The organism is Phormidium sp. CCY1219, from assembly GCF_055795085.1.
Map to the genome: position 1 here is coordinate 1 of NZ_JAYFEQ010000875.1, position 44,759 is coordinate 44,759.

Consider the following 44,759-nt stretch of genomic DNA (forward strand, 5'->3'; position numbering starts at 1 on the left):
TTCATTTCAATGATACTAGTAGGATCTACTCAAGCAGCACAAATACTCGGGATTTCCGGTTCTTATATGAGAAAACTCTTATTAACTCAGAGAGTTTGCGGGGCCTTCAAAATCGGCAGAAACTGGGCAATTCCGTTAATCAACGGAATGCCGCAAGTCAGGAAAGGGACTCGCGGCCCAAAACCGCGATGGAAACCTGTGCCCAAATCTGCGATTACCTACATTCACGTCAATCAACACAAGATTCGGCAAAATAACAAGCAAGAGGAAAAAGAACCCGTAATTAGCGTCAAACGCGGCAGCAGCAATGAGTATGGGTTTGAAGTAAAAATTTCCGGATCTAGCGAAGTGGTGTATCGACCCGATAAGCCGCTACCTTGCGGGGCGAAGGTTTGGATCGAGACGCTTTCCCCCGTGGAGTTGCTGAGCACTTAAGCCACATCCCAGTGAAATATAGTGGTTCTTCTTGTATTGGTGAGGAGCGAGTATTTTTCACCTCGGAGGTACATCTCGAGGTTGGGACAGTAAAGACTCCTGACCGCATGAAGAAAGAAATTTGCTATCTAGCGATTCTCATATTGATGAGCTAGAGAATTGTTCTGGATTAGGTGCCTGCGCGGTAGGGACTATTCCGTTGCGTGCCAAATCAAGAAAGAGACCTGCTATACACTCGATCGCGTCTTGGGATGCAATGGGGTTTTCTGACAGGAACGCCAATTAGGTAGCACAAATAATAGTATTTGCCGGAAAGCGCGCCTGGATTTCCGTGAATTTTAATCTTTAGTATAAATATTCTCTTCGTTTCCGACTCGATAAAAGGTGGGCTTCCACTGCGCCCATCGGTGGCGAGAGTTGTGCCAAATTCCCCTGACAAAGCAAAGGGCCAACTCTGCTGAAAATGTTATACAGTTAGGAGAATGTACCCAGATGGGCTGGGTCTTCAATTATTCCCGGGGCTTACGCCATCATTTTGTTAACTTATCCTGACATTAGCCATGACAATTCAACACCACCTGCACCCCATCATTCTTTCTCCCTCTGCAATGGGAAAAACTTAAGAAATTGTTAAAGTCAGGAAAACCAAACGTCGGCGGATAGTCCTGGAAGTGGGAATCTGGGAAAACCGAGTCAAATCCGAGACGAAATATTAAAAAATTTGACAAACAATAAAAATTCTCAAGGTTTAACTGTAGACTGAAGTTGTGACACTGGATTATCGGCTGACGCCAAGCCGTGCAGGTGCATGGGGATTAGCGTCGATAGATCCGCGTCGCGGACGCGATCGCCCTTCCCGGCGTGGCCAACGCTCAGTTTCAGGTCGAGTCCTGCTTGCCAACCTACCGTTCATCACCGCGATATCATGGCCCATTTATCCCACACCAACCCACTGACAAAGCCAAAAAAACCACCCCCGATCGCGCGACAAAATAGCAACTCGGATAACCTCAAGGTTTCCCCCAGGTTATGAATCCTTGAAAATCGATCCATCCGATCCATCTCGCCCAAAAACCTGGGAAAATTAGAGCCGGAAGGGCAGAAAAAAGCGATCGCGCGGCGGGCATGTAAGCTAATAAAAAGAATAGATGGTTGTAGCATCGGATCGAGGCACAGTACCCGAAACGAATCGGCAAATTGTAACAGTAGAATAACCTAACCCTTCGCCGAACCAGACAAAGTTTAAATAGAGGACACACTTATGGGAAAACCAACTGGCTTTATCGAATATCTCCGCGAAATCCCCTCCGATCTCGCCCCGGAAGAACGCATCGGGAACTGGGATGAATTTCACCAGCACATGAGCGAGGACAAACTCCGCACCCAAGGCGCGCGCTGTATGGACTGCGGTACCCCGTTTTGCCATACGGGTACGGTCATCAGTGGCATGGCGAGTGGATGTCCGATTAACAACTTGATACCGGAATGGAACGACTTGGTGTATCGGGGGCGGTGGCGCGAGGCACTCGATCGCCTGCACAAAACCAACAATTTTCCCGAGTTTACCGGGCGCGTGTGCCCCGCCCCCTGCGAAGGATCCTGCGTCCTGGGCATCAACAACCCTCCCGTGACCATCAAAAACATCGAATGCTCGATCGCCGATAAAGGGTGGGACGAAGGGTGGATCGAAGCGGAGGCCCCCACAAAACGCACGGGCAAAAAAGTGGCCATTATCGGTTCCGGACCGGCGGGACTCGCCGCCGCCGCGCAACTGAACAAAGCCGGTCACTGGGTCACGGTGTACGAAAGGGCCGATCGCCCCGGCGGGTTGCTCATGTATGGCATTCCCAACATGAAACTAGACAAAGAAAAAGTAGTCCTGCGGCGCATCAAACTCCTAGAAAAAGAAGGGGTAAAGGTGGTCTGCAATACCGAAGTGGGCAAAGACGTCACCGCCGAACAACTGATGCAGGACTATGACGCCGTAGTGCTATGCACCGGTGCAACCCAACCGCGCGATTTACCGGTGGAAGGGCGCGAATTAAAAGGCATTCACTTCGCGATGGACTTCCTCACCGGCAATACCAAAGCCATCCTCGATCGCCACAGAAACGGCACCTATATTTCTGCCCAGGGCAAAGATGTGGTGATTATCGGCGGTGGGGATACCGGAACCGACTGCGTGGGCACGTCAGTTCGCCACGGGTGCAACAGCATCGTGCAACTGGAAATCATGCCCAAACCGCCGATGGAACGCGCCCCGGATAATCCCTGGCCCGAATGGCCGAAAGTCTACAAAATGGACTACGGACAAGAAGAAGCCGCCGCCCAGTTCGGTGCCGATCCGCGCGTTTATCTCACCACCGCCACCAAATTTGAAGGCGATGACAAGGGGCAGGTAAAAGCGGTGCATACGGTGCAGGTGAAGTGGGAAAGAAACGAACAAGGTCGGTTCGTACCCCAGCCGGTGCCCGGTACGGAAAAAGTGGTTCCCGCACAACTGGTATTGCTGGCAATGGGCTTCCTCGGTCCGGAACAACCGCTCCTCGATGCCCTGAAACTGGAACGCGATCGGCGCTCTAATGTGAAAGCGGAACACGAAAAATATACCACCAGCCTGCCTGGAGTGTTTGCGGCGGGAGATTGCCGTCGCGGTCAAAGCCTGGTGGTGTGGGCGATTAACGAAGGACGCGGGGCAGCGCGCGAGTGCGATCGCTACCTGATGGGCAGCACCGATTTGCCCTAAGCGCCCGGAATATCTCTTGTTCTCCGTGGGATGCGGTGGGAGCATTTCCCTCCCGCCCTCTCCTCCCCCATCGGGTGACTCGTGAGGCTGGTGAGGAGATGGAGAATACTCTGGCGATCGAGTATCCCCCGGTGCGACAATTGCAGCCATTTCGCCCTATCACCCGAGGCGAAATGGCTGCAATCTTTTGCCCGGGGTTGCAGATTGCCAATACAGTAGACCCGCAGTTCCTACCCCGGACACAATCGAGGTGAAGCTCGATAGCGGTGATGATGGGTTCGTGAATAAACGGGCAGAGTTGGGGATTCCGGCGACATACAGCCCGGGACTTTTCCCACGGGCTATCGGCGGTGTTTGCGGGGAAAAAGCCGGCTGGCTTTATCGATAAAACGGGCAAGGTTGCCATTCCGATGAATTTTGAATTACCGGCGTGATTTTCCGAGGGGGTGGCCCTGGTGCGGGTCAAGGGGAAAGCGGGGTAGATCGGGACAACTGGCGAGGGGGCGATCGCGCCCCAAGTCGTAGAGAGCGCGCCGTTGTTCTAAAGGATTGGCGGGGGTAGAGGTAGGAGCACATGGGGTAACAGTTGCCCCAAGCGATCGCATCTATACATACTCCCCGAAAATAGCCGCCCACCGAATTAGCCCGCGTAGTATCGGCTTTGTTCGCCTAGCCCCACCCTGACCTACGGGCTTGCTATTTCTATATTTTATCTCAAAATAGCTATTTTCCCATATTGCGCTTCATCCGTTCGAGTTCATCATCGGCTTCCCAGCGGCGAAACTCCTGCTCCAACGGGTCCGCGCCGCTGCTGAAGCTGCGATAACTTTGACTTTGATTCCAGCCGGTATCCCAACTCGAGGACTGAGCGCGGGCTTGAGCGCGGGCGGCTTCGGCTTCCACTGCTTTGCTTCGCACTTCCTGTCGGCGCACTTGAATCTGACGGTAGAGTTCTTTGCCTTTCTCGATTCGTTCTTTCACTCCTTGCATTTGTCCCCACAGTTGATTTCCTTGGCGCAGTAACGCCGCTTCCCGCTCTTGTGCGGCGCGAGCTAAATCATCGCGATTGGCGGCTTGGGCTTTTTGTATCCGTTCGTGCCAGCGCTGGATATCTTGAGCGGTGGAGAGAATGTTATCTTGTAATTGCTTCTCCTTGCGTTGCAGCTCTGCAATGAGTTTGAGGGTATCTTCTTCTTGCTCGCGCAGTTGTTCTTCGAGGACTTGCAACTCCAGATGAGGATTATTCCGCATAAATTCCTCTAATCTGGTTTCCAAGAATCGGCTCATATCTTCAAATAAACCCATTGCAGGCACTCCCAATCATAGTTGCATTTCTATGTTATTCCATTCTTAAATGGGGCTTCAAGGGCAATCGGGAGCAGGTGGCGCGCCTTGCGGGGGAGAAAGGGGCCGATCGCCCCTTTCCGCCGGGAGTCCTTACAACGACTGACCGGTAAAAATCGAGCGCACTTCACCATTGCGGCGAACGATCGCCTCTGCGTCTTTCACTTCCACCAAACTCCAGCCACTCGATCCGATTCGTTCCCCGATATTCACCCGACGAGTCACCCCATCCACTTCAAACAACGCTGCAGAGCGATCGCCCAATTCCAGAATCCCCACCAGCTCATGGCTGACTTGAGACGTGGCGGGCGTCGGCGTCGGCGTCGTGCTTTCTGCCCGAGTCGGTTTCGGTTCCGGTTCCGAGGATTGTTCCGCCTGCGCCGGAGATTGCTCTCGCGCCGTAGCGGAAGCGGCGGGTTGCGGCGAGGGTGCCGGTGCCGAGGATGCCACTTGCGGCGATAAAGCCGTGGGTCTTCCCACCGGTTTAGGCGTTTCCGCCGCCGGAGATGGTGCGGGAGATTCTTCCGGTTTGGGTGCTTCCTCAGCCGCCGGAGAAGGGGCGGGAGAGGGTTTTGGCGAAGCCGCCACCGTGGGTGCGGGAGACGGTGCGGGAGACGGTGCGGGAGACGGTGCCGGTGCCGGTGCTGGTGCCGGTGCTGGTTTCGGCGTGGGCGGCGTAGGTGCGGTAGCGGTTTGCGGCGGCGGTGCCGGATTTCTGGGAATCTGCACCGTGAGGTTAGGTTGCACCAAGGTGGGATTGATGCCTCGTTCCAGGGCGATCGCGATCCGATTGAGGACCTCCGCCAAATTCCCTTGATGCGGGGTATTCACCGTCACATTCGGCGTGGGGACCGTCAGATTCGGATTCACCGTCACGTTAACTGGCGGCGGCGGTGCGGGAATCGGTAACGCCGAGTTCGGTGCCGGCACCGATGCGGTGGGTTCGCCGGCAGCATTGCGGTCCATAATTTCGAGCGATCGCTCCATGTAGTTGATAAACTCCGCATCGGCTTCAGCTTTCAGTTGTTCCGGCGTTTTCGGCGCTGCCACGGTTTCCGCTTCTGGTGCCCGCTGAAACTGTAGCGCGAATTGCTGTAAATAGCCGCGATTCCACAACCACAACCCCAAGGTAACGAGCAGCAACCCACAGGCGGAACCCAACAGCCAGCGATCGAACGATTTGCCGGATTTTTTCGGCTTCTGGGAGGTAGAGGTTGCCTTGGCTTCCACAATCTGCCCCTCTTCTCGGGCCGATTGCGGTACCATCATCGGGGGCAAGACAATTTGCGGCACTTGCACCGATCGCAGGGATACCTTATCCGGTGCGGCGGGTTTCCGTGCGCGGCTACCCCCGGACAAAATCCGGTCCACATCTTCGAACAAATCGTCCATCAAGCGATCGGCGCAATTATCCACGGACCACTCCGGGGTGCCGATGCTATTGACCGGAATTTCTGCTTGCTGGGACTCTATGGTTTTGGTGCTAACATCCTGAGACATGGCTTTATTAATCAAGTGATGCGATCGCTTTTTATTTTACGGCGCGAACCAGCGGTTTTTCCCCCGGGTTTACGGGTCTAGCTTAGTCTTACCACTGGATTTTCGATCGCGCAAGCTTTTGTTACGAGTTGCAACAATTCTGGGCCTGGGGCATCGGTGGTGGAGGGTTCGCGGGCGCGCCCTCCACCCCGGGAGTTAGGCGGAAACCTCTGTGGGCACCTGACGTCTCCGCACCTCCAGATAAATCAGCAAAGCGTTGATATCTGCCGGGTTCACCCCGCCGATGCGACAAGCTTGCCCCACGGTGAGGGGTTTGACTTCGGCGAGTTTTTCCCGCGCTTCCTTGGAGAGGGTGGAGATATTGGCATAATCCAAGTCAGGGGGCAATTTGCGGTTTTCCTCCCGGGAAACCTGCTCGATTTGGTATTGTTGGCGTTGGATATAGCCGGCGTATTTGATGTCGATTTCCGCCCCTTCGAGTTCCGCTAGGGTGAGCGCTGGGTTGTCTAGTTGGTAGCGCTTCAGGTTGGAGTAGTGGAAACCCGGGCGACGGAGCAATTCGGCGAGGGTAATCGACCCTTTGATTTTTTGCTGGATATCCGCCGCGATCGCCACCCCGAGTTCCTCGCGCTCTTTAATCCGGGTGGAGTGCAAGCGCTCTTTTTCGGCGGCGATGTTTTCCTGCTTGCGGGTAAATAGTTCCCAGCGGCGATCGTCGATTAACCCGATTTCGCGCCCCACCGGCGTCAGGCGGCGATCGGCATTATCCGATCGCAGCAATAAGCGATACTCGGACCGCGAGGTGAGCATTCGATAGGGTTCGCGCAAGTCTTTGGTACAGAGGTCATCGAGCAAGGTGCCGATATAACTTTGCTCGCGCGCGAACACCATCATCTCTTCCCCACGCACGAATTTGGCAGCGTTGATCCCGGCAACGATCCCTTGTGCGGCGGCTTCTTCATAGCCCGTGGTGCCGTTAATTTGCCCCGCACAGAATAACCCCTCGATTTTTTTGGTCATCATCGTGGGATAACATTGAGTGGCGGGTAGGTAATCGTATTCGACGGCATAGGCGGGACGCAACATGGCGCAGTTTTCCAACCCCGGTAGGGTTCGCAGCATTGCCAGTTGCAAGTTTTCCGGCAATCCGGTGGAAAAACCTTGGATATACAGTTCCGGAATGTCCCGCCCTTCCGGTTCGATGAAGATTTGATGAGCGTCTTTATCCGCAAATCGGACGATTTTATCCTCGATGCTGGGACAGTAACGCGGCCCTTTGGCATCTACCCAACCACCATAAACGGGAGACAAATGCAGGTTTTCCCGGATTAGGCGATGGGTTTCGGCGGTGGTCCGGGTTAGATAGCAGTTCATTTGCTCTGTTTCTACCCACACCTCGGGATCGAAACTGAACCAGCGCACTTCGGAATCCCCCGGTTGCAGTTCCATTTTGTCAAAGTTGACCGATCGCCGATCCACCCGCGCCGGGGTGCCGGTTTTCAGTCGCCCGGTTTCAAATCCTAGGCGGTTGAGGGTCTCGGTTAATCCCACGGCGGGAAATTCTCCCGCCCGCCCCGCCGGCATGGATTTGTTGCCTACCCAAATAATGCCGCCGAGAAAGGTGCCGGTGGTGAGAATTACGGTTTTGCACCCGAAGGCAACGCCGAAGTAGGTCTCGACGCCGATAATTTCATCGTTGTCCCCGAGCACTACATCCGTCACCATGCCTTCGCGCAAGGTCAAGTTCTCTTGGGTCTCGAGAATGTTTTTCATCACTCGGGCGTATTCGCGCTTATCGGTTTGCGCCCGCAATGCCCACACTGCCGGCCCTCGGGATGAGTTGAGAATCCGCTTTTGCACGTAAGTGCGATCGGCCATTTTGCCGATTTCGCCCCCGAGGGCATCCACTTCATGGGTGAGTTGGGATTTCGCTGGCCCTCCCACTGCTGGGTTGCAGGGTTGCCACGCGATTTTATCTAGGTTTAAGGTTAACAGTAGGGTGCGACACCCCAGGCGTGCGGTGGCGAGTGCCGCTTCGCAACCGGAATGCCCCGCCCCTACGACTACAACATCAAAAATATCTTGGAATTCTGGGGATTGCATGGTTATCGCTTCGGTTTGAGTTGGTTTGGACTCTTTATTAATCATAGCGGCGATCGCTTGATTCCCCACTGGGCAACTTTGGCGATCGCCCCCTGGATTTTCGGATCGATGCCGATTCGCCTCTAGAGGTGCCACACTAGAGATTGGACTTCCAGACAATTTCGGGAGGTTAGAACAATAAATCCTTTATCGCAAGCGTTGTTAAAACAACCGCAACAGCTTTCTTATGAGGAACGTTTGGAGTTAATCCAAACAGTAGCCGAACAGATGAAACAACCCCCCCTCAGCCGAAACCCTAGCATAAAATTAGTGAGTTTGCCGGCATGACCCCGAACTTGCTGGGTGGAAGAGATGCTCGATAATGGGTGAACCCACTCAGGGGTAAGTCGGTAGATCCCGAAACCGGGAGTTCCGATAGCGTATGAAGATAGAATCCGCTTTAGAGGGTATATCTCCTCTCGATCTCGATACCTCATCGGTGATTTATTACGTTCAAGGTGTGACCCCGTTTTTTCCCGTGGTTGAGTTCCCGTTTCAATCAGTCGAAACAGGCGCTTTGGTGGCAATATACTCGCCGATAACGGTGGCAGAATGTTTGGTTTGACCCTTGAGAGTCGGCGCTCCGATTTTACAACCAAGATTTGTCGAATTGTTGACGAATTACCGCTTATTCGCAGAGGGTGAAGCCGAAAGTAGGGCGATCGCCGTCCACCATCCCCTCAGATGGGCTTCTGTATAAAATTCGGAGAAGGTGGGCAATGCCTACCCGATCGCTCGCAAAAAAACCTGTTAGCAAGTTAGGCATTGCCCAGCCTACGTCTTGCATCGCTGCGAGTTCTCGTCGCTCGGTCGAATCCGTATTACAATCAATAACACAGCAGCACCATAAAACAGAGGGGAAACCACGATGAAAGGACTGTGGCTGGACCACAAAAAATTGCAGCTAAAAAGTGACCTGCCGATTCCCGAACCGCCAGCAGGAGAAGCCCTGGTGCGGGTTTTGCGGGCGGGGATTTGCAATACGGATTTGGAATTACTGCGCGGTTACTATCCTTATCAAGGCGTCCTGGGCCATGAATTTGTCGGCGTGGTGGATAGCGGACCGGACAATCTGGTGGGTCGTCGCGTGGTGGGGGAAATTAATGCAAGCTGTGGCGAATGTCGTTTCTGCAAAAGCGGCCAACCCACTCACTGCGAAAACCGCACGGTTTTGGGAATTGTCAACCGCAATGGCGCATTTGCCGAATATCTGAGCTTGCCCGTAAAAAATTTGTACCCAATTCCGGAAAGTATTCCTACAGATGTGGCAACCTTTACCGAACCGGTGGCGGCGGCGCTGGAAATCCAAGAACAAATTAAAATTACCCCAAACGAGCGCGTTTTGGTGGTTGGCGATGGCAAGTTGGGGCAATTGGTGGCGCAAACTCTGGCGCTGACGGGATGCGATTTGCTGGCGCTCGGGCGTCATCGGGAAAAGTTGGACAACCTGGAGGCGCGCGGAATTAAAACCGGGTTCGCCGATGCGCTAACCGATCGCGCGTTCGATATTGCGGTGGAATGTACCGGGAACCCCGCCGGATTCGCGATCGCCCGTCGCGCCTTGCGTCCCCGGGGTATCCTGGTGCTGAAAAGTACCTACGCGGGGGATTTAACCATCGATGCGTCTTCTCTGGTGGTGGATGAAATCACTCTGATCGGGTCTCGTTGCGGTCCGTTTGACAAGGCGATCGCCGCCCTGTCGGACAATCGCCTGGATGTGACGCCGTTAATTCACGCCCGCTATCCCCTAGATGACGCGATCGCCGCGTTCGATCGCGCCCAAACTCGCGGCGTCTTAAAAGTCTTGCTGGAAATTGGCCAAGAATAATCCCCGGCGATCGCTGCCCGTGAGATATTTTGTGTGAATAAGGTGCGAGAGATAAATTGGGTTCGGGACACGGCACCGCCGTGTCCCTACAGGGGTGGTTTTCCTCGCACACAAAGATCGAATATCGCTCTATGTATCTAGCATACTTCCCAGTCCCCGTCATGCGGACTATAGCGCTGTCGCCCCTTCGCGCTTTGCCTGTGCCTCGGCGCGATTTCAATCGCCCGCTTTGACCAATGCTTTGACAAATGCCACGTAGCGACAATGAGTAAATTGCGCGATCGCGTTTCAAAAATTGCAATTAGTCCGCGTAGGCGGGCTAATTGCATAGCGGCAGATTGAAATCTGCCGATACGGACTCCCGGATAACAGATTCACGATCGACAATGACCAAATTACGAATGCTGTCGAAAATCCATACAGCCGATCGCTTTTTCAGTCATAGCGATTTTAGGTTGAACCGGGCATTTCAGACGATGATCGTTGGTAAAGAAGGCGCAATTGCTGCAGGGGATTTGATGCATTCGCTTGGCATTGGCAATCGTAGAAGCGATCGCGCTGGTAATGCTCCAGACAATCATCAGTAGCAGAACCCATGCCAAAACAAAACAAATCGGGACTAAAAATGGCTGGATTGCGTGAATCAGAGGTCTTAGGAATTGCAACACGGCCAAATACTGTAAAAACGACATTTAAAATATAACGATATATCATACCATGCCAAAGCCCGGAGAAAATCAGAAAATCCTCAATTCCCACAGACAAAGGCCAGATTTTATGGCAAAATCACAAGAATAGACGATTTTGCGTTCGACTCGTAGAGAAACGCAGGGATGTTCCTCCGTCGCAGGGATCCGGTTTCCCACTTCACCCCAGTATCGAGGCGAGGTGAAAACCCCTACGATCGCTGGGCGGGGGCGCGCGGCGGTTGCGATCGGGGGTGGGGCGATCGCACCGTGACCCGATTATCGATTTTTAACCCAACTTTTGATTTTCTCATCAAAACCCACCCCATTAAAGCCGCGCGATCGGGGATAATTTTGCCAACAACCACCTAGAGGAATTCTCATGGACATCAGACACGGATTTGTCGGAACTGTGGGCAACACCCCCCTAATTCGACTAAACAGCTTTAGCGAACAAACCGGCTGCGAAATACTCGGGAAAGCCGAATTTCTCAATCCCGGAGGGTCGGTAAAAGACCGCGCCGCCCTGTATATTATTCAAGATGCGGAAGAAAAAGGTTTGCTCAAACCCGGTGGCACCGTTGTAGAAGGAACTGCCGGCAACACCGGCATTGGTTTAACCCACATTTGCAACGCAAAAGGCTACAAATGCCTGATTATTATTCCCGAAACCCAATCCCGAGAAAAAATAGACACCTTAAGAACCTTGGGAGCAGAAGTGCGCCCCGTACCTGCCGTTCCCTACCGCAATCCCAATAACTACGTCAAAGTTTCTGGCAGACTTGCCGAAGAAATGGACAATGCTATTTGGGCCAATCAATTCGATAATGTAGCCAACCGAAGGGCGCATTACGAAACCACCGGTCCGGAGATTTGGCGACAAACCGACGGCAAAATTGATGCCTGGGTATCCGCCACCGGCACCGGCGGCACTTATGCCGGAGTTTCGATGTTCCTCAAACAAAAAAATACCGAGGTAAAATGCGTCGTCGCCGATCCAATGGGCAGTGGTTTATATAGTTACGTGAAAACCGGAGAAATCAACGTCGAAGGAAGTTCGATTACCGAAGGAATTGGCAACAGTCGGATTACCAAAAATATGGAAGGTGCTCCCATCGACGATGCCATCCGCGTGGATGATAAAGAAGCGGTGCGGGTGGTTTATCAACTGTTGGAAAAAGATGGCTTATTTATGGGCGGTTCGGTTGGCATTAATGTGGGCGCTGCCGTGGCTTTAGCCAAAGAACTCGGTTCCGGGCATACGATTGTCACCGTACTCTGCGATAGCGGGCAGCGGTATCAGTCGAAGCTGTTTAATTCCGAGTTTTTGCAGTCGAAAGGACTGTTACTTCAAGGGGATTAAACTGTCTGGAGAAAAGGGTATTTTGCGTCTACTATCATTTTTCTAAAACCGCGATTTAGACCGCTGCCTGTCAGTACATGGCATGCCCTGTCCCTACATTTCATCTGCATCATAACTCGTTTCCAAGCTCCTGCCTGGGAACGAGTTCAATTAAATTTTTATCGATTTTTTTATTTGAATTCACCATATAATTTGCGAGGTAAAAAATGTAAAAAAAATGAGTCCGCGTAGGCGGACTTAGCTTGTAGAGGCGCGATTAAAATCGCCCGTTTGAATGAATCATCCACCGGATGCAGGATGATGTTATAATAGAAATTAAAAAGCTGTTGGGTTGGGGTTTAATAAATTGAATTCATCGGCGAAACGAGTGCGGGTATGTACCAATCGAACTTGTCGCAAACAAGGGGCAAAGAAAGTGTTGGCGGCATTGCGATCGCATCCTCTAGAAAATGTCACGGTGGAGGAAAGCAGTTGCCTGGGACAATGCGGCAATGGTCCGATGGTATTCGTATTGCCCGAGGAAATATGGTATTCGCGGGTGCATCCCGATGAAGTGTCCGCGGTAGTGGAACGACATTTGAAAGGCGGAAACCCGGTAAAAGGAATGCTTTATGATAAATTTCATCGCGAATTAAAGGGGAAGAATTAACCGGTTGGGAGGTAGAGTCTCAAAAATTACGTTCCTAGGTTTTACCTAGGAACGAGTTTAAACGGATTTTTTGCCTGTTATTTGGCGGCGAGATATCCGCGAGTTAAATAAGGCACATCCACCACTTCGGCGTCGGCGTCACCCACCTTAACCTGCAAACCCACACCGCCGGCTTTGGTGCGGATATAAGCCAAACCAAAAGCGCCGTCTGGGGTATCGGCGTAACTGGTGAGGGTGCCGATTTTATTTTCCCCAATGGTGACGGGGGTTCCGGGAGAGGCGGGGGCGCTGAGTTTGAGGCCCCAAAGTTGCTGTTTCACCCCTTGATAGGTATTCAAACGGGCGATAGTTTCTTGACCGATATAGCAGCCTTTTTCAAAAGAAATATTATGCCACAAACCGGCTTCCAAGGGGTTATAATCTTCGGTCAATTCATGGTCGGAAGCGGGACGTCCTTGAGAGACGCGGAGTTGTTTCCAGCACTGTTCTCCCAGGGGAATTGACCCGGAATCGGTCAAAGTTTGCCACAGTTTAGGCCCTTGGTTGGCCGCAAAAATCAGGGTAAAACCTTCAGTTGCCAAACCGCTGCCCACTGCTACGCGAACGTCTGCATCGCCGAGAGTAAGGGTTTGGTGACTGGCAAAAGGTTCATCGCTAGAGAAGCCATGTTGTGCCAAAATACTGCGACTTTGCGGACCGATTATGCTAAAAATGCCCGTGGTGTCGCTGATATCTTTTAAGTCCACTTTATCCGCAGGGAAAATATAGCGATCGAGCCATTCCATCATTTTTTGGCGGCGGTTGGGAGAGACCAACAACAGCACCGAATCATCGGTGACGTAAGCGGTCACGATATCGATGGTGCGGGCGGTGGAGGTGACAAAAACCGTCTCGCATCCTTGACCCGGTTGCAAATTTTGGAAATCGTTGGTGCTTTGGTTGTGCAAAAAGCGAAGTTTGTCCGCGCCAGAGAGTTGCAGGAGTCCCCAGTGGGAGCGATCGCATAACGCCACTCCCTCGCGCACTGCCTGCAACGCTTCTGCATCATTCCCATAGCTCATCGGCACCTCGATTCCCGAGGCAGAGGTGTTAAATGTCGCGCCATTTTTTGCCTGTATGTCGCGTAATTCCCGATCCATTATTGCTCCTGATTGCGCTCGAATTACCTTTTACTAACTTATCAGAATTGCTGACCCTTCTATCGCCGAGGGTCAAACTATGAAACCGACGGCAAATGGGAAAAAATATCCCTAACCACCTGTTTCGCCTTATCGTCCAGACGATTCCAGTCCACCTCACCCTCTTCATCCAGTAAACTGCTGTCTATTTCCACTTCTCGGGATTCCGAGGAGGAATGGGTGGGGGTGTAGTCGAGAAAGCAGATTTGAAAGCACATCTCCCAGACATCAAACCGCAGTTGTGACTCTCCCTGGGTCAAACAGAGGACGTAACCGGGGAAAGGAGTTTGCACTTCTTCATAGGTGCCTTTCCAAGGGGAGACTTCCAGATGCTTGCGGAGGTTATCCAAAACGCGAATTAAAGCCGGTTGCATCAGGATTTCTGCCTGATGCCACGCCACTGTATCTTTAAACGTTGGTTTCATTAGCCGCCGCTCCATCGAGGTTCTTCATTTACGATACTCAATGGGGTTGAGGAATTTTTATGAAATTCAAAAAAATTTACATTTCACCAAAACCCTTGCTGTGGGGTCAATTCTGGGGGTGGTGGCGGGGTGGGGAAAAATCTGTATGCAGGGGGATGGCGAAACCGGGCGATCGCTGCTGTGCTGGGAATAACCTGCATTGGAGTAAAGAAACACCGATGAATCAGCAAAGCAAAACTGCCTCAATTTGGCATGCCACCAGCGAAGGTACAAAATACCCGCAACTGAGCGGGGATATTTCCGTGGATGTGGCGATCGTGGGGGGTGGAATCACCGGATTAACCGCCGCTGTCTTGTTGCAGCGCAATGGGCTGAATGTGGCTCTGTTGGAAGCGTCGCGAATTGGCAGTGGCGTCACCGGCAATACCACCGCACATATTAGCGAAGTGCCGGATATGGGGTATCGCCAACTGATTGCCAGCTTAGGCGAAGAGCAAGCGCAACGAGTGGTGCAATCGCGCCGCATCGCTATCGAAACTATTGCTTCGTTTGTGAAAACGGATAAAATAGACTGCGAATTCGAGCGCTTGTCCGGATATTTGTATGCCGAGTCCGAGTCCGAAGTTTCCCAACTGGAACGCGAAACGCAAGCGGCCCGCAAGCTGGGGGTCAGCGCTTCGGCGATCGCCGATGTGCCCTTGCCTTTTCCCGTGAAAGGAGGGATACTCTTTTCCAATCAAGCACAATTTCACGCCCTGAAATATCTGCAAGGTCTCGCCAACGCCTTCACCGGCGAGGGAGGAAAGATTTACGAAGAAAGTCGGGTGTTAGATATTGACATGGATCGCGATCCGATCGCGATGTCCACCCCTGGGGGCAAGGTTACGGCAAAAGAGGTCATCTTGGCGACAATTATGCCGATTCACGATTTGTTGAAGATGCAGGAGATTTTGCCCCTAACTACCAAAGCAGCCCCCTATCGGTCTTATGTGATGGGCGTGCGATTGGATGGCATCAGCGCCCCGAAGGGACTGTTTTGGGATACGGCACAACCGTATCATTACACTCGCCGCTACAATACTCCTGCAGGGGAGATGCTGATTGTCGGCGGGGAAGACCACAAAACCGGGCAAGAAATTGACGAAACCGAGTGCTATCGCAACTTGGAGCAATATCTGCGCGATCGCTATCCCATTGCCGCGATCGACTATCGCTGGTCTGCTCAACTCTACGAACCGGTGGATGGTTTGCCCTTTATCGGGAGTAGCGCCTTGCACCCGCACCTGCATTTTGCCACCGGCTATTCTGGCAATGGGATGTCCTTTGGTACCATTGCGGGGTTAATCTTCTCAGACAGCATTTTGGGGGAAAAGAATCCCTGGGCAAAGCTTTACGATCCGAACCGATTCAACCTCGTCGCCTCCGCACAAGGGTTCCTCAGTGAAAATATTGAGGTGGCCAAGCATTTTATCGGCGATCGCTTTAAAAGCGACGTCCATTCCCTTTCGCAAGTGCCCCTAAAAGAAGGGAGAATCGCGGAAGTCGGCGGCGAACAAGTGGCAGTGTATCGCGACGAAAGCGGAAACCTGCACACCCTCTCTCCGGTTTGTACCCACGCCCATTGCATCGTCAATTGGAACGCGGCAGAGAAAAGCTGGGATTGTCCCTGTCACGGCGGACGATTCAGCGCCACTGGCGAGGTTCTCAACGGTCCACCGATTAAAGAGTTGCAGCAGCGCGCTCTCTTAGGAGGATCGACAACTCCCTCCCGAGACTGATACAATTCGCGATCGCAAATCCGGGAAAGTCCATCTGCAGAAGGATAACCCCAAGATGCGATCGGTGCTATTGTAAATACAACAGTTGAAAAACAGCAAGGCAACGAACGCGAATCGGCAGAGAGTTCTGTCGCTGTGGCTCTTAGCCGCACGTCGAAGGAGAGCGACGTCAGATGTGCGGACGATCCGCGAAGCCTTGTTGCAAGTTAGGACAGCAACGGTGTGGAGTTTTTGTCGCTTCCTCCACTTTGTTACTACCAGTGGGAGGTTTAATCACCTCATCAGAGCGATCTAAGGTCGTAAACGTTGCCGAGTCTAACTTTTCACCCAACGATAATCCAGTTTTGCCTGTTTGAGTAAACTGCTGGTCTTTAGTCCGGTATGTGTTTACCCACGGCAAATTCGGAAAATTCGGGTCGGCAGAGAGTTCTGTCGCTGTGGCTCTTAGCCGCACGTCGAAGGAGAGCGACGTCAGATGTGCGGACGATCCGAATCCCTTATGCGCCTTGAACCCTAAACGGTGTGGAGTTTTTGTCGCTTCCTGCACTTTGTTACTACCAGTGGGAGGTTTAATCGCCTCATCAGAGCGATCCGAGGTCGTAAACGTTTTAGGTAGAGCGTTTTGGTTAGTATCTCATTTCAATACAATTTTTAATTTTACTTTAATCAAAGTCCTGGTCTCGATACCGGGACTTTTTTTTTACTGACTCATCACTCCGGATTGATAACCCTAACGATGAGAAGATGGTGTCCGGTTGATTGCCCCTAAAAATAGCTCGCGTAGGAGAATGTTCCGTCCGGATAGGTCCAGTTTTTCCAGGGGGCGGGACTTTTTAAGGAGTCGCGTTGGCGGTTGAAGAGGGGCGAAGGCGCAACTGCAGTTGCCCTCATCTACAACCTCAGTATCGAGGAAAAAAAAGGGAAGCGATCGCTTCCCTTTACTCCTTACCTAAACTATCTAATTCCAACTTTGGACAACCGGATTACATCTACGAAACCATTGCTTGTTGATGGCGATTTTTGGCGTCTTTAAACTGTTTGGCCAGTGCCTCCAATTGGTCTTCATTCATCACCTGGCGGAATTGGGCAAACATGTTACTTTCTTCTTCATTCACATGCTCCTTGACCATGCGTTTCAATTGTTGGATTTTCTCCATATACGCGGGAGAAGTAGCACTGGTGGATTTAATGTCTTCGAGCAGTTGCTTCATTTCCGCTTGCTCGTCGTAAAGCTGTTGTGTTTTAGGTAATTTCTCGCGAATGGCGGGATAAACCACATCTTCTTCCGCGTTGGCATGAGCGGTTAAATCTTTGAAAAGTTGGCCGAAAAATTCTTGCCGCTTGTTCGGATCGTCGGTTTTCTTAATTTCTTTAAAGAGGGTTTCTACCTTGCGGTGATCTTCATAGATGATTTCCAGGATATTCATATCGCCCTTGGTGCGACTGGCGGCGGCACCAAACACACCACTTAATGCGGCGAGAGCATCTTGCACGCGACCCCAGACACCTTGTTCTGGATCTTGTCCGGTGAGTTCGCGAGTGCCGATGACTTCGAGAATTCCCTTCAGTTGTTCTTGATGGGTGCGATTTTCAAAGTTAACGGTATTGAGAGGCGTCAGGGCTTCTTCAATATCTGCACCGACGACTTGCCCGGATTTGTGGACGATGAGTCCGGTCATTACTTGAGCGTGTTTGAGCAATTCATGCTCGGCGATTTTTTCATACAGACTCAGCTCGGAACCTGACATGAGTTCGCGAGTTTTGTCAATCATTTGTTGGGTTTTTTCGTGCGGATTGGATTGATTGCCGTATTGCACGATGGTGGTTTCGATGATGCCGAGGTTTTTGCGGTCATCTTCGAGCATTTCTTCAAATCGATCGCGAATTTCCGGATCGGAAATTGCCTGCATCAGTGCCTCTTCATTGGAAATCACCAGATTTTGTAGTGCTTTCATATCTGCTAGCTTCGTGGCGATCGCCATGCGCTTGGCATCTTGTAGTTGCACTGCCATATTAGTGTTCTCCTCTTTTTCGAGTTGGTGTTTTTGATTCCTTTCTCACTCTAGAAGAGCGATCGGCAAACTACATCCTTCTTTAGACAGATCGTGGCGATCGCCACCCCGAATCGGAGGGCAATTCACCGCCTCTCATCAGTATAAATACTCGGGGCTCCAGTAAAATCCGCTACCAAAATCCCTCTCCCACTCCGTGCAAAGCAGGCGAAAGGCTCCCGGATTGAGTTCATTCCCCCTTCCCCCCACACCGCCCTCCAGGGATAGATTGGGAGATAGTTCTGCCGAACGTGAGTAGATCGCAGAACCATTACCCCCTCTCCCATGCCAGAATGCCCTTTTCTGTCCCTGCGCCCCCAAATTGAGAAAATTGAGTTAAAATAGCATTGCCCCAATCTGGGCAACCCTAGATTCTCATAACATAAAAAAAATTAGGAGCCAAAACCATGCAATTCATGCGACAAGGGGACGTCCTTTTGCAATCGGTGAAAACCTCTCGGGGGAAAAAGCTGCGCCACCTGACCCTAGCGGAAGGCGAGGTGACGGGGCACTCCCACCGCATCAGCAACGGAGAAGCGGAACTGTATGAAGAAAACGGCACCCTCTATCTGCGCGTCTTGTCCGATCGCGCCACGTTAATTCACGAAGAACACAAAGCCATTGATATTCCCCAAGGACACTGGATGGTGCGGATCCAGCGGGAATATCAGCCCGAAGGATGGCGCTATGTCGCAGACTAAAATCGCCTCTCTCACTCTAGAACAAGAGGTATTGCTTCCGGTTTATCGGGACGAATGGCGCGAACGCACCTTTTCTTGTCAGCCGATAAACCGGGAGAAAGCCGCACGCGCCGTGAAAACCACTTACGCGGCACTGGGCCTGCCAGAACCGGACATCGTGTTTCTCACTACCCCGGATGCATTGCGACAAATGCTGCTACAGCAATCTCCCAAAGCCCTGGCCCAGCAGTGGGGCGCACCCCTGCTGGCTTCCTTGGGCACCGCGATCGGCGATCGGGTGCGAGAACAGGTGGAAGACAGCCTCTGGATCGAACTAGAGAACGAATTGTCCCCCGAGGACTTTCCCCTAATGATGTTTGTCCTGCAAGATACCCTAGTGGGGCAAGATGGGGAACTGCTGACCCAATTGTGGGGCGAGTGGCAAGAGGGGATATTGCGACAAATGTGGGAACAGCAGGAGCGGGAAATGCGCCAAGAACTGCTGAAAATCCCCGGGATGGAACCCCTGACACAAGTGGGAGACTTTCTCTGGCAGCATATCGGGGAACCCCTGTCGCAGCAACTGGAAGAAACCTTCTGGAAGCCGATGGCGAACCAACCTTGGGTGCGCGAGTTGGAACGGCAAATGACCCAACCCTTGCTGCAACTCGTGGGTGGGATGGGATTTGTGTGGAATTTAGCGCACAATCTACAAGCCGGTTCGATGGCGACTCTGGATTTTTGTATTTCCGTACTCGGTTGCGATTGCGATCGCGCCGAGTGGGAGGCTTACATGGGGTTAGCAACCGAATGTGGCTTAACATTGCCTTTGGAAAACGCTTGTTTGGTGTGCGATCGCCCCATCAAGATCTCATTCGACAGCGATCGCCGCCTACACGCCGAAGGGGAAGCAGCGATCGCCTGGGCGGATGGGTATTCCATCTATGCCTTTCAAGGCGTCAGATTGCCCCCCCGCTACGGCAGATTGCATCCCAATTTATGGCGATCCGAATGGCTTTTAACCGAATCGAATGCCGAACTGCGGCGCGTCTTAATCCAAGGAATTGGTTACAGCCGCATCTGTCAAGAACTCGATGCGGTAGAGTTAGACTTTTGGCGAGAATATACCCTCATACGAATCGAAAATGAAGTGGATATCGAGCCAATTCATCTCTTAAAAATGACCTGTCCGAGCACCGGCTACATCCACGCCACCCGCGTTCCGCCCCATATTTTTTCAGCCCGCGAAGCCATTCGCTGGGTGAATTGGGATATCGACCCCGAACAATTTGTGGTGGAAAGTTAAACGGCTCAAAGGTCATTGGTCATTGGTCATTGGTCATTGGTCATTGGTCATTTGCCCAAAGGTCATTGGTCCAAAGGTCATTTGTCATTGGTCATTTGTCCAAAGGTCATTTGTCATTTGTCCTTGGTCATTGGTTTGGGGACGTAGGGTGCGTCACCCCCGCCAACCGATCGCGCACATCCACCAAATTTCTGCGGGGGTGACGCACCGCTTCCCGTTACGGTCATGGGTTTGGGGACTCTCCGTGGGGGGTGGAATGAGGGGAATTATGCCGGGTTTGATTTAACTCAATTTGACCACTGCTTTATCCTCCAACAAGGTGCGATCGGTAAGCAAATCTTCTACCGTAATCCGCAAAAAACGCTGTTCGTCTACCTGAAAAAATACCTTCACCCGATCGCTGCCCGGATTTCCCGGCGGATCGAGTTCGGCAATACTGCGTGCCCCTTCTTTGTCGTTCAGGGGTTGGACCGTTACCCGATCGCTTCCTACCCTGCGCGTCACCAGGCGATCGCCATCAAAATACACCTCCGTGCCGCCAGTTTGCGACCCTAACTCGCCAATAATTAACTCGATACTGGGCTGATTTTCCACAGAAGCGCCTAACACTAATTCCACCGGATTCGACATCGGATAGGGTTGTCCTTCATTAATCAACGGATGCCAACTCTGCCGTTTATTCCGCCGGTCCCAATAGCGAATTCCGTAACTGTGATACAGAAAATCTTTCACTTCCATGCCTCGCTCCAGTTGCAGTGCGCCTTGGGCAATTGCTTCAAACGGGCGATCGCTGCGAATTTTATCTGCATCAAAATATTGCTGCACCCAATTTTGCACCGCCGGAATTTGCGTGGTTCCTCCCACCAACAAAACCCCATCGATATCGGTCACTTCTAACCCCTGTCGTTTCGCCTGCTGTAGCACCTGATTCATCGCCTCATCCAGGCGCTCAAAAAAAGCATTGTCCCGCAAAATATTCTCCAGGCGATCGCGGTCTAAAGCCAACTCATAACTCTCCAAAGTTTCATCGTTAAAATACACCTCTTTGGCTTCTTGTTGCAACGAAAGCTTAATTTTCAAGCGTTCTGCCAACCGGGTAATTAACGGCGTCTTGGGCACTCCTTGGGTTTTCCCGAAATAATCCACCAGCCAATTATCGATATCGCTGCCGCCCAAATTTTTGCCAGATTTCGCCAAAACTCTGGCAGTTTTCACCTTCTGACCGGACTTTTCTGCTAACATGTTGTCGCCCCATTTCAGCAGAAATCCCAAGGTTTTTTTCTTCGCCGTACTCGGATCGAGTCGCACTAACGATAAATCCAGGGTTCCCCCGCCAAAGTCTACCACCAGGAGGTTTTCTCGTTCCGCCAGTCCGTAGCCCAACGCAGCGGCGGTGGGTTCGTCCACCATTCGCACTTGTTCTACGTTGAGAGATTGGCACACTTGCCCCAACCAGTGGCGATAGGCTTCAAAACTATCCACCGGCACGGTGAGTATCAACGACTCCACGGGCAAGGGAACTTGCCGAACCCGATGGATCAGTTGGCAGAGAAACCATTTCCCCACCCGTTCGAAGCTGACGGTTTGCCCGTCGAGTTCCGGGAGAAAACCTTGGACATCCGATCCGATACCGCGCTTGAAACTGCGGAAAAATCGCGGGTCGGATTTCAAATCCACACCGCGATCGCGCACTTCCTGTCCGATGAGGACTGTCTCAGCGCTGGCATCTTCCACATAAAGCAAACTGGGAATTAAAGGGGGATTTTGACCCACCTGCCAGGAAATGCGCGGCAGTTTTACCGTTTCCGGTTCTCCGGTGGCGGGATTGGTGCGTGCAATTACGGTATTGCTGGTTCCAAAATCAATTGCGATCGCCATTGGGCTTTCTTTACTTAACCACAACTTGAGTGAACGGTTCTATGCTATCGAAAAAAGTGCCCGTAAAACCAGGGCGACGAAAATCGCGCTTGAGCCACCCTCTTCCTACCGCCGCGCGACTCCACCAATGCCGGATCCGCGCCACTGCCGCCCCCCAGTCGCCCGCCGGGGGGCGGTGGGGGCTTCGGCGTCCCTGGGCTACCACCCTTTGCAAATCGGCTCTTGTCGGTTATACTTAAAGTAATCCCCGAGGCGATCGCAGGCTTGTGCGAGCAATGCGTCCAGCTTGGAGGCGGAGGCGAGATCCGCGTCCCCGGCGGCGGCAATGTCCTGGATATTCCACAGTTTCACGGTTCGATCCCAACTGCCCGATGCCAGCAGGGTGCCGATGGGGCTAAAACTACCGCTAGAGATGCGATCGCGGTGCCCTTCGAGGGTTTTGAGCAATGTGCCATCGCGCCGCCAAATTTTTACCGTATTGTCATCGCTAGCGGAAGCGATCGCCTCGCCATCGGCACTAAAACTCACCCACAGCACTTTATCCCGATGCCCTTCGAGGGTTTTGAGCAATGTGCCATTGCGCCGCCAAAGTTTTACTGTATTGTCATCGCTGGCGGAAGCGATCGCCTCGCCATCGGGACTGAAACTGACGCTATTCACTTCATCGGTATGCCCGGTTAACGTCTTTTTTAACTGGAACGAGTCCGCATCCCACAGGGCGATGGTTCGGTCCGCACTTGCCGAAGCCACGGTCCGGCCATCGGGGCTGAAATCCACGGCGAAAACGCGATTCTCATGGCCTGTGAGGGTGGCGAGGAGTTCCCCGTTGCGATGCCAGACTTTGACGGTGTTATCCCAACTGGCGGAGGCCAATCGGGTGCCGTCGGGACTGAAGGACACCGCACTCACGCGATCGCCATGTCCGGTGAAGGTGGCGATCGCTTTCCCATTCGGCTGCCACAGTTTAATCGTTTTATCCTTACTAGCGGTGGCGATCGCCTTGCCATCCGGGCTAAATTCCACCCCCAGCACCCAATCCTCATGGCCTCGCAATTGGTTATATAGGCTAAACTCCCGGTTTCCGGATTCCTCTTCCTCCTGCATCCGCCAAATCCTCACTTTTTGATCTCGGCTGGCGGAGGCGAGAAGCTGGCCGTTGGGGGAAAAACTGACCCCATTCACGCCATCCAGATGCGACTCTAGCACTTGGCGCAATCGCACTTCCGGCGTCCACAGTTTCACCAGATTATCCCCGCCTGCCGAAACCAGCAATGTGCCATCGGGAGACCAGGCCAGATCCCACACCGGGGCGCGATGAGCGTCTAGGGTTTTGAGCAATGTGCCGTTTTCTACCTTCCAAAGTTTGATGGTGTGGTCTTGACTGGCGGTGGCTAAGATTTGGCCGTCGGGGAACCAAGCGAGACGGGCGATCGCGTGGTCGTGGGCGATAAACTGTCGCTCTAACGTGCCATTCACTCGCCAGATATATACAATGCCATCCCCGGTGGCGGTGGCAATTTGTTGCCCGTCTGGGGAGAACAGCACGGTGGAAACCCCGTTGGTATGGCCGCTGAGGGTAGCGATCGGCACTGCTTTTTCCCCGGGAGGGTCGATGCGCCACAGGTTCACCTGGTTGTCATAACTGGCGGTGGCCAGTAGGGTGCCGTCGGGGGAAAAGCTCACTTCGCTCACTTCATGGGTATGGGCGGTGAGGGTTTGCAGCAGTTGGGGTTCCCCTTCCGGATCCTTGGGAATGCGCCAGAGTTTGGCGGTTTGGTCGCGACTGGCGGTGGCGAGTCGGGTACCGTCGGGGGAGAAGGCGACACTAAACAAGCTCTCATTATGTGCTGGGAGAGTATGCAGGAGTTTGCCTTGCAGATTCCACAGTTTGAGGGTATTGTCCGCACCCACAGAGGCGATCGCGCTTCCATCGGGGGAGAAGGTCACGCCATATACGCGATCGCCATGTTCTAAACGCTGCAGTAATTTGCCCTGGCGGTTCCACAGAATTACCGTGGCGTCGGCGCTGGCGGTGGCAATTTTCTCGCCGTCGGGAGACCACGCCACGTCCCACACCCATCCCTGATGGCCATAAAATCGATTCCGTTCTTCAATTTTAGAGAGAATATTTTCTAAATTAAAAATGGTTTCTGCGCGCAACGTTTGCGGGGCGGAAAGGGTTTGCAGTTCTCTCCCGGCGCGAATGGCATTCACTAATGCTTCTAGAGGTTCGTTGGCGGAGTCGCGAATCATTGAGGCGGAATTTAAGGCGTTGATTTTTGCCAATTGCGCTTGTTTTTTTTGCGCGTTGGCGCTGACGACAATGGTGGTGGCGACCAGGGAAAGCATGACAACACCGACCAGTCCGATGCTAATGGTTCGCTGGGCTTGGCGATAGGCGTCCTCGAGAATTCGGTTGGCTTTTTGTTCGGCGTTTAAAGTGATTTGAGTTTCGATTTTTTCCAGTTCGATCGCTTTTTTTTCTGCTTGTTGACTGGCGGATAAAAATTGATAGTCGCGATCGCTTAAACTTTTATCTGCAGCCCAGGCTAGGGCGTCGCGCAATGCTAACCCGCGCAACAAGCGGGATTCGTCAGCACAATTGCTGGCTATCCAAGCGGCGATCGCTTCCGAATACGGTCGCAAATCTGCCAGGTGTTTTTCCACCCAGTCTCGATTGAAAACTTGCCGATAAATCGGATTAAATATCCACAGATTTCCCGCTTTTTTGATGACTAATCCCGACAAACGCAAGGCGGTTTCTTCCGGACTGCCATCGGCGATCGCCCCGCCATTAGTAGCATCTTTTCGGGGAAAGGTATCGGTGGTTTGGGTCAAAATTTGCTGATACAGTCCCAACAGCCGTCCGGCGCGTTTGGGATTGCTGAGGATGCGATTGCGAATGGTTTTTAAATGTTCCGGTTCGTCTTGCGCTTCCCAATTGGTTATGATATACTCTTGCACCAGTTGTTCCACATTTGGCCTCGGATCCCTGGCTTTTTCTACCAGGATTTTACAGAGTTTTTGGGTTAAAAAGGGTTGCCCGCTGGTCCAATATAAAACATCCCCTAAAATGTCGGTCGGATTCGCGAATTTTTCCGCCAATCCCGGGATTAAGGCGGGGATAGCTTCTGTGAGGGTAAACCCATTGAGTTCGATCGCCTGTCCGATGTTAAAAGGGGTGCGCTGTTTGTCGGCGATTAAATCCGACGGGGTGGCGACGCCGAGGAGACAAAAGGTGAGGCGATTGTAGTGCGGATTGTCGGCGCGCTGATTGTAGCAGGCGCGGATAAAGGCAAAAAAATCATCGGTGGGAAAATTGAAGCTGAGAATGCTATCGATTTCATCGATAAAGATAACGATATTTTGCGGAATTTGCGCCAGTAAAACGGTTTCGATAAATTCCCGGAAGCGCCCCAAGGGGGATAACCATTCGCGATCGCGCCACCACTGGCGTAAATTGACCTCGAGTTGTAAATCTAAAGTTAAACTGCGAAGCAAGTTGGCATACCACTGATTTGCCGTTACCTGCTGCACGTTATCCATCGAAATATCGATGGCGCTACAGGCGATTTCCGCTTGTTGCAATTGGCGCATCACCTGTACGCGCAAGCTAGATTTCCCCGTTTGTCGCGAGTTGAGAACGTAACAAAATTGTCCCGCTTTCAATCCTTCATAAAGTTGGCGATCGGCTTGCCGTTTCACATAGGTGAGGGCATCTTCGGGCAGGGTTCCGGAAAAGATATATCGCTCGACCATTTGTCGCAGGGAGGATAGAGGACAGCATCTATTTTATTATGGAACATTTTTCTTTTCTCGGGGCAATAATTATCAAAAATTTACAATGACAAAAACCCCGCACCCCGGGTGGGGCGACCCCAAATAACTCCGCCGATGTGGGAGAATTTTCATGCAAGAGCGCTGCAAACCGGAGGAGGAATTTTTTCCATCGGCTATCGGAGTTAAGTTAAAGCCAGACGAACCGAAAAATACTGTCGATATAGCTCGAATCGGGGGGTGACATTATTATCTTGAAGTTGCACCAATCCCATGCTATAGAGTTTAAAAGCTCGTTCGGAAGAAATTTTCACCGGTTTATTCGCCATCACCACATCGCGGAAGGCGGCGGCGAGTTCGGGATGGTGTTGTAAGTTCCACAAATGTTGTCGCAGGTGGTCGCCAAATGGGCCGGCTTCCGTGGCGGCGATCGCGGCAAATTCCAGAAAAGAAATCCGATTTCGGTAGAGATAATCGAAGGCTTTTCTAACTAAATAAGGATGTCCGCCGATAATGTCGAGCAGGGGTTGAAGTTCGGTGTCGCTTTCCCACTCGAGTCCATAGCGCTTGGCCAAATCCTGCACCTGCGCGGGGGTGAATTCGGGTAAAGACACCACTGCGCCGAGGTTGGCAAGGGGGGAGTGATTGATATCCAGACCGCTATAAACTTCGGTGGAATGAACCACGATTAAGCGCAGTTGTTTCCAAATTGCGCCTCGGCGATCGCTGCGTCTGGCAATATCGTACCAAGCGCGCAATAAGCGACAAAAATCGCTGGCAATTTCGGGATGCTCGAACACCACATCTACTTTATCTAAAGCTAACACTAACGGCGTGGTGGATTCGGGTAAGATATATTCTTCAAAGTAAACGGTGGTATTGTTGTTGCAGCCAAAAATATCATCCCAATATTCGCTTAATTTATTGGGTAAACCGCACAGTTGTCCCACACTGGCACAAAACCACTGCAAAAATTTCCGCAAATCGGTAAAAACGGTGCTATCGGCTAAATCGAAACTCAGCGTAACGGTGCGATAGTTGGCGTTGCGGGCGCGATCGAGAATGCGATCGAGCACAGAGGTTTTGCCCATTTGTTGGGGGGCTTTTATCCGCAGAAGTGCTCCCGGTTGCGCGATCGCCTGCTGACAGCGTTCTTCGATGGGGTGACGCTGCACGTAAAATGGCGAATTTAGGGGAACGGTTCCTTCGGAAAATTCCAAACAAGGTGTGGCGATCGCCTCGGTTGGCGTGGCGATAAAGCTGCGATCGACGCTTTCCTGGGACATTTGCCACCGTCTTTGCAAGGCAGTTTTGAAATTTTTTTTACTGACTTTTTCCCCGAGAGCATCCGAGAGTCGGTCCCAAAACTTTTTGCCCACCATTCGATGTAGGTAATTCGCCGCATACTCGGTATTTTCGGCAATTTGTTCGTAGGTTTTATCTTGCCACGCCCCCCGAAAAATTTTCATTTCAATATCGCTGATATGCTTTCCGCTTTGGGCAAAAATGGCCTCGTCGGCGACTTTAAATGCTTCTTCAAAGTTAATTTCTTTTTCTAGCATAAAGCGTAATTTTTTTCAAAAAATAAAGATAGGCTGGGTTTAGTATTAGTCCGTATTATATCAAAGTCGGCGCGCAAGTCTCTTGCTCGGGTGTGGCCCGTGGTGTATGCTGAGTGGCTGGGGTTTGCCCACTGCGGATCCATTGCGGACGGTGAGGGGATCCGCATGGAACCACGGTCGAGACCCGCCCTGGCGCGTCGGGGAGGGGTGCAATTTTCGCTGTCACGAAATAAATGCACTACAAAAAGCCGGAGCAACTCCGGGAATAGGTGTCGTAAATCCCTGTAGGGTAATAGCTTCAGCGATTTACCCCTAAACAATCAGCAACAGATAAATTGCAAAATTAGAGTAATTATTCTGGTTATAACAAATCTTTATTTATCGAGGGAGAAAATTTGTCAAAAAATTTTTTTTTCTCTCCGGATATCTGCACAGGCGAAAAGTATTGGAAAGTCATACGCGATCGCCAGCCGAAACCCGAATGTTACGGTTTCTTGACTTCAGCGACCGGATCCAGGTCATCAAAAGTCATCGGCGATCGCCTGTTATCTAAACAAAAGTTCACCTAGGAGGGTGCTATGTACTATGCTTATTTGACGGAATCGGATAACCAATTCCAAGAATTGTTTCCGCAAGGAGTGCCTACATGGGGCTTAACGCCGGATGATTTTATCGAAATCTACGACTCATGCGGTTGCGAGTTAATCGATATCGAACCGGCTTTTCGCGTTAACATTGCCGGATTAACCCCGGAACAGGAGTTAAAACTTTTCCAAGAATATGCCTCCACGATGAATGACCCCCGATTCGTTCGCGGAATGTTTAAATTAATGGAAAATGGATGGATGAGCATTCCCGAATCTCTGGTACAATTCGTGGTTTGGCGCGATCGCCAGGAAGTTTTTTGCTTTAAAGTAAAAGATAAAAATTTCGGTACCGATCGATTGGTTAAGTAAGTGATAAAATTTGCCCGGAACAGGAAACTTTTTCCCGATCCCCTTCTCCTAGCCCGCGAGATGGGGAATTTTTCTGTCTTTTATATCTCTTAATTGAATCGATATAAAATCTTATTTTGGATTTGTTTTGCACTTGAATTGCCATTGGTTTATTAATTGAAAAATTCAGACTCGCTTCAGTGATTTCTTTCTCTAGAATAGCCGCGCGATCGGGAGAATTCCGATAAAAAGGATCCAGTTTTTCAACTGGACGAATCTGCGCCCCAAACCCCGGCGCTAACCGCTGTCTGCGCCGCGATCGCCGCCGCCCATCAAAAATCAACGTCGCCCCCGTCACTTGTCGATTTCAGGGAATCCGCTATAATCAAACCAATATTTATCCATTCCCCTGTGACGAAAGCAACTTTACACCAATCATGGCCGCGATCGAACTCAACTCCGAAAAAACAACCGATTTTAATCACTCCATTGCTTCCCTACGCGATGCCCAAATTTTCAACCATTCCCAACGATTTATCCAAGGATGGTACTGGGCAATTCCATCCCGCGAATTGAAACCGGGTCAAGTCAAACCCATCACCCTTTTAGGGAGAAAAATCGCCATTTATCGCGGCGAAGCGGGCAAAGTCTTCGCCGTAGATGCCTATTGTCCTCACATGGGCGCTCACCTCGCCGAAGGAAAAGTCGAGGGGAATGGGTTGCGCTGTTTTTTCCACAATTGGAAATTCGACGCTGACGGAATTTGCGTAGACAGTCCTTGCTTGGGAAAACCAGTTTCCGTCACCATAAAAACCTGGCCCACAGCAGAAAAATACGGCATGATTTGGGTGTGGACGGGCGAAGAAGCGCAGCAACCCATTCCCTTTGTGCCCGAATTAAAAGAGGACAGTTGTGATGTGATGTTGGCCGCGCGATTTGAGAAAAATTGTCACCCGAATGTGGTGATGATTAATGCCATTGACGCCCACCACTTTAACACCGTTCATAACCTGCCGGTGGATATCGTTTTCCAAAAAAAAGAACTCCCCGAAAATGCCATTACGTTTAGCAATATTACCCGGGGCGGCGATGATTCCTGGTTCGTCAAACTGATTCGTCCCCTTTACCAAAATGAAGTCACCTATAAAATGTGTTATTGGTATGGCAGCATCGGTACCGTCACCCTCGGTCCGGACTTTTTTCACTTTCACATTATGTTCGCCCTGCGCTTAACTGAAACGGGCAAAACTGAGGGGCAGACGCTTTTACTCACCCAAAAACGCCCGGGATTGTGGGGATGGATATTCAATCGCTTCGTGCTTTGGATAACCTGGATAGTGGGAAATTATTTTGCCAAAGGAGATACGCAAATTTTTCAAACGATTAAGTTTGATTTCAAAACCCCCACGAAAGCGGATAAATCGATTATCGAGTTTATCGACCATCTGGAAGGGCAAACCGCTTTAACCTGGGAAACTTGGCAAGCGGTAGAGCGCTAATCCACATGGCAATCTTTTCGTTTGCTATCAGTTGCCTATCCCGGAGATATTCAGTTACTTTTCTGCCAAAATATTAGGAAAAATATGGTTAATTTACCCACAAAATTCTATAGTATATCGGGATTTGAGTTGCCAGCTAGTGGCGCAGAAGATAAGCTAAATTGCCTTTTGAATTCTGCCTTAAAACACCGATTCAGGGATAATTTTCAGGCTCCAGCAGTGCCCGTGCAATCTCTGTGGGAGGCGGGTTATTTTGGGTTGGACAAGGTAAAAATTTTTCGCGATTCTAGTGGGGCTGAACAAGAGAAAATCTTGCAGCTTTGCACGCGATCGCTCCTGGAAGAAGCCTATTTTATCGAAAAAGCAGGGGTGGGTTACATGGCCAAAATGGTCATGCTGGCGCAAACTACGGAAGAAAGAATGCTTTACGGACTGTTTGCTTCAGATGAAGCCAGTCATTTGGCACAGATTAGCCGCTTTATCAAACCAGACTATATCGGAGGACAGGAGAGAGCTTTTTTGCGCCTGTTATCCACTGTGGTGGAAAATGAAGATAAAAGCGTTTTGTTGTTTGTCATTCAGGTCGTATTGGAAGGGTGGGGTTTGAGTCACTATCGGAATCTGGCGAAAGGGTGCAAAAATGCAGAAGTGGCGCAGATGTTTCGCGGGTTTTTGCAAGAAGAAGCGCATCACCACGGAACCGGGATGATGTTGTTCGATCGCCGGTCATTGTCGCCATCGAGTCGAGATGCGATCGCCGAAATTCTGGCCTTATTTTTGCGAATGGTACAAGTCGGGCCGCAAAGCGTAGTGAGCGCGATCGCCCGCGTCAAAGGTCATTTATCCCCCCCGCAAAAAGTCAGAATATTGACCGAATTAGATACCGAAACTCAAAGCGGAACTCGGCTAAAATTGCTGCGATCGCTCATGCAGGGCAAAACCGCCTCGCCCATCGTTCACCGCTTAGAAATACAAGGGGCATTCGAGCCATTTTCTCCCGAAGACTGCCTGCGATCGGTTGAATCATAATCCCCGTTTTTCAGCAACCACACCCAGGCAATTGAACTCGCAGTATTTTGATTTATCCTAAGTTTATAATTAAGGCAAACTCCATGAAAACCCTATTTAACGAACCCACAACCAACACCTTGCGAGAAAGCGAAAAAGTTTATCGCAAACTGCAACTAAATTACCAGCGAAACAAACAGCAAGACCGCACCGAAATGCTGGATGAAGCGGCGCAGTCTTTCCACTACGAAACCTGCAAAAACGAGTATTGGAATCCGGAGGAATTTTCCCTGCTTTATGGCACGCCGTTATGGGACCAGGCGAGTGCTTCTCAAAAAATTATCCTCAATCATCTCTATTGGGTCGCCTATTATTCGCAAATTATCTCCGCCGAAATTGCCACAATTTTATTCAATCAAACCAGCGCCGCTGGACTTTACGCCCAAGAAGATTTTCGCCTAATTTGCGATATGCTAGACCTGGAATCGGCGCAAGAGAGAACCCATATCAGCGCCTTTAAAACCGTCTCCGAACAGGTAGAATCGGCATTATTTGGCAAGCGAATTTTTACCTACCCGATGCGCGGTCCTTATGGAGAAACGATGGTATATGCAGATACAAATGTCCTCAAAACTTGGTGGAAAAAACTGCAACTGCAGTGTTTCGGGTTGCTTTCTTCCGGAAATACCTTTCTCGCCTGTCAGTATTTCACCGTGCGCGGGGTGCGAACCCTAAATGGAAAGCTGGTACAGCACAAGCTCAGTGGCTATTACCAAACCCATCCCGAGAAAGAGAAAGCGCCAATTCCGGCTAAAATCTCTTACTATCATTTTATGGACGAGAGCTTTCATTTTAATAGTTCGACAATTTTATCCCATGATGTGGTAAAGTGTCTGAAAAATCCCACGGCATTCGAGCAGTTCGTGGCCAATTTGGGGTTACGGGGGTGTCAGAAAGACCACTATCATTTTTCCGTGGCGATTAACGGAATATTTTGGTACGATCCGGCACTTTATCCGGCAATTTATCAGGTGTTGTGTTCGGAGATTTTCGGGATGAGCGATCGCGAAGCGAAAGAGATGATGCGACGCTGCTTTACCGAAGAATCTCTGGGTCTGCATCGCAGTTGTCAAACCCATGAGGAGGCGATCGCATCTTATAAAGTCTATCTCGAAAAGGTCGATTACGCTTGGAAAAGCAACCGGGAAATGGAGATAATGGCCGCAAATTCCCTGTCCAAATATCTCAGCCTTCAAAAACAGGCATTTGCCAAATTTGAATGATGACATAAATTAGCAAAAACCGGAGAAAATATGAAGACAAAAACCAAACTTTCCCTCGCCTGCTACACCCTCGGCATTTTAATTGTGGCATCTGTAGCCGTGGTGTACCTGTTTACGCCACAACTGTTACCCTATCAAGAAGCCGCGATCGGCGCATCCTGGTCCGAACTCAATGAAGGGCTACAGGTGCAATTTTTATCCTTGTTAAAAGTGTGCGGCGGCGGATATTTGTTTACCGCAATTTCCCTAGCCGTTTTATTGTGGATTCCCTTTCGCAACGGCGAACAGTGGGCGCGCTGGGCCATTCCCGCCATTGGCATTCCGGCAATTTTAATCGTGAATTATGCCGGATTGACGATTATTTTAAATACGCCGGGACGCCCCCCATTAATTGCCGGCCCGATCGCGATCGGCTTTTTCCTAGTTGGACTATTTTTGTCCTCTGAAATCGATGAAGTCGAGCAAACCACCCTCACCGAAAGTCCCGAACCCCAAGAATTCAACACCAATCCCGACTAATTCTCGTTCCCCCCAGGGGGGGAACGGACCTCCCGAACGCCTGCCTGCTGCGCTACAAACTAAAGCCAAAAACCAACTATGCGATCGCCCAATCCCCACCCCCTTCAAAACCAAAATACGCAACCGATTATCCCTCGACCAATCTTTAATAACTGGGACATCGTGGCCAAAGGGTGGTACATTGCTTGTTCCAGCAAATCCCTGCAAAAAGCGCAGATAAAATCCTTAGAACTTTGCGGGCAAAAAATCGTTGTTTTTCGCGGAACTGATGGCACCGCGCGCGCATTAGATGCCTATTGCCCGCATTTGGGAACCGATTTAGGAATTGGGCGCGTCGATGGCAATTTTATCCGCTGTTTTTTCCATCATTGGGCATTTGATGGCGCGGGAAACTGTCGGGATATTCCCTGTCAATCCACCATTCCGGAAAAAGCACGGCTGCAATCTTATGCCACCGATGAAAAATATGGGTTTATCTGGGTATATCCCGATGCCAAAGCACCAGAAACCGTGGCAGAATTTGACGAACTCAAAGGCAAACCCTTAATGACAATTGCCGATAAAGCCTTTGAACGCCAGTGTCACCATCACATTTGCATGATGAATGGCATCGACGCACAACATTTGCGAACCGTGCATCAATTAAATATTAACATGAATCTGTCATTGCAGCAAAATCAATCCGGTACGCAAATCGATTTTACCCTCTCCGGAGAGTTTCCCCATTCCACCCGCAAAGAACGGATCGTGCGACGGGTTTTAGGGGAAAAATATGCCTATACCATGCGGTATGCGGACGGATGTATCGGACTGCTGACTATGATGAAAAACGTTAAACTCTTTCCGCCGTTGCACATGATTTATGCCTATACTCCCGTGGCACCCGGGCGCACCCGAATTCAGCCGATTTATGTAGCAGCAAAAAGAGGCGGAATTTTTGGAATACTGGTGACGCGCATTTTACTCGAGTTGACGCGCTTATTCTATCTATTTTTGAAGGGAGAAGATGGTAAAATTTACGATAATATTCGCTATCATCCCAATACATTGCTCGATATCGATACGCCCTTAGTCCAATACATGAACTATGTCGATCGCCTCTCTCCCTCTATTTGGTCTAAACATTGGCAATCTCTAGAAAAAATAAAAGCCAGCTGCAACAACAAATCCCATTAATTATGTACTTTGGGGAAGGAACACCATTCCACTATTAAATTAGTGATAACAAATAAAATAATCGGTGTAAAAAATGCGAATTTTAAGGGGTTTAGGAGGCAGAGCCTCCGAATTGGCGTACCCAGGCTGAGCCTGGGAACGAGAGAAGGAGAGAAGGAGAGAAACGAGAGAAGGAGAGAAAGGAATGAAGATTAAAAGAGAGTTAGGAATGAGCGATCGCCCCTGTATTGTCCGATTTCCCGGCACGAATTACCCAGCCATCACGTTAGAACCTTATCAAAACCTGTCCGAACATTTGACGGTGCAAAATTCCCCGGTTTTGTTTGGATGTCGCACGGGAATTTGTGGCACTTGTTTGGTACTGGTGGAGGGAGAAATTCCGCCACCGAGTCCGGAAGAAAAAGAAGTGTTAGAAATGCTTGCACCGGAAAATCCGCAGGCGCGATTAGCCTGTCAGATAGCCCTGACGAACGATATTGAAATTACGCTTTATCGGGAGGAACTGTGAAATTTGAGGATTTTTGGTATGCGATCGCATTAAGCGAACAACTCAAACCCAATGCAACACTTTCGCGCATGGTTTTAGGGGAATGGTTGGTGATTTTTCGCGCCGAAAATGGCTCCCCCGTAGCATTGCGCGATCGCTGCATGCACCGCAATAGTCGCCTCTCCCCCGGTAAAGTTTGCCAGGGAAAAATTCACTGTCCCTATCACGGTTGGGTTTACGATAAAACCGGACAAGTGGTGGCGGTTCCCGCCGAAGGAGAAAACTTCAAATCCCGCTCATCTCGCCGCACCCCACGCTACCCAACCCAAGAAAAAGACGGCTATATTTATGTCCGACTTTGCGAAACGCCCACAGAAGAATTCCCACCCTTTCCCATGCCATACTACGGTAAACCCGGATGGGAAACCCTGCGCGTCATTAACCGATTTCGCAATAGCGTCACCAACTGTGCGGAAAATTTTATCGATATTCCTCATACCGCTTCCGTGCATCCCGGCGTATTCCGCAACCCGCGCAAACAACAACTAGAAATGACCGTAGAACGACGCAACGGATCGGTTTTTGTCGAGTATCGCAACGAAACCACCAATCTCGGTTGGTATGCCAAATTTCTCAATCCTCAAGCTTCAAAAATTCGCCATACCGATAGTTTTCACATGCCAAACGTCACCTGTGTGGAATACGATTTTGGCCCAAAACGGCGGTTTTTTATCACCAGTCAATCTATCCCCGAATCCGAAAACTCCACCTTAGTTTACACCGACGTAACCTTTAATTATGGAATTTGGAACAAACTCGCGCGTCCTTTCGTTCGCTGGACCGCCCAATATATTATCCGCCAAGATGTGGAAATTTTGGCCGTGCAACAAGATACAATTGAAAAATACGGCACGCAGTTTTCTAACACCCCAGCCGATACCATTCACGTGTTTTTAGAGTCGATTATCGAGCAAATTGCTGCCGGAAAAGACCCGCGAAACCTTCGCGATCGCACGGTTAACCTCACCTTTTGGGTGTGAATTTTTTAACAATACTCCCCTAGAAATATTATGCCAGTGTTTATTGCATTTTTTACCTTGATGGCAATCACAGTAGCAACGGCTCGCGGTCGAGATAGCTTGCAAGCAAAAAGCCGCGAAGATTGGCTGCTCGATGGTATGGGTTTGTTCGTGCAGGGGGTGGTAATTCCCTTCCTGCAAATTGCCGTAATTTATCAGCTTTATGTCGTTCTTTTTCCCAAGTATTGCGATTGCCTGATATGGCATCCAGTGGCAGATTTTTTACTCAGTTTTGTTGCTGTAGATTACCTGTATTATTGGAATCATCGGTTGCTGCATGCGCGGCAATTGTGGCCCTTGCATTGGGTTCATCACACCATGACCCAACGCCACGTACTCGGCACTTCTCGCAACACGTTATGGACTAGTTTTCTGATTCTTTATCTGTGGGTTCATGCTTTGTTTATCTATTTGCTGCAAGATCCAACCGCTTATGTGGCGGGGGTGAGTCTGACTTCGGCGCTGGATTTGTGGCGTCACAGCGACATCGAACCGACACCGGGTTCCGCACTGCATCGGGTGCTATCGCCCTGGTTGATTTTACCGCAAGATCATGCATGGCACCACACCAGCAGCGCCACTCACAAGAATTATGGTGCAAATTTCAAACTTTGGGATAAAATACATAAAACGGCTTGGGAGTGCGAAACCGCACCGGAATCCCTGGGAATCGAAACCCATCTGAGTTTAATCCAAAAACTCGTTTGGCCATTTTACTGGGATAAAGTTGAAGGTTAATTTGCCAAAATTGGCGGTTCCATTTCCCCGCAATTTAACTCGAGATTCGCTCTAAATGCAGTAGAATGAACCAAGAAGAATTTCAACTCAGAACCAAAAATTTCGCCTTAGAAGCGATTCGACTGGCGCGATCGCTTCCGGAAAATTCCACCGCAGCAGAAATCGGCAAGCAATGGGTGAATTGCGCCACGGCGGTGGGTGCCCATTATCGCGCCGCCCGTCGATCGCGATCGCGCCGGGAAACTCTCACTTACCTCAACCACCTCGCCACCAAAGCAGAGGAATGTCTATACTGGATAGAACTCCTGCGGGAAAGCGAATTGCTTCCCGAATCCGACTTAAATAACCTCACTTTAGAGACTCGCGAAATATTAACCTTGACCGCCGAAGCGCTTCCCCGTCATTCCCCAGACCAATTATTTCCCCCTTCTTTCTGGTCCCGGCTCAATTTTCCCGCCAAAATCAAAACCGGCATGACCCCATTAAGTACCTTTTTCTCATTTTTTCCCCTGTTGGTGATGGGAATAGCACTCGCCGCTTTCCTGTTTCTCTGCGCGCAACCGGGACTATTTAGCTTATTGGTACTTCTCTTTTCATTGTATGGATTTCCCCTGCTTGTTTATCGGATTCACCAGTATTTTTATCCCGTAAAAGAAGGGATTAGCTATCTGCGCCGTCGCCAATATTCTCCCTGGTGGGGAAGTCACCAAATCCAACTGATTTACATTGCCTTTCCCGCACTTGAATCCCTGCTGCGTTTGATTCCCGGTGCATTTTCCCTGTGGTTGCGATTGTGGGGAGCAAAAGTGGGTCGCGGGATTTATTGGATGCCCGAGTTAGAAATTGCCGATCGCGGAGCGATTGAAATCGGCGATCGCGCAGTTATCGGTCATAAAGTCGGCATCTATTCCCATATTATCAAACCCAAAAAACAAGATTTAATGCTCTATGTCAAAACCGTAAAAATCGGCAACGATGCTTTTATCGGTTCCGCCTCTCGCCTCGGACCTGGCGTGACAATTTCCGATGGTTCCTACATCCCCGTCACCAGCGATTTATTCCCCAACAAAAAAATTAATCCCAGCGCTTAATTCTCAGGGTTATTTGCTATTTTGCAGGTTATTGAAACTTGTAATGGATAGAGTGCAATGGGTGAAGATTGTCGGTTGAGGCACCCCCCCTACTGAGAAAAAAATATTTAATTAAATTTTAAAACCGATGATTCGATTGACGATAAAATTATTTGCAAAACTGCTACAATCCCACGCGAAGCGATTTCGCAAAGCGCTGGAAAATCCGCAAACCGCACAGGAACTCGTTCAACGGGAACTGTTGCGCCGACTCGCCGCCAGTGAGTACGGAAAATCCCTGGGAATTGCCGAGGAAGGGTGGAAAAATCCAGCAGAAAACTGGCAGCGGATTCCGATTGTAGAGTACGACGAGATTAAATCTTGGATAGAAACTCCTGGAAGGAATGGTAACAGTGAAGCATCGAAAAAAAAGCTCGATCGCCGAAGTAGTCTGACACCAGAACCGATATTATTTTACGAGAAAACATCCGGGAGTCGGGGGACAGCGAAATGGATTCCCTACTCGAAATCTCTGCGGCGGAGTTTCCATCATCTCTTCTGCATTTGGGCGGAAGACTTAATTAAAAACGGACCCGAGTTTTGCACGGGGAAATTGTATTTTTGCATTTCTCCGCAAGTGGGCGATCGCGAAACCGAAAGCCAAGTAACGCGGGGACTGGAAGATGATTCCGACTATTTAGAAGAGTGGTTGCGCTGGTTCCTGCGTCCTTTTCTCGTTTCGCCTGCGGGATTAAATCGCATCCGAGATGTAGCGGAGTTTAAAGAAAAGCTCTGTTTGGCACTGTTAGCGGAAGAAAACCTAGAGATTATTTCGATTTGGAGTCCGAGTTTTCTCCAGATTCATTTGGATTATATCGCGCAAAATCACAAGCGACTGGTAGAGAATTTGGGAGGGCGAATTTCTGTATTTCGCGCCGTCTTGTTAGAGCAATCGGAGATTCCCTGGTCAAAAGTTTGGCCGCATTTAAAATTAATTTCTTGTTGGGATAGCGCTCATTCTGCCCAACAAGCTGAGGGTTTGCGAAGGCAATTTCCTCAAGTATTGGTGCAGGGAAAAGGACTGCTGGCGACCGAAGCGCCGATGACCATTCCCTTAATTGCCGCCGGAGGATTTGTGCCGATACTCGATGAGGTTTTTTTTGAATTTGAAGACAATTGCGGCAGGATTTTTCCCCTGCAAAACGTCAGGGTAGGAGAAGCTTACTCAGTGATTATTTCTCAGAAAGGGGGACTGTATCGCTATCGAATCGGCGATCGCATCCGCGTCACCCATTTTTATCGGCAAACCCCTTGCTTAGAATTTATCGGACGCTGTAAAGCCACCAGCGATTTAGTGGGAGAAAAGTTGCACGAAAGTTTTGTTTGTGATATAATTAAAAGATTGAACGTGTCCGACACATTTTTTAAGATAGTGGTGAGCGCGACGAAACCCACAGCTCATTATCTGTTGTTGTTAGACCGGGCGAATCGGTCAGCGGAGGAGATCGCGCAACAATTCGACGCAGAACTGATGCGATCGCCGCACTATTGCAAAGCCAGAGCGATCGGACAGCTATCGGCGGCGCGGGTGCTGATTTCGCCGCAAATGCCCAATCGCATGGCGCAATACCGCACCGATGGGGGAAAGAAATGGGGAGATTTGAAACCCGAAGTGCTGGCGATCGCGCCCATCGAAGAAAAATTTCTCGCCGAACTCGAAAAACACTGCATAAAAAGCGGCAGCTCTCAACCCTCCAGCCTAGCCTAAATCCGGGAAAATTTGCGATGAAAGCCTGGAGAGTGGCGAGAAATTTTCCCGCTCAATTGTCGGGCGATCGTCCAGGGGTGACATCTGCGCCAATGGTATGATAATAGATTAATTTACCCGACCTTTTCAATCCCCGGAAAACCATCAAGAATCGTGAGGAGAACAGCACCGTGGACGCCTTTAAAAAGATGTTAAATTCCAGAGACTTTGACAACATTTCCCTATCAAAAGCCGAAGCCTTTGCGGCGATCGGGGTATGTGCGTTAGCCGCCGATAATTTACTCGTCCCCGATGAAATGGAGCATCTGTTATTGCTGCTCTCAGAAATTCCGCTATTCAAAGGATATTCCCAGCAACGGAAGAACAAAATGCTCAATTTCCTGCTCGAACTGGTCAGACGCAAAGGCATCGAAACCACCATTGTCAAAGCCAAAGAAACCCTACCCCCAGAACTGCGCTCTGCAGCGTTTCAGGTGGCCAAGGAAATCATCTGGTCCGATGGAGAATATCATCCCACGGAAGAAGCCTTTTTGCAACACCTGCGCCAAGTCCTGGAATTACCGGAAGAACCCGACAGCTAACCAGCAGAGGCGATCGCCACCGCACCCCCAGCGAAAGGCTTCACACCAGAGTCCCCCACCCCAAAATCACCTCCTCTTTGGCATTTAGCACGTGAAAGGGGCATTATGTTTTGAGGAACAATCAGGCAAACAGGCCAAAAGGAGAAAAATCGCAATGGCAACCAACCCCGAATTCATCAATCAGGTTGTTACCCTAGTCAATCAAAGACGCGCCGAAGCGAACTTACCCCCCTTAACCGTGGATTCCCAACTAGTCCGCGCCGCGCAATTCCACGCCGAAGACATGGCGGACAACGACTTTTTCAGTCTCACCGGTTCCGATGGATCCACCACCGCTAGTCGTCTGCTCTCCCTGGGATATCAATTCACCGCCTTCCAAGAAAACATCGGGGCCTCATTTCCCACCCCCGAACAAATCGTCGCAAGTTGGTTTAACGATCCCGGACAGCGAGGCACCCTGCTCAAAACCGGCGTCGAGAATCTCGGTGTCGGGTACTTCTTCTTGCAAAACGACACCGGCACCTTCAACCCCAACCATTACTGGAGTTTAGTGGTCGCCGCCCGTACCCCCGGCAGTAACATTGTAGGATTCAACGCCCCCAACACCCTGCAAGGCAGTATCGGCGACGACACCATCGAAGGCAGTATCGCCAACGACGCCCTGTTTGGCAATGGCGGCAACGATTTAATATTCGGTCGGGCCGGAAACGACTTGCTACAGGGCAACCAAGGAGACGACATCCTCAACGGCGAAGAAGGCGACGACCAACTCCTCGGCGGAATTGGCAACGACATTCTCAACGCCGGAATTGGGAACGACCTACTCCTCGGTGGTGGAGGAGACGACCAACTGATTGCCGGTCTTGGCAACGACACCCTCGATGGGGAAAGCGGGAACGACTTTCTCGCCGGGGAACAAGGAGTAGATCTGCTCCAAGGGGGGGAAGGCAACGACCAACTGTTTGGCGGATCCGAAGACGACACCCTCACTGGGGGGGATGCCGACGACCAACTGTTCGGGAACGAAGGTAACGATAGTTTAATCGGCGAAGTGGGCAACGATTTGCTCAACGGCAACCAAGGCAATGACATTCTAAACGGCGGTAGCGCAAACGATACCATTTATGGCGGGAAAGACAACGATAGTGTGGTAGGCGAAAGCGGCGACGATGTCATGTTCGGCGACCTGGGCAACGATGAGCTATTTGGCGGCGATGGAAACGACCAAGTATTTGGGGGGGCGGGAGTCGATCGCGTCTTTGGCAACTCCGGAAACGACTTTCTCAATGGGAATCAAGGCAACGATAGCGTCGCCGGCGGTGACGGGGACGATACCCTTTATGGTGGTAAAGACGACGATCAGTTATTTGGCGACGGCGATGCCGACTTACTGTTTGGCGATCTCGGGAACGACACCCTCGCCGGCGGTGAGGGGAATGACTCCTTGTTCGGTCTAGATGATGATGATGTGTTAGGCGGCGAAGAAGGGGACGACTTTCTTAACGGCAATCAAGGTAACGATAGTCTCAGAGGCGGTGTCGGCAATGACACCCTGTTTGGCGGCAAAAACAACGATTTGTTGTTTGCTGAAGACGGAGATGATTATCTCTCGGGAGACTTGGGCAACGATACCTTGTTCGCCGGCGAGGGAAATGATGTGTTAAATGGACTCGACGCGAACGATGTGTTATTTGGAGAAGCGGGTAACGATACAATGTCAGGAGGCATAGGCAATGATACCCTGCTCGGCGACGTCGGCGATGACATCCTGGAAGGGGGCGGCGATGCCGATACTCTCTCCGGTGCTGCCGGCAGCGATACCCTGCGAGGAGATGAAGGAGCCGATACCCTCAGTGGCGGCACCGAAAACGACGTGCTAGAAGGGGGTGAAGATGAGGATCTGTTGTTAGGTGATGAAGGCAACGATAGCCTAGACGGCGGTGCGGCGAACGATACCTTGTTTGGCGGGATCGGGGAAGACTTTATTGCCGGCGGCGCTGAAAATGACCTGGTTTTCGGGGAAGGCGGGAACGATAATCTCAGCGGCGATGATGGCACCGATAGCATTTCCGGCGGCGACGGGAACGACACCATCGACGGCGGTACCGGAGACGATAGTCTGGTGGGCGAACTCGGCAGCGATATTATCACCGGCGGTGACGGCGCAGACCGCATCGACGGCGGCGATGGACCGGATAATTTGGCCGGGGATGGCGGTAACGATTTGTTAATCGGCGGGGCGGATAACGATACCCTCGACGGCGGCGACGGTAGCGATAGTCTCAATGGTGGCCCGGGAATTAACGAATACACCGGCGGCGCAGGAAGGGATTTCTTTGTGTTGCAACCGGATGCTCAGGTGACGATTACCGATTTTGAAGACAATGCGGATAAGTTGGTACTCGCCGGCGGGTTGACGCCCAATGCGCTGCTGCTGACTGCACCGGTGGAGGAAAATCCCACGGATACCACGATTGTGCTGGCTAGCGATACTTCTGTGGTGTTGGCTACTTTGGTGGGTATCGACCCGGCATTCCGCGATGTGATTATTACCACTGGCGATTTCGTGGTTCTCTAACTTCACGTTGTACCGACCGATCGCCTCGCGAGCGATCGGTCGGTTCCCCAACCATACTCCCCGGGCAGCGAGAATACTAACTTTAATATGATTTTAGCACATTTACTACCATAGGTGGTGGATTCCAGTTAGAGAGGAGTCCCGGATCTGAGGCAATTTTTTCATGCAACAGAGCAATACAAAAATAACCCCTTTACCTGACTCTAATGCCTTCGATAGAAATCGGTGGCAGAGGGCAGCTTAAACTATGGGGATAACAGAAAGAAAAGAGACGCTCGATCGCCCTTTCTAGGAAAATCACCCTCCCAAAACGAGCCTGCAAGCGTTAGGAGTGCGAGCTTCCAGCACCCTAATTTAATTTTAAGGGGCGGTGTAGTTTGGCAAAAAGCAGACTTGAAAGCGGGGAAAGGTCTTTCTCGGATCTTAAGAATAATTTCCTATATCTGCTTGAAGCAAACCCCTAAATCCCATCGGTACTGTAGAAAAAAATCACCATTGAGGCTCCTTCAATTCTTGCAAATTTTCTATAACATAGATTTTTTTATTGCAAAGAGTTTATATTTCTGAAAAATTGGGTAAGATGCACGGAAATGTTAATCAGCTAAGGGAGCAGAAAAAGGAGGTCTCTGTATTCGGTCAAGTCAGAAGAAATCAGTTGCCAAAGCTAATAAATGACCCTGCAATCTAGGGAGGCATCGGGCGCAGTCCAAAGCGCAGGGCGAAAAGTTGCCCCATCGGTTGAAATTGAACACAGTTATTGAATTGAAAAGCTTTACCATGTTGCAAATGAGTGGTTCGATTGAGGAAAGATTTCACAGCATCAGTTGTGGTTCGAGCAAGAGCGTCAGGGAATTAGTCATCGTTGACCCCCATGTTGAGCAATGGGAAATACTTGTCCCTGGAGTGCGCCCCCAGTGTGAAGTGGTGGTACTGCATCCCCACGAAGATGGGATTCAGCAGATTGCTGAGCTGTTAAAGACGCGGCGCGATCGCGCGGATCGAATCCCAAAGCGGATCCCTCAGTACCATCCACATTATCTCCCACGGGTCTGCCGACACCCTCTACCTGGGCAACAGCATCCTCAACCGCGAAACCCTGCAAACCCGCTACAGCGAAGCGATCGAACAATGGCGAGAGGTTCTCAGCGAGAATCCTGACATCCTCATCTATGGCTGTAACGTAGCGGCGATCGACCCAGATGCTGCCTCCCAGACTTCCTTGCTTTCCCTGTTGCGCGAACTCACCGGGGCGAATATTGCCGCCTCCACCACTGCGATCGGGAACCCCGCAAAAGGCGGCAACTGGAACCTCGACTACAGCACAGACCACCAGCAAGCAACCCGCCTTAGCATTTTTACCGGAAGTAATGGCCAATTACCCGGGAATCCTCGGTAAAGGGCCGGGGGGCGTCGGAACCACTGATGGCACCTCTACCTTAAAATGGTGGCTCAAAGGCGATGCTGGCGTCACCCAAACCAGCAATGCCGTCAGCGCATGGGTAGACCAGTCGGGAAACAACCTGGATATCACCCAAGGTACTGCTGCCAGTCAGCCCACTTACGTGACGAATCAGCTCAATGGTTTACCTGTTGTCAGTTTTGACAGTACCGATGACTGGTTAAACACTGGCACGCTTCCTGCTGATTTTGCCACTTCCAACGTTTCAATCTATATTGTCTCTCTAGTAGATGCGGCACAAGCGGGTAATCCTGCTGTATTAAAGGCACAAACAGACGATATAAATAACCGACTCAATCTACACCTGTTTCCGACCAGCCTTAAGTTCCATCATGGAGACATATCGGGAGCCGGACGGTTGGAAACTACCACTGGAGTGACTTTAGGTCAATTTGATACCTATCATTTTCAAACCGGAGGCACAGGCCAAAGCATCTATGAAAATGGAAATCTACTCCTGAGTGATACTGACAGTGGCACATTCGATCCAACGGGTAAAACCCTAGATATTGGCTACAACCTTAATACGGACACTTATTGGGGTGGAGATATTGCCGAAGTATTCATCTATAACGAGGCTCTGAATACTGCGAAGCGCACCATTGTCGATAACTACATCAGCTCCAAATATGCTCTAGCTACCGCAACGGATAAATATGTTGGAGATGATGCAGCAAATGGCGATTATGACTTGAATGTAGCCGGAATTGGGCAGGAAGCCGATGGCAACAACACCAGCGCCACTTCTGCCGATTTAACAATCGCCAATAACACCTATCTGCAAGACAACGGCGACTATCTGCTCTTCGGTCACAATCAAGCCACCAATTCACTGGTCACCACAGATATTCCCACCGGCACTACCAATCGCTGGAACCGAGTGTGGTATCTGGATAAAACCGACGCCAATACCAACAACGGCACGGTGGATCTGACCTTTGACTTTTCTGAATTGGGAAGCACTCCCAGGGGCAGTTATGCGTTACTGTTCCGTAGTGGAGCAACCGGGGCGTTTTCCGCCGTCACGGGCGTTTCTGCTGGTACCATTAGCGGAAATCAAGTGGTTTTTAGCGGCGTCGATGTGAGCGCCCTCGCAGACGGCTATTACACCTTGGGTTCCGACAGCAGCGCCCCCACCTTATCATCAGTTAGCATTGCCTCAAATAATGCCAATGACACGAGTTTGGCGAAAGTGGGGGATACGGTAACGGTGACATTCACCGCTTCCGAAACCCTGAGTGGAACGCCCAC

General features: G+C 50.8%; 34 protein-coding genes and 1 pseudogene. 24 read left to right on the plus strand and 11 right to left on the minus strand.

What is annotated here, in order from left to right; translation table 11 throughout:
• Positions 1-198: 198 nt before the first annotated feature.
• Positions 199-435, plus strand: a complete 237-nt coding sequence (locus AC0QH1_RS28585) for a hypothetical protein (protein WP_324634843.1) — start codon at positions 199-201, stop codon at positions 433-435.
• 1,261 nt (positions 436-1,696) lie between these two features.
• The gene (locus tag AC0QH1_RS28590; protein ID WP_324634844.1) at positions 1,697-3,181 is read left to right on the plus strand and encodes a glutamate synthase subunit beta; all 1,485 of its coding nucleotides are present in this window, start codon (positions 1,697-1,699) and stop codon (positions 3,179-3,181) included.
• Between the two features lie 723 nt (positions 3,182-3,904).
• Here the strand turns inward: AC0QH1_RS28590 and AC0QH1_RS28595 are convergent.
• The 3 genes from AC0QH1_RS28595 to mnmG form a co-directional block, all read right to left on the minus strand.
• Entirely contained in the window at positions 3,905-4,486 is a 582-nt protein-coding gene (locus AC0QH1_RS28595) for a TIGR04376 family protein (protein WP_324634845.1), read from the minus strand.
• 132 nt (positions 4,487-4,618) lie between these two features.
• Positions 4,619-6,025 (minus strand): hypothetical protein, encoded by a 1,407-nt coding sequence (locus tag AC0QH1_RS28600; RefSeq protein WP_324634846.1) that lies wholly within the window; start codon positions 6,023-6,025, stop codon positions 4,619-4,621.
• A 195-nt stretch (positions 6,026-6,220) separates the two neighbouring features.
• Positions 6,221-8,134: a tRNA uridine-5-carboxymethylaminomethyl(34) synthesis enzyme MnmG gene (gene mnmG / locus AC0QH1_RS28605; RefSeq protein WP_324634876.1), complete on the minus strand. Its 1,914-nt coding sequence runs from the start codon at positions 8,132-8,134 to the stop codon at positions 6,221-6,223.
• A gap of 901 nt (positions 8,135-9,035) precedes the next feature.
• Here mnmG and AC0QH1_RS28610 point away from each other — a divergent pair.
• Entirely contained in the window at positions 9,036-9,995 is a 960-nt protein-coding gene (locus AC0QH1_RS28610; RefSeq protein ID WP_324634847.1) for an MDR/zinc-dependent alcohol dehydrogenase-like family protein, read from the plus strand.
• A gap of 395 nt (positions 9,996-10,390) precedes the next feature.
• Here AC0QH1_RS28610 and AC0QH1_RS28615 read toward each other — a convergent pair whose 3' ends face one another.
• Complete coding sequence (locus AC0QH1_RS28615) at positions 10,391-10,663, minus strand: hypothetical protein (protein WP_442957381.1); 273 nt, start codon at positions 10,661-10,663, stop codon at positions 10,391-10,393.
• A 230-nt stretch (positions 10,664-10,893) separates the two neighbouring features.
• Complete coding sequence (locus AC0QH1_RS28620; protein ID WP_324634849.1) at positions 10,894-11,049, minus strand: hypothetical protein; 156 nt, start codon at positions 11,047-11,049, stop codon at positions 10,894-10,896.
• Positions 11,050-11,063: 14 nt separating this feature from the next.
• On the opposite strand from AC0QH1_RS28620, the gene AC0QH1_RS28625 reads away from it, so the two are divergent.
• Positions 11,064-12,044, plus strand: coding sequence for a cysteine synthase A (locus AC0QH1_RS28625; RefSeq protein WP_324634850.1), 981 nt, complete (start codon positions 11,064-11,066; stop codon positions 12,042-12,044).
• Between the two features lie 346 nt (positions 12,045-12,390).
• Positions 12,391-12,693 carry a (2Fe-2S) ferredoxin domain-containing protein gene (locus tag AC0QH1_RS28630; RefSeq protein ID WP_324634851.1) on the plus strand — a complete coding sequence of 101 codons (303 nt, stop codon included), beginning with the start codon at positions 12,391-12,393 and terminating at the stop codon, positions 12,691-12,693.
• Positions 12,694-12,770: 77 nt separating this feature from the next.
• Here AC0QH1_RS28630 and ygfZ read toward each other — a convergent pair whose 3' ends face one another.
• Together ygfZ and AC0QH1_RS28640 are read right to left on the minus strand one after the other, a co-directional pair.
• Positions 12,771-13,832, minus strand: coding sequence for a CAF17-like 4Fe-4S cluster assembly/insertion protein YgfZ (ygfZ, locus tag AC0QH1_RS28635; RefSeq protein ID WP_324634852.1), 1,062 nt, complete (start codon positions 13,830-13,832; stop codon positions 12,771-12,773).
• Between the two features lie 77 nt (positions 13,833-13,909).
• Positions 13,910-14,296 carry a hypothetical protein gene (locus AC0QH1_RS28640; RefSeq protein WP_324634853.1) on the minus strand — a complete coding sequence of 129 codons (387 nt, stop codon included), beginning with the start codon at positions 14,294-14,296 and terminating at the stop codon, positions 13,910-13,912.
• A gap of 218 nt (positions 14,297-14,514) precedes the next feature.
• Between AC0QH1_RS28640 and AC0QH1_RS28645 the strand changes: the two genes are divergently transcribed.
• The gene (locus tag AC0QH1_RS28645) at positions 14,515-16,074 is read left to right on the plus strand and encodes an FAD-dependent oxidoreductase (protein ID WP_324634854.1); all 1,560 of its coding nucleotides are present in this window, start codon (positions 14,515-14,517) and stop codon (positions 16,072-16,074) included.
• A 989-nt stretch (positions 16,075-17,063) separates the two neighbouring features.
• On the opposite strand, the gene AC0QH1_RS28650 is transcribed toward AC0QH1_RS28645, so the two are convergent.
• Positions 17,064-18,086 carry a hemerythrin domain-containing protein gene (locus AC0QH1_RS28650; protein ID WP_324634855.1) on the minus strand — a complete coding sequence of 341 codons (1,023 nt, stop codon included), beginning with the start codon at positions 18,084-18,086 and terminating at the stop codon, positions 17,064-17,066.
• 446 nt (positions 18,087-18,532) lie between these two features.
• On the opposite strand from AC0QH1_RS28650, the gene AC0QH1_RS28655 reads away from it, so the two are divergent.
• On the plus strand, positions 18,533-18,826 hold the full coding sequence (locus tag AC0QH1_RS28655) for a hypothetical protein (protein WP_324634856.1): 294 nt from the start codon (positions 18,533-18,535) through the stop codon (positions 18,824-18,826).
• A complete protein-coding gene (locus AC0QH1_RS28660; protein WP_324634857.1) occupies positions 18,813-20,111 on the plus strand; it encodes a DUF6745 domain-containing protein in 1,299 nt (432 codons plus the stop codon). Before AC0QH1_RS28655 ends, AC0QH1_RS28660 begins: the two co-directional genes overlap by 14 nt.
• A 282-nt stretch (positions 20,112-20,393) precedes the next feature.
• On the opposite strand, the gene AC0QH1_RS28665 is transcribed toward AC0QH1_RS28660, so the two are convergent.
• From AC0QH1_RS28665 to AC0QH1_RS28675, 3 genes are all read right to left on the minus strand, one after another.
• Positions 20,394-21,989: an Hsp70 family protein gene (locus AC0QH1_RS28665; protein WP_324634858.1), complete on the minus strand. Its 1,596-nt coding sequence runs from the start codon at positions 21,987-21,989 to the stop codon at positions 20,394-20,396.
• 198 nt (positions 21,990-22,187) lie between these two features.
• Positions 22,188-25,748: a WD40 domain-containing protein gene (locus AC0QH1_RS28670; protein ID WP_324634859.1), complete on the minus strand. Its 3,561-nt coding sequence runs from the start codon at positions 25,746-25,748 to the stop codon at positions 22,188-22,190.
• Between the two features lie 203 nt (positions 25,749-25,951).
• Entirely contained in the window at positions 25,952-27,328 is a 1,377-nt protein-coding gene (locus AC0QH1_RS28675) for an AAA-like domain-containing protein (protein WP_324634860.1), read from the minus strand.
• 578 nt (positions 27,329-27,906) lie between these two features.
• Between AC0QH1_RS28675 and AC0QH1_RS28680 the strand changes: the two genes are divergently transcribed.
• The 16 genes and pseudogenes from AC0QH1_RS28680 to AC0QH1_RS28755 form a co-directional block, all read left to right on the plus strand.
• Positions 27,907-28,284 (plus strand): hypothetical protein, encoded by a 378-nt coding sequence (locus AC0QH1_RS28680; RefSeq protein ID WP_324634861.1) that lies wholly within the window; start codon positions 27,907-27,909, stop codon positions 28,282-28,284.
• A gap of 416 nt (positions 28,285-28,700) precedes the next feature.
• On the plus strand, positions 28,701-29,762 hold the full coding sequence (locus tag AC0QH1_RS28685; protein ID WP_324634862.1) for an aromatic ring-hydroxylating dioxygenase subunit alpha: 1,062 nt from the start codon (positions 28,701-28,703) through the stop codon (positions 29,760-29,762).
• Positions 29,763-29,981: 219 nt separating this feature from the next.
• A complete protein-coding gene (locus AC0QH1_RS28690; protein WP_324634863.1) occupies positions 29,982-30,791 on the plus strand; it encodes a ferritin-like domain-containing protein in 810 nt (269 codons plus the stop codon).
• Positions 30,792-30,874: 83 nt separating this feature from the next.
• Complete coding sequence (locus tag AC0QH1_RS28695; RefSeq protein ID WP_324634864.1) at positions 30,875-32,053, plus strand: P-aminobenzoate N-oxygenase AurF; 1,179 nt, start codon at positions 30,875-30,877, stop codon at positions 32,051-32,053.
• A 30-nt stretch (positions 32,054-32,083) separates the two neighbouring features.
• On the plus strand, positions 32,084-32,572 hold the full coding sequence (locus AC0QH1_RS28700) for a hypothetical protein (protein ID WP_324634865.1): 489 nt from the start codon (positions 32,084-32,086) through the stop codon (positions 32,570-32,572).
• Positions 32,573-32,650: 78 nt separating this feature from the next.
• Entirely contained in the window at positions 32,651-33,748 is a 1,098-nt protein-coding gene (locus AC0QH1_RS28705) for an aromatic ring-hydroxylating dioxygenase subunit alpha (protein WP_324634866.1), read from the plus strand.
• 184 nt (positions 33,749-33,932) lie between these two features.
• Positions 33,933-34,256: a 2Fe-2S iron-sulfur cluster-binding protein gene (locus AC0QH1_RS28710; protein WP_324634867.1), complete on the plus strand. Its 324-nt coding sequence runs from the start codon at positions 33,933-33,935 to the stop codon at positions 34,254-34,256.
• Positions 34,253-35,275 carry an aromatic ring-hydroxylating dioxygenase subunit alpha gene (locus AC0QH1_RS28715; protein WP_324634868.1) on the plus strand — a complete coding sequence of 341 codons (1,023 nt, stop codon included), beginning with the start codon at positions 34,253-34,255 and terminating at the stop codon, positions 35,273-35,275. Before AC0QH1_RS28710 ends, AC0QH1_RS28715 begins: the two co-directional genes overlap by 4 nt.
• A gap of 30 nt (positions 35,276-35,305) precedes the next feature.
• Complete coding sequence (locus AC0QH1_RS28720) at positions 35,306-36,052, plus strand: sterol desaturase family protein (protein ID WP_324634869.1); 747 nt, start codon at positions 35,306-35,308, stop codon at positions 36,050-36,052.
• Between the two features lie 65 nt (positions 36,053-36,117).
• A complete protein-coding gene (locus AC0QH1_RS28725; protein ID WP_324634870.1) occupies positions 36,118-37,143 on the plus strand; it encodes an acyltransferase in 1,026 nt (341 codons plus the stop codon).
• 127 nt (positions 37,144-37,270) lie between these two features.
• Complete coding sequence (locus tag AC0QH1_RS28730) at positions 37,271-38,890, plus strand: GH3 family acyl-acid amido synthetase (protein ID WP_324634871.1); 1,620 nt, start codon at positions 37,271-37,273, stop codon at positions 38,888-38,890.
• A gap of 188 nt (positions 38,891-39,078) precedes the next feature.
• On the plus strand, positions 39,079-39,471 hold the full coding sequence (locus tag AC0QH1_RS28735; RefSeq protein WP_324634872.1) for a tellurite resistance TerB family protein: 393 nt from the start codon (positions 39,079-39,081) through the stop codon (positions 39,469-39,471).
• Positions 39,472-39,625: 154 nt separating this feature from the next.
• Positions 39,626-42,049, plus strand: coding sequence for a CAP domain-containing protein (locus AC0QH1_RS28740; RefSeq protein ID WP_324634873.1), 2,424 nt, complete (start codon positions 39,626-39,628; stop codon positions 42,047-42,049).
• A gap of 786 nt (positions 42,050-42,835) precedes the next feature.
• Positions 42,836-42,958 (plus strand): annotated as a pseudogene (locus AC0QH1_RS28745) (hypothetical protein); the annotation flags it as partial.
• Positions 42,959-43,085: 127 nt separating this feature from the next.
• A complete protein-coding gene (locus tag AC0QH1_RS28750) occupies positions 43,086-43,445 on the plus strand; it encodes a DUF4347 domain-containing protein (protein ID WP_442957382.1) in 360 nt (119 codons plus the stop codon).
• Positions 43,417-44,759: DUF8202 domain-containing protein (locus AC0QH1_RS28755; protein WP_324634875.1), on the plus strand; the 1,343-nt coding region annotated here is incomplete at its 3' end. The genes AC0QH1_RS28750 and AC0QH1_RS28755, both read left to right, overlap by 29 nt.

What these genes read in the sequence shown, in the direction of transcription:
- AC0QH1_RS28730 (WP_324634871.1), top strand. Translation starts at nt 37,271, where the DNA reads ATGATTCGATTGACGATAAAATTATTTGCAAAACTGCTACAATCCCAC.
- AC0QH1_RS28685 (WP_324634862.1), top strand. Translation starts at nt 28,701, where the DNA reads ATGGCCGCGATCGAACTCAACTCCGAAAAAACAACCGATTTTAATCAC.
- AC0QH1_RS28675 (WP_324634860.1), bottom strand. Translation starts at nt 27,328, where the DNA reads ATGCTAGAAAAAGAAATTAACTTTGAAGAAGCATTTAAAGTCGCCGAC.
- AC0QH1_RS28645 (WP_324634854.1), top strand. Translation starts at nt 14,515, where the DNA reads ATGAATCAGCAAAGCAAAACTGCCTCAATTTGGCATGCCACCAGCGAA.
- AC0QH1_RS28705 (WP_324634866.1), top strand. Translation starts at nt 32,651, where the DNA reads ATGCGATCGCCCAATCCCCACCCCCTTCAAAACCAAAATACGCAACCG.
- AC0QH1_RS28595 (WP_324634845.1), bottom strand. Translation starts at nt 4,486, where the DNA reads ATGGGTTTATTTGAAGATATGAGCCGATTCTTGGAAACCAGATTAGAG.
- AC0QH1_RS28740 (WP_324634873.1), top strand. Translation starts at nt 39,626, where the DNA reads ATGGCAACCAACCCCGAATTCATCAATCAGGTTGTTACCCTAGTCAAT.
- AC0QH1_RS28600 (WP_324634846.1), bottom strand. Translation starts at nt 6,025, where the DNA reads ATGTCTCAGGATGTTAGCACCAAAACCATAGAGTCCCAGCAAGCAGAA.
- AC0QH1_RS28720 (WP_324634869.1), top strand. Translation starts at nt 35,306, where the DNA reads ATGCCAGTGTTTATTGCATTTTTTACCTTGATGGCAATCACAGTAGCA.
- AC0QH1_RS28655 (WP_324634856.1), top strand. Translation starts at nt 18,533, where the DNA reads ATGCAATTCATGCGACAAGGGGACGTCCTTTTGCAATCGGTGAAAACC.
- AC0QH1_RS28610 (WP_324634847.1), top strand. Translation starts at nt 9,036, where the DNA reads ATGAAAGGACTGTGGCTGGACCACAAAAAATTGCAGCTAAAAAGTGAC.
- AC0QH1_RS28710 (WP_324634867.1), top strand. Translation starts at nt 33,933, where the DNA reads ATGAAGATTAAAAGAGAGTTAGGAATGAGCGATCGCCCCTGTATTGTC.
- AC0QH1_RS28725 (WP_324634870.1), top strand. Translation starts at nt 36,118, where the DNA reads ATGAACCAAGAAGAATTTCAACTCAGAACCAAAAATTTCGCCTTAGAA.
- AC0QH1_RS28700 (WP_324634865.1), top strand. Translation starts at nt 32,084, where the DNA reads ATGAAGACAAAAACCAAACTTTCCCTCGCCTGCTACACCCTCGGCATT.
- AC0QH1_RS28695 (WP_324634864.1), top strand. Translation starts at nt 30,875, where the DNA reads ATGAAAACCCTATTTAACGAACCCACAACCAACACCTTGCGAGAAAGC.
- AC0QH1_RS28665 (WP_324634858.1), bottom strand. Translation starts at nt 21,989, where the DNA reads ATGGCGATCGCAATTGATTTTGGAACCAGCAATACCGTAATTGCACGC.
- AC0QH1_RS28590 (WP_324634844.1), top strand. Translation starts at nt 1,697, where the DNA reads ATGGGAAAACCAACTGGCTTTATCGAATATCTCCGCGAAATCCCCTCC.
- AC0QH1_RS28680 (WP_324634861.1), top strand. Translation starts at nt 27,907, where the DNA reads ATGTACTATGCTTATTTGACGGAATCGGATAACCAATTCCAAGAATTG.
- ygfZ (WP_324634852.1), bottom strand. Translation starts at nt 13,832, where the DNA reads ATGGATCGGGAATTACGCGACATACAGGCAAAAAATGGCGCGACATTT.
- AC0QH1_RS28640 (WP_324634853.1), bottom strand. Translation starts at nt 14,296, where the DNA reads ATGAAACCAACGTTTAAAGATACAGTGGCGTGGCATCAGGCAGAAATC.
- AC0QH1_RS28660 (WP_324634857.1), top strand. Translation starts at nt 18,813, where the DNA reads ATGTCGCAGACTAAAATCGCCTCTCTCACTCTAGAACAAGAGGTATTG.
- AC0QH1_RS28625 (WP_324634850.1), top strand. Translation starts at nt 11,064, where the DNA reads ATGGACATCAGACACGGATTTGTCGGAACTGTGGGCAACACCCCCCTA.
- AC0QH1_RS28670 (WP_324634859.1), bottom strand. Translation starts at nt 25,748, where the DNA reads ATGGTCGAGCGATATATCTTTTCCGGAACCCTGCCCGAAGATGCCCTC.
- AC0QH1_RS28735 (WP_324634872.1), top strand. Translation starts at nt 39,079, where the DNA reads ATGTTAAATTCCAGAGACTTTGACAACATTTCCCTATCAAAAGCCGAA.
- AC0QH1_RS28650 (WP_324634855.1), bottom strand. Translation starts at nt 18,086, where the DNA reads ATGGCAGTGCAACTACAAGATGCCAAGCGCATGGCGATCGCCACGAAG.